Annotated in this window: 53 protein-coding genes (2 of these 53 only partly in view); 28 read left to right on the top strand and 25 right to left on the bottom strand. The window is 40.4% G+C overall.

The window, feature by feature from the left end; all coding sequences use genetic code 11:
* Window positions 1–586, bottom strand: the 5' portion of a protein-coding gene (locus tag ACL9RF_RS05575; protein WP_422799609.1) for a glycosyltransferase family 2 protein. The gene continues 449 nt to the left of window position 1, outside the view; 586 of the gene's 1,035 nt are visible here — the first part of the coding sequence; the start codon lies at window positions 584–586; its stop codon lies off the left edge, out of view.
* Window positions 583–1,455, bottom strand: a complete 873-nt coding sequence (locus ACL9RF_RS05570) for a lysophospholipid acyltransferase family protein (RefSeq protein WP_422799608.1) — start codon at window positions 1,453–1,455, stop codon at window positions 583–585. Before ACL9RF_RS05570 ends, ACL9RF_RS05575 begins: the two co-directional genes overlap by 4 nt.
* 85 nt (window positions 1,456–1,540) lie before the next feature.
* Between ACL9RF_RS05570 and ACL9RF_RS05565 the strand changes: the two genes are divergently transcribed.
* Together ACL9RF_RS05565 and ACL9RF_RS05560 are read left to right on the top strand one after the other, a co-directional pair.
* Window positions 1,541–2,152, top strand: a complete 612-nt coding sequence (locus ACL9RF_RS05565) for a WbqC family protein (RefSeq protein WP_422799607.1) — start codon at window positions 1,541–1,543, stop codon at window positions 2,150–2,152.
* 66 nt (window positions 2,153–2,218) lie between these two features.
* Entirely contained in the window at window positions 2,219–2,875 is a 657-nt protein-coding gene (locus ACL9RF_RS05560) for a hypothetical protein (RefSeq protein ID WP_422799606.1), read from the top strand.
* A gap of 271 nt (window positions 2,876–3,146) precedes the next feature.
* Here the strand turns inward: ACL9RF_RS05560 and ACL9RF_RS05555 are convergent, their stop codons facing one another.
* Window positions 3,147–3,743 (bottom strand): sugar O-acetyltransferase, encoded by a 597-nt coding sequence (locus ACL9RF_RS05555; RefSeq protein WP_422799605.1) that lies wholly within the window; start codon window positions 3,741–3,743, stop codon window positions 3,147–3,149.
* 206 nt (window positions 3,744–3,949) lie between these two features.
* Here ACL9RF_RS05555 and ACL9RF_RS05550 point away from each other — a divergent pair, with 206 nt between their 5' ends.
* Genes ACL9RF_RS05550 through ACL9RF_RS05535 form a run of 4 tightly spaced genes read left to right on the top strand, consistent with a single transcriptional unit; the run spans window position 3,950 to window position 8,428 of the window.
* Window positions 3,950–4,960 carry an NAD(P)H-dependent glycerol-3-phosphate dehydrogenase gene (locus tag ACL9RF_RS05550; RefSeq protein WP_422799604.1) on the top strand — a complete coding sequence of 337 codons (1,011 nt, stop codon included), beginning with the start codon at window positions 3,950–3,952 and terminating at the stop codon, window positions 4,958–4,960.
* Window positions 4,961–5,857: an oxygen-dependent coproporphyrinogen oxidase gene (hemF, locus tag ACL9RF_RS05545; RefSeq protein WP_422799603.1), complete on the top strand. Its 897-nt coding sequence runs from the start codon at window positions 4,961–4,963 to the stop codon at window positions 5,855–5,857. It begins immediately after the preceding gene.
* 47 nt (window positions 5,858–5,904) lie between these two features.
* A complete protein-coding gene (locus ACL9RF_RS05540) occupies window positions 5,905–7,158 on the top strand; it encodes a M16 family metallopeptidase (RefSeq protein WP_422799602.1) in 1,254 nt (417 codons plus the stop codon).
* Entirely contained in the window at window positions 7,148–8,428 is a 1,281-nt protein-coding gene (locus ACL9RF_RS05535) for a M16 family metallopeptidase (RefSeq protein ID WP_422799601.1), read from the top strand. Before ACL9RF_RS05540 ends, ACL9RF_RS05535 begins: the two co-directional genes overlap by 11 nt.
* Before the next feature lie 33 nt (window positions 8,429–8,461).
* On the opposite strand, the gene ACL9RF_RS05530 is transcribed toward ACL9RF_RS05535, so the two are convergent.
* Window positions 8,462–9,601 carry an EamA family transporter gene (locus ACL9RF_RS05530; protein ID WP_422799600.1) on the bottom strand — a complete coding sequence of 380 codons (1,140 nt, stop codon included), beginning with the start codon at window positions 9,599–9,601 and terminating at the stop codon, window positions 8,462–8,464.
* Window positions 9,602–9,609: 8 nt separating this feature from the next.
* Complete coding sequence (locus ACL9RF_RS05525) at window positions 9,610–10,089, bottom strand: Lrp/AsnC family transcriptional regulator (protein ID WP_422799599.1); 480 nt, start codon at window positions 10,087–10,089, stop codon at window positions 9,610–9,612.
* Between the two features lie 326 nt (window positions 10,090–10,415).
* On the opposite strand from ACL9RF_RS05525, the gene ACL9RF_RS05520 reads away from it, so the two are divergent.
* From ACL9RF_RS05520 to ACL9RF_RS05500, 5 genes are all read left to right on the top strand, one after another.
* Window positions 10,416–13,331: an FAD-binding and (Fe-S)-binding domain-containing protein gene (locus tag ACL9RF_RS05520; RefSeq protein ID WP_422799598.1), complete on the top strand. Its 2,916-nt coding sequence runs from the start codon at window positions 10,416–10,418 to the stop codon at window positions 13,329–13,331.
* A gap of 43 nt (window positions 13,332–13,374) precedes the next feature.
* Window positions 13,375–14,019, top strand: coding sequence for a hypothetical protein (locus ACL9RF_RS05515; RefSeq protein WP_422799597.1), 645 nt, complete (start codon window positions 13,375–13,377; stop codon window positions 14,017–14,019).
* Window positions 14,020–14,387: 368 nt separating this feature from the next.
* Window positions 14,388–14,756: a DUF6660 family protein gene (locus tag ACL9RF_RS05510; RefSeq protein ID WP_422799596.1), complete on the top strand. Its 369-nt coding sequence runs from the start codon at window positions 14,388–14,390 to the stop codon at window positions 14,754–14,756.
* Between the two features lie 85 nt (window positions 14,757–14,841).
* Entirely contained in the window at window positions 14,842–19,182 is a 4,341-nt protein-coding gene (locus tag ACL9RF_RS05505; RefSeq protein WP_422799595.1) for a CusA/CzcA family heavy metal efflux RND transporter, read from the top strand.
* 10 nt (window positions 19,183–19,192) lie between these two features.
* Window positions 19,193–20,455: an efflux RND transporter periplasmic adaptor subunit gene (locus ACL9RF_RS05500; protein WP_422799594.1), complete on the top strand. Its 1,263-nt coding sequence runs from the start codon at window positions 19,193–19,195 to the stop codon at window positions 20,453–20,455.
* Between the two features lie 88 nt (window positions 20,456–20,543).
* Here the strand turns inward: ACL9RF_RS05500 and ACL9RF_RS05495 are convergent, their stop codons facing one another.
* Window positions 20,544–21,515: an alpha/beta hydrolase fold domain-containing protein gene (locus ACL9RF_RS05495; RefSeq protein ID WP_422799593.1), complete on the bottom strand. Its 972-nt coding sequence runs from the start codon at window positions 21,513–21,515 to the stop codon at window positions 20,544–20,546.
* A 686-nt stretch (window positions 21,516–22,201) separates the two neighbouring features.
* On the opposite strand from ACL9RF_RS05495, the gene ACL9RF_RS05490 reads away from it, so the two are divergent.
* The 4 genes from ACL9RF_RS05490 (at window position 22,202) to ACL9RF_RS05475 (ending at window position 26,370) form a co-directional block, all read left to right on the top strand.
* A complete protein-coding gene (locus ACL9RF_RS05490) occupies window positions 22,202–22,372 on the top strand; it encodes a hypothetical protein (protein ID WP_422799592.1) in 171 nt (56 codons plus the stop codon).
* A 31-nt stretch (window positions 22,373–22,403) separates the two neighbouring features.
* On the top strand, window positions 22,404–24,029 hold the full coding sequence (locus ACL9RF_RS05485) for a fimbrillin family protein (protein ID WP_422799591.1): 1,626 nt from the start codon (window positions 22,404–22,406) through the stop codon (window positions 24,027–24,029).
* A gap of 517 nt (window positions 24,030–24,546) precedes the next feature.
* A complete protein-coding gene (locus ACL9RF_RS05480; RefSeq protein ID WP_422799590.1) occupies window positions 24,547–24,717 on the top strand; it encodes a hypothetical protein in 171 nt (56 codons plus the stop codon).
* Window positions 24,718–24,753: 36 nt separating this feature from the next.
* The gene (locus ACL9RF_RS05475) at window positions 24,754–26,370 is read left to right on the top strand and encodes a hypothetical protein (RefSeq protein WP_422799589.1); all 1,617 of its coding nucleotides are present in this window, start codon (window positions 24,754–24,756) and stop codon (window positions 26,368–26,370) included.
* Between the two features lie 56 nt (window positions 26,371–26,426).
* On the opposite strand, the gene ACL9RF_RS05470 is transcribed toward ACL9RF_RS05475, so the two are convergent.
* The 8 genes from ACL9RF_RS05470 to ACL9RF_RS05435 form a co-directional block, all read right to left on the bottom strand.
* Window positions 26,427–27,467: a Gfo/Idh/MocA family protein gene (locus tag ACL9RF_RS05470; protein ID WP_422799588.1), complete on the bottom strand. Its 1,041-nt coding sequence runs from the start codon at window positions 27,465–27,467 to the stop codon at window positions 26,427–26,429.
* A gap of 15 nt (window positions 27,468–27,482) precedes the next feature.
* A complete protein-coding gene (locus ACL9RF_RS05465) occupies window positions 27,483–28,238 on the bottom strand; it encodes a DeoR/GlpR family DNA-binding transcription regulator (RefSeq protein WP_422799587.1) in 756 nt (251 codons plus the stop codon).
* A 195-nt stretch (window positions 28,239–28,433) separates the two neighbouring features.
* Window positions 28,434–29,495, bottom strand: a complete 1,062-nt coding sequence (locus ACL9RF_RS05460) for a linear amide C-N hydrolase (RefSeq protein WP_422799586.1) — start codon at window positions 29,493–29,495, stop codon at window positions 28,434–28,436.
* 243 nt (window positions 29,496–29,738) lie between these two features.
* A complete protein-coding gene (locus tag ACL9RF_RS05455; protein ID WP_422799585.1) occupies window positions 29,739–30,410 on the bottom strand; it encodes an ABC transporter ATP-binding protein in 672 nt (223 codons plus the stop codon).
* A 1-nt stretch (window position 30,411) separates the two neighbouring features.
* A complete protein-coding gene (locus ACL9RF_RS05450) occupies window positions 30,412–31,674 on the bottom strand; it encodes an ABC transporter permease (protein WP_422799584.1) in 1,263 nt (420 codons plus the stop codon).
* Complete coding sequence (locus tag ACL9RF_RS05445) at window positions 31,653–32,822, bottom strand: efflux RND transporter periplasmic adaptor subunit (protein ID WP_422799583.1); 1,170 nt, start codon at window positions 32,820–32,822, stop codon at window positions 31,653–31,655. Before ACL9RF_RS05445 ends, ACL9RF_RS05450 begins: the two co-directional genes overlap by 22 nt.
* Complete coding sequence (locus ACL9RF_RS05440; RefSeq protein WP_422799582.1) at window positions 32,809–34,113, bottom strand: TolC family protein; 1,305 nt, start codon at window positions 34,111–34,113, stop codon at window positions 32,809–32,811. Before ACL9RF_RS05440 ends, ACL9RF_RS05445 begins: the two co-directional genes overlap by 14 nt.
* Before the next feature lie 26 nt (window positions 34,114–34,139).
* On the bottom strand, window positions 34,140–35,054 hold the full coding sequence (locus ACL9RF_RS05435) for a DUF6268 family outer membrane beta-barrel protein (protein WP_422799581.1): 915 nt from the start codon (window positions 35,052–35,054) through the stop codon (window positions 34,140–34,142).
* Window positions 35,055–35,187: 133 nt separating this feature from the next.
* Here ACL9RF_RS05435 and ACL9RF_RS05430 point away from each other — a divergent pair, with 133 nt between their 5' ends.
* Together ACL9RF_RS05430 and ACL9RF_RS05425 are read left to right on the top strand one after the other, a co-directional pair.
* A complete protein-coding gene (locus ACL9RF_RS05430; RefSeq protein ID WP_422799580.1) occupies window positions 35,188–36,219 on the top strand; it encodes a sensor histidine kinase in 1,032 nt (343 codons plus the stop codon).
* A 1-nt stretch (window position 36,220) separates the two neighbouring features.
* The gene (locus ACL9RF_RS05425) at window positions 36,221–36,970 is read left to right on the top strand and encodes a LytR/AlgR family response regulator transcription factor (RefSeq protein WP_422799579.1); all 750 of its coding nucleotides are present in this window, start codon (window positions 36,221–36,223) and stop codon (window positions 36,968–36,970) included.
* Window positions 36,971–37,093: 123 nt separating this feature from the next.
* Here the strand turns inward: ACL9RF_RS05425 and ACL9RF_RS05420 are convergent, their stop codons facing one another.
* On the bottom strand, window positions 37,094–37,705 hold the full coding sequence (locus ACL9RF_RS05420) for an outer membrane beta-barrel protein (RefSeq protein WP_422799578.1): 612 nt from the start codon (window positions 37,703–37,705) through the stop codon (window positions 37,094–37,096).
* Between the two features lie 444 nt (window positions 37,706–38,149).
* Here ACL9RF_RS05420 and ACL9RF_RS05415 point away from each other — a divergent pair, with 444 nt between their 5' ends.
* Window positions 38,150–38,407, top strand: coding sequence for a hypothetical protein (locus ACL9RF_RS05415; RefSeq protein ID WP_422799577.1), 258 nt, complete (start codon window positions 38,150–38,152; stop codon window positions 38,405–38,407).
* Between the two features lie 28 nt (window positions 38,408–38,435).
* On the opposite strand, the gene ACL9RF_RS05410 is transcribed toward ACL9RF_RS05415, so the two are convergent.
* Window positions 38,436–38,909: an OsmC family protein gene (locus tag ACL9RF_RS05410; protein ID WP_422799576.1), complete on the bottom strand. Its 474-nt coding sequence runs from the start codon at window positions 38,907–38,909 to the stop codon at window positions 38,436–38,438.
* A gap of 192 nt (window positions 38,910–39,101) precedes the next feature.
* Here ACL9RF_RS05410 and ACL9RF_RS05405 point away from each other — a divergent pair, with 192 nt between their 5' ends.
* From ACL9RF_RS05405 to ACL9RF_RS05395, 3 genes are read left to right on the top strand one after another with little or no spacing between them, the layout of a single operon-like run.
* Window positions 39,102–39,389, top strand: coding sequence for a hypothetical protein (locus ACL9RF_RS05405; protein WP_422799575.1), 288 nt, complete (start codon window positions 39,102–39,104; stop codon window positions 39,387–39,389).
* 3 nt (window positions 39,390–39,392) lie between these two features.
* Window positions 39,393–39,767 carry a hypothetical protein gene (locus ACL9RF_RS05400; protein WP_422799574.1) on the top strand — a complete coding sequence of 125 codons (375 nt, stop codon included), beginning with the start codon at window positions 39,393–39,395 and terminating at the stop codon, window positions 39,765–39,767.
* On the top strand, window positions 39,767–40,906 hold the full coding sequence (locus tag ACL9RF_RS05395; protein WP_422799573.1) for a glutathionylspermidine synthase family protein: 1,140 nt from the start codon (window positions 39,767–39,769) through the stop codon (window positions 40,904–40,906). The genes ACL9RF_RS05400 and ACL9RF_RS05395 overlap by 1 nt, the downstream gene beginning before the upstream one ends.
* Before the next feature lie 50 nt (window positions 40,907–40,956).
* On the opposite strand, the gene glsA is transcribed toward ACL9RF_RS05395, so the two are convergent.
* Window positions 40,957–41,973 carry a glutaminase A gene (gene glsA, locus ACL9RF_RS05390; protein ID WP_422799572.1) on the bottom strand — a complete coding sequence of 339 codons (1,017 nt, stop codon included), beginning with the start codon at window positions 41,971–41,973 and terminating at the stop codon, window positions 40,957–40,959.
* A gap of 835 nt (window positions 41,974–42,808) precedes the next feature.
* On the opposite strand from glsA, the gene ACL9RF_RS05385 reads away from it, so the two are divergent.
* A complete protein-coding gene (locus ACL9RF_RS05385; protein ID WP_422799571.1) occupies window positions 42,809–43,237 on the top strand; it encodes a cold-shock protein in 429 nt (142 codons plus the stop codon).
* Window positions 43,238–43,842: 605 nt separating this feature from the next.
* On the opposite strand, the gene ACL9RF_RS05380 is transcribed toward ACL9RF_RS05385, so the two are convergent.
* Both ACL9RF_RS05380 and ACL9RF_RS05375 read right to left on the bottom strand, forming a co-directional pair.
* Window positions 43,843–44,745, bottom strand: coding sequence for a hypothetical protein (locus ACL9RF_RS05380; protein WP_422799570.1), 903 nt, complete (start codon window positions 44,743–44,745; stop codon window positions 43,843–43,845).
* 260 nt (window positions 44,746–45,005) lie between these two features.
* Entirely contained in the window at window positions 45,006–45,689 is a 684-nt protein-coding gene (locus ACL9RF_RS05375) for a YceI family protein (RefSeq protein ID WP_422799569.1), read from the bottom strand.
* 358 nt (window positions 45,690–46,047) lie between these two features.
* On the opposite strand from ACL9RF_RS05375, the gene gap reads away from it, so the two are divergent.
* Window positions 46,048–47,046 (top strand): type I glyceraldehyde-3-phosphate dehydrogenase, encoded by a 999-nt coding sequence (gene gap / locus ACL9RF_RS05370; protein ID WP_422799568.1) that lies wholly within the window; start codon window positions 46,048–46,050, stop codon window positions 47,044–47,046.
* A 39-nt stretch (window positions 47,047–47,085) separates the two neighbouring features.
* Here gap and ACL9RF_RS05365 read toward each other — a convergent pair whose 3' ends face one another.
* From ACL9RF_RS05365 to ACL9RF_RS05355, 3 genes are read right to left on the bottom strand one after another with little or no spacing between them, the layout of a single operon-like run.
* On the bottom strand, window positions 47,086–48,084 hold the full coding sequence (locus ACL9RF_RS05365; protein ID WP_422799567.1) for a GlxA family transcriptional regulator: 999 nt from the start codon (window positions 48,082–48,084) through the stop codon (window positions 47,086–47,088).
* A gap of 27 nt (window positions 48,085–48,111) precedes the next feature.
* On the bottom strand, window positions 48,112–48,903 hold the full coding sequence (locus ACL9RF_RS05360) for a helix-turn-helix domain-containing protein (RefSeq protein ID WP_422799566.1): 792 nt from the start codon (window positions 48,901–48,903) through the stop codon (window positions 48,112–48,114).
* A gap of 9 nt (window positions 48,904–48,912) precedes the next feature.
* Window positions 48,913–49,041, bottom strand: coding sequence for a hypothetical protein (locus tag ACL9RF_RS05355; protein ID WP_422799565.1), 129 nt, complete (start codon window positions 49,039–49,041; stop codon window positions 48,913–48,915).
* A 247-nt stretch (window positions 49,042–49,288) separates the two neighbouring features.
* Here ACL9RF_RS05355 and ACL9RF_RS05350 point away from each other — a divergent pair, with 247 nt between their 5' ends.
* Complete coding sequence (locus tag ACL9RF_RS05350) at window positions 49,289–49,429, top strand: hypothetical protein (RefSeq protein ID WP_422799564.1); 141 nt, start codon at window positions 49,289–49,291, stop codon at window positions 49,427–49,429.
* Between the two features lie 74 nt (window positions 49,430–49,503).
* Window positions 49,504–51,177 (top strand): FISUMP domain-containing protein, encoded by a 1,674-nt coding sequence (locus ACL9RF_RS05345; protein WP_422799563.1) that lies wholly within the window; start codon window positions 49,504–49,506, stop codon window positions 51,175–51,177.
* A gap of 953 nt (window positions 51,178–52,130) precedes the next feature.
* Here the strand turns inward: ACL9RF_RS05345 and ACL9RF_RS05340 are convergent.
* Window positions 52,131–52,931: a hypothetical protein gene (locus ACL9RF_RS05340; protein ID WP_422799562.1), complete on the bottom strand. Its 801-nt coding sequence runs from the start codon at window positions 52,929–52,931 to the stop codon at window positions 52,131–52,133.
* 213 nt (window positions 52,932–53,144) lie between these two features.
* The gene (locus tag ACL9RF_RS05335) at window positions 53,145–53,972 is read right to left on the bottom strand and encodes a hypothetical protein (RefSeq protein WP_422799561.1); all 828 of its coding nucleotides are present in this window, start codon (window positions 53,970–53,972) and stop codon (window positions 53,145–53,147) included.
* Between the two features lie 491 nt (window positions 53,973–54,463).
* Between ACL9RF_RS05335 and ACL9RF_RS05330 the strand changes: the two genes are divergently transcribed.
* The gene (locus tag ACL9RF_RS05330; protein ID WP_422799560.1) at window positions 54,464–54,952 is read left to right on the top strand and encodes a GNAT family N-acetyltransferase; all 489 of its coding nucleotides are present in this window, start codon (window positions 54,464–54,466) and stop codon (window positions 54,950–54,952) included.
* 68 nt (window positions 54,953–55,020) lie between these two features.
* Here the strand turns inward: ACL9RF_RS05330 and ACL9RF_RS05325 are convergent, their stop codons facing one another.
* Window positions 55,021–55,872 carry an NAD(P)-dependent oxidoreductase gene (locus ACL9RF_RS05325; protein ID WP_422799559.1) on the bottom strand — a complete coding sequence of 284 codons (852 nt, stop codon included), beginning with the start codon at window positions 55,870–55,872 and terminating at the stop codon, window positions 55,021–55,023.
* 393 nt (window positions 55,873–56,265) lie between these two features.
* Between ACL9RF_RS05325 and ACL9RF_RS05320 the strand changes: the two genes are divergently transcribed.
* Together ACL9RF_RS05320 and ACL9RF_RS05315 are read left to right on the top strand one after the other, a co-directional pair.
* The gene (locus tag ACL9RF_RS05320; protein ID WP_422799558.1) at window positions 56,266–57,462 is read left to right on the top strand and encodes a pyridoxal-dependent decarboxylase; all 1,197 of its coding nucleotides are present in this window, start codon (window positions 56,266–56,268) and stop codon (window positions 57,460–57,462) included.
* A gap of 112 nt (window positions 57,463–57,574) precedes the next feature.
* On the top strand, window positions 57,575–57,671 hold the start of the coding sequence (locus tag ACL9RF_RS05315; protein WP_422799557.1) for a hypothetical protein. The gene runs 236 nt beyond the window's last position; 97 of the gene's 333 nt are visible here — the first part of the coding sequence; its start codon is at window positions 57,575–57,577; the stop codon falls past the right edge of the window.

Below are 57,671 nucleotides of genomic sequence, written 5' to 3'. Positions count from 1 at the left end.
TATGTGCAAAGAAATCACCATCAAAACCGCCAGCCAGTTTCCAGGCATCCGCTTTAATAAATAAGGCCGCACCGCTGGCCCAGAAGACCTCCTGCGGATTATCATACTGGCCCTGGTCTTTTTCGCAGACCTGCATCATGCGGCCCCGACAAAACGGATAGCCATAGCAATCCAAATAACCACCGGCGGCGCCGGCATGCTCAAAGTTTTCTTTATTGTGGTAGGCCAAAATTTTGGGCTGTGCAGCCACATAATTTTCCGTCTCCATAAGGTCTATGACCGGCTGTATCCAATTTTGCGTCACTTCGACGTCCGAGTTTAGCAGCACATAATAATCCGCATCAACCTGCTTCAGAATTTGGTTATACCCCTCGGCGAAGCCGTAATTTTTATCGTTTTCAATTACCTCTATAGTGGGGTAATACTCTTTTACAAAAGATACCGAGTCGTCTGTAGAAGCGTTATCTCCCAATACGAAGGTAATGTTGGCATATATACTGTTATAAACAGAAGGCAAAAACTTCTCTAAAAAGTATCGCCCGTTCCAATTTAAGATTACAACAGCGACTTTCGGGCTAGTACTCATATTTTATTTTTTCGTTGTCTCTTCCATCGATTATGTGTCCATAACCAATACGTAGGATTTTTTCGTATTATTTCCTCTGTAAATTTATTATGTATCTCCGTAATTTCGTGCTCCGCATACTGCTGCGGATTTTCAACCAAAGTTGTAAATTTACAGAAGTAATGGCCGCGCTGAGGTTTACGTCCGATTTCACAAAATACCACCGGAAAGTTAGTCATTTTAGCAATGCGTTCCGTGCCGGTATACACCAGAGTATCCTGGTTTAGAAACTCCATAAAATAATCTGTTTCCTGGTATAGCGGGGTCTGGTCGGCCACAAACATACTAATATGAGGATGGTTTCGCAACTTTACAATATGGCGCAAAATCTGCTTCATAGGCACCATGGTCGCACCGAAGCGTGTACGCACAGCATTATAGATATAATCGAAGTCTTTATTGTTAAGTGGTTTGTAGATAATCAACTTGGGTTCCTGCGTCATTAACGACAAGCGATGTATGCCCAATTCCCAGTTGCCATAATGTGCTGTAACGCCGACAACCGCCTTTCCAGCGTTAAAATGGCGGTAAACTTCTTCCGGATTAATCAACTCTATTCTTTTAAGCACCTCCTTTTCCGTGATGCTAAACATTTTAATAATCTCCACGATAATATCCGGGAAATAACGGTAGAAAGCGTTTGCAATAGCTTTTATTTCGGCTTCACTCTTTTCCGGAAAGGAGTTATGAAGATTTTTGTAAACCACTTTTTTGCGGTATCCAAAAACATGGTAAACCAAGAGATACAGAAAATCCGACAGTAAATACAACAGCCAAAAAGGAAGTTTTGAAAGCGCCCATAAAAAGAAATAAAGTATACTTTTCCTCATTAAATACGGTGTGTAGCGTTTAAAAGTTTACAAATATCCTTAAATAAAGTTACTTTTGCTCCACAATTTAAAGGATTTTTTGAATATGTCAAATTCTATTGTTTTATCGGCAAACTACCTGCCGCCGGTATCCTATTTTCATGTCATTGCACAGCAGGATTCGCCTATAGTAATAGACGGATACGAGCATTTTATAAAACAAACCTACCGCAGTCGTACGGCTATTGGCACCGCAAGTGGTACGTTGGACTTAATCGTTCCCGTGCAACACGGTCGTAGAGAAAGGGTTGCTATGAAGGATGTGCGCATAAACGCCGACCATGATTGGCAACGTTTGCATTGGAAAAGTATTCAGACAGCCTATCGAGGGTCTGCCTATTTTGAATATTATGAAGATGATTTTGCTGATTTTTATGATAAGAAGTTTGATTTCCTCTTCGATTTTAATGTACAGCAGTTGGAGCTTGTGCTGAAATTATTGAAGCTAAAACCAACGGTACTATTTTCTGATCGCTATGTCGCTGTAGAAAATGATACGATGGATTTCAGAACACTCATCCATCCGAAAAAACCATCGCTATATGCTGCGCCAAAGCCTTATTATCAGGTGTTTGAGGAGCGTATGGGCTTTATGCCAAATTTAAGTATTGTCGACCTTATCTTTAACCAAGGGCCACAAAGCAAAAACTATCTTTAATAAAGGCTAAACTATTTGCTTCTTTTGTTGTTTTAGAACAAAAACTATTCACTTGTTCGGAGCGGTATGAAAAGAAGCATTTTGTTTATAATCACCTTTTTTATTTCCCTTGCAGCCTTGGCGCAGACGGGGGTAGACACCATACATTACCGCAAGGTTTATTACTTTGCAGGCACAGGACTGGCTTTTCCTCTTGGAAAAACCAAAGAAGTATTGTCGCCTAAGGTGTTTGCCGGTAGTATGGGTTTAGACATCAGTCTTAAAAATCCTAAATATTATGTGATGCCGACCTTGTATATGTTGTCTTTTAACTATGACCAGAAAATTCCTGATCCCGAATACAATAGAATGATAGAAAATGGTCAGTCTAGTTTGTATATGTTAAGCTTAGCAGGTGGTATGCGTCGGCAATGGAAGCGCTTAAATACCTATGCCTATGTCGGCCCTACGGTTGGCCTAAGCACCGAGCCACGGTCTAATGTGCTACCGGAGGTTGTCAAAGTATCCTATAAACGAAATATTGCTTTTGGTACAAAAATGGGAGTAGGTGCAGATTACATGTTCAAAGGTTTTTTCCTGGGCGCCGAATTGGGGTATATGTATAATATTAATAAAATTCAAAACCGCCCTTTTCAAGCGATTACCTTTATGGTCGGGTTAAAGTCTGATATTACCAAATTAAGCGATAAAGTCGTTAATATTATTAAACCGATAATTGATTAAGGGCAACGTATCTGTTTGTGTATATAAATATTATTCTACAGTCGGAAAGGTAGAGGATAACATAAAAGCCTTCAATCGGGGAGACTGAAGGCTTTACCAAACCAATTATTAACCTAAATTATGAAATTATGAAATTTCTTTATTCGATATTAAAACGTAAATAATAATCGAATATTATCTTTAGAATTTATTTTAACATATTTTAACATTTCAATTTTTTCATTATAGGCATGTTCTATGCAGGAGTTTTAACTTCTTGAATATAATTTAGCTATGCCTTTATTTTTCTAACCACCCCTTTATCTGCTTCGGATAACGCACGCAATACGCGACAGGGGTTGCCTACTGCGATACAGTTTGCTGGAATATCCCTGGTAACGACGGATCCTGATCCAATGACCGTGTTTTCACCAATGCTTACCCCTGGATTTATTACCGTATTTCCCCCAATCCAAACATTATCACCTATGGAAATGGGAAGCGCATACTCTGCACCGGTATTGCGGGTTTCAAAGTGTAAGGGATGGCCGGCTGTATATAAAGAAACATTAGGACCGAACATTACATTTGCTCCTATCGTCACCGGTGCACAATCGAGTATGGTAAGGTGGTAATTGGAAAAAAAATTTTCGCCAATATGTATATTAAACCCATAATCGCAGTAAAAGGGCTGTTCTATACAAAAAAATACCCCTGTACTTCCCAGATAATTTTTAAGATGCGACTTGCGCTGCTTCATGCTGCTGCTAGGTATTGCATTATACAGCTGACAATTGCGCTGTGCATTTTTCCGTAGGTTTTGTAGTTCTTTATCATGGGGGAAGTAGGTGTCCCCAGCGACCATCTTTTCTTTTTCTGTTTTTGTCATTATTTATAGTCGGTTTTTTGGGCTTGAAGATACAAAAAAATAAGCTCTACTGGTAGTTGCATATCGTTCTTGCAAGAGCAATTTACAAGGCTAGGCGTTCAGGATTTACCGTAAATCAGCAGGTTGTAGCTATTATCTATACCGGCGGAAAGGTTGTTTTCTTGTAGTTAATTTTATATTAAGTATCTTTGGCCAACAATTTGGTTATGCAAGAAAACAAGAAATATCGTATTGCTGTAATCGGAAGCGGAAGTTGGGCTACGGCCATGATTAAGATGCTGACGGATAATAGCACGGAAAAAGAGTTGTACTGGTGGGTGCGTAAGCAAGCGGATGTAGCGTATATTAATCAATATAAACATAACCCTACCTATTTAAGTGCTGTAGAGATAAAATTACCGGCCGCACATATATCAACGGATGTTAAACATAGCGTACAACATGCAGATATTGTGATTTTAAATACCCCTGCGGCGTATATTAAGGATGCATTACGTGGACTTACGGCGGATGACTTTAAAGGTAAGTTGGTGGTTTCGGCTATAAAAGGTATTATTCCGCAAGAGAATCTTATTGTCGGTGATTATATTACGCAGACTTACGCGGTGCCGCCAGAAGATCTTCTTGTGGTAGGGGGGCCTTGCCATGCGGAGGAGGTTTCTCAAGAAAAATTGTCGTACTTAACTTTTGGTTGTATGGACGAAAATAATGCAGCCTTTGTGGCTGGATTTTTTCGAAATAGATATATCAATACCATTGTGTCGAAAGATGCTACAGGCATTGAATATGGTGCCGTTTTGAAGAATATTTATGCCCTTGCCGGGGGGATCTGCCACGGAATGGGGTATGGTGATAATTTTCAGGCGGTGTTGGTGTCTAATGCCATTCGGGAGATGTCTTATTTTCTGCATGCCCTCGATCAGGAACAGCGCGTTATCGATGCATCGGCGTATTTGGGCGACCTTTTAGTGACGGCTTACTCGCAGTTTAGCCGTAACCGTACCTTTGGTACTATGATTGGTAAAGGGTACACCGTGCAATCGGCACAGTTGGAGATGAATATGGTGGCCGAGGGTTACTATGCTTCAGGCTGTATACAGGAAATTATTGCCCGTTATAATTTGAATATGCCAATCTGCAATATGGTATATCAGGTATTATATAACCACAAATCTGCCGTGACAGAAGTTGCGCATTTAGCAAAGAATTTAAATTAGATGATTACAAAAGAGTATATTGCTGAATCGTACAAAAAGATTCAGGATGAGATAACTGTGGCTTTAGAGAAATTAGATGGACAGGCTAAATTTCAAGAGGAGCAATGGCAACGTGAAGGTGGTGGTGGTGGTCGTACCCGTATTATTCAAAATGGAGCTATTATAGAGAAAGGGGGGGTAAATTTCTCGGCTGTGCATGGTAAGCTTCCTGAACCTATAAAAAAAGCCTTTGCTGTAGAGGAGGATGAGTTTTTTGCTACGGGAGTTTCCATTGTAATCCATCCGAATAATCCACATGTGCCGATCATACATATGAATATCAGGTATTTTGAACTTAATGAGCATATCCGTTGGTTTGGTGGTGGAATTGACCTTACCCCACATTATGTCGTGGCCGATGATGCTCAGTTTTTCCATCGTGCCATGAAAGAGGTCTGTGATCAACATCACCCGGATTTTTACAACGATTTTAAAACGCGTGCGGATAATTATTTCTATATTAAACATCGTCAGGAAACGCGTGGTATTGGCGGTGTCTTTTACGATAAGCTTACGCCAGAAAATACGGGCCTCAGCGAACAGCAGATTTTTGACTTCTCCTGTGATTTGGGCCGTGCTTTTGCACCGACATACAGTGTATTGGTAAACAAAAATAGAAACCTAACGTTTACAGAAGAGCAGAAGTCTTGGCAGCTGCTGCGTCGTGGTCGGTATGTTGAATTTAATTTGGTGTACGACTCGGGAACAAAATTTGGCCTGGAAACCAATGGTCGCATTGAATCTATTTTAATGAGTTTGCCGGCACAAGCCAATTGGTTTTATGATTTTAAAGCCGAACCAGGGTCGGCAGAGGAGCAGACCTTAGCAGTATTAAAAAAAGGAATTTCATGGATTTAACCTGTTGAAAGTAGTTTTAATGGGGGATCCGTTTTTAATAGCAGTACATGATACAATTTAAGCGGTTTAAACTAGATAACGGCCTTACCGTTTTGGTGCATGAGGACCATAATACGGCAATGGCGGTTGTAAATATATTATATAAAGTTGGCGCTAGAGATGAATCGCCCGAGCAAACGGGCTTTGCTCATCTTTTCGAGCACCTGATGTTTGGCGGTTCGGTAAACATCCCGAATTATGACGGGCCTTTACAGCAGGTTGGTGGCGAAAACAATGCATTTACCAGCAACGATATCACCAATTATTACATCAGTCTTCCGGCAAACAATCTGGAGACGGCATTTTGGCTTGAAAGCGATCGTATGTTGAGCCTGGCTTTCAGTGAGCAGAGCCTGGAGGTACAACGTCAGGTGGTGTGCGAGGAGTTTAAGCAACGTTACTTAAATCAGCCTTACGGCGACGTTTGGCTTAAATTAAGACCTTTAGCGTATAAGGTGCACCCCTATCGTTGGGCCACCATAGGTAAGGAACTAAAGCATATCGAAGACGCAACCATGGCGGATGTTAAAGCTTTTTTCAAGAAATATTATACCCCACAGAATGCCATTATGGTGGTCGCTGGCGATGTTGACTTTGCTACGGTTAAGGTCTTCGCTGAAAAATGGTTCGCTGGTATACCTGCAGGAGAATCTTTTGCGCGTAATCTGCCTGCAGAACCTGAACAGACCGAAGCGCGTAGGGAAGTTGTGGAGGCAGATGTGCCGGTTTCGAGTCTGTATCTTGCGTTTCACGGCCCCGACCGTTTGTCGGACGATTATCAACGTATGGATTTGTTGTCTGATATTCTATCGCGGGGATCTTCGTCACGTTTATATCGCTCCTTGGTGAAACAACAGAAGTTGTTCACCGATATTAACGCTTATGTTTTAGGCAGTATCGATGCCAATTTATTTGTCGTGGAGGGTAAACCCGTTGAAGGCGTTAGCCTGGAAGAGGCTGAGAATGCGATATGGAGGGAGCTTGAAACGATGAAGGGTACCCTTGTAGAAGAGCGCGAACTACAGAAGGTGAAGAATAAAATCGAATCTACGCTGCTCTTTGCTGAGCTTTCCATTTTGGATAAGGCCATGAACTTGGCATTTTATGAGATGTTGGGCAAGGCGGAAGATTACAATACAGAAGTGGAAAAATATCAAAAAATTACAGCCGAAGAACTGCAGCATATCGCTTCAGCATTATTCAGGAAGGAAAATTCTTCGACGTTAGTATATAAAACGAAAGGAGTAGAACATGTTGGATAGAACAATTGCACCGGCTTTTAGGGCTATTAAAGCTTTGGAGTTTGTACAACCCGAATCCATTACCTATGGCAATGGGCTGCAGGCTTTTGTATTTAAGGATAGCAACCTGGAATTGGTGAAGTTTGAGTTTGTATTTCAGAATATCTTTGAAAACGGAAAATCACCCCTTCAAAATTCGATGCTGTCGGCCATGTTGAAAGAAGGCACCTCGAACCTCAGCAGTGCGCAGATTGCCGAAAAAGTAGACTATTATGGTGCCTTTCTGATGCCGGAATATAGCTTCGACCATACTTCATTAACGGTGTATACCATGCATAAATATGCTGCATCGGTATTGCCAATAGTACGCGATATTTTGCAGTATGCGAGTATTCCGCAAGAGGAATTGGATACCCATACCCGCAACAATAAACAGAACCTACAGATTTCTTTGAAGAAAAATGATGTGCTGGCACGGCGCATGTTTTATACCTTCGTTTTTGGTGACAACCAATACGGTACAGTACCCGAGCTTACGGATTTTGATGCGATACAGCGGGAAGATATTTTGCAGCTCTACCATAAGCAAATTAACCCAAAGAATTGTACGCTTTTTATCTCCGGAAAGGTGGATAGTGCCCTGCTAGAAGTCGTAGCGCAAAATTTTGCAACCGGCTGGGAGGGCAGCACCGCAGTCTCCAGCGTAAACCCGATACAACTGAACGATCAAGCCGGTACATTTAAGCTTACACGGAAGGAAGATGCCCTGCAGTCGGCAATACGTATGGGGGGGCTCAGTATCAACCGTACACATCCCGATTATCCAGCAGTTCAGTTTGTAAATACCTTGTTGGGTGGTTTTTTCGGCTCCCGGCTTATGCGGAATATCCGCGAGGAAAAAGGCTATACCTATAGTATAGGGTCGGCTGTAGCCAATTTAAAACATACGGGTTTCTTTACCCTAGCCTCTGAGGTTGGGGTCGACGTTACGCAAGCCACATTGGATGAGATTGAAAAGGAATTTAACATCCTACGGACGGAAAAAGCCCATACAGAAGAGGTGAATTTAGTGCGTAACTATATGCAGGGATCTTTATTGGGAAGTCTGGAAAGCATATTTTCACATGCCGATAAATTTAAAGCCGTTTACCTAGCCGATATGGACTTAAGTTATTACCAGCATTATAGCACAATCATCGATCAAATGGATGCGGATAGGGTGTACGCCATAGCAAATCAATATTTCGATTACGATAAGCTGGTCAAAGTAGTGGTTGGAAAACTAGGCTAAACTTAGCCGCTATAAAACAGAAAACGAGACCTCTTAGGCCTCGTTTTCTGTTTTATCTTTTTGCAGTTTTTTCTTTTCCTTATAGTCAAATTCTGCGACTTCAATAATACGCGGAATACTACTTTTAGGTGCCATATTCTTCAGCTTCTTTAATTTCTTGCGATGGCGCAACGCACGTAGGGTACGATTGTTTTTGTATAAATTCCAATTCATCAATAAAACCGAAAATAATACGATAATAAGGCCGAATATCTGCAGTGCTGTAACCTGGTGGTTGGTAAAGAAATGTGCGAGCATAAGCGCTACAATAGGGTTTACATAGGCATACGTACTCACCTCCGTTGCCGGGCGCATCTGCAACAACCAGATATAACTGCTGAATGCCAAAATAGAACCCATTATAACGAGATAAATCATGGCTCCCCAGTCTGCGGGTAAGACCCTGGTATAATCAAAAGACTGATACTCGCCCGTTAGCAACGCCACCACCGTAAACGTCGTGCCGGCAGTAACCATCTGCCAGGCGGTTTTTACCATTACATTTAATGGTTCTTCTTTTTTCTTATCTGTTTTCTCCGTTTTCTCTGTCTTGTCAGTCTGCTCAATTGCAGGTTTACGCTTTTGGCTGTACTTCGAGGCTAAAGACCCTATGGTCCAGCCAATCGTGCCCAGCGTCATAACGGCCATGGCGGTAAGGTTTTGACTCTTTTCTGCAGAATCCTGCTGTGCAAAAATCTGCTCCGCAAACAACATAAAGACCCCGGAAAAACCAAGTAGAAGCCCCATAATTATGGGTTTGCTCGAAAAGTTTTCTTTCCATTTGGGCTTATCAAAAATAATAAACCATATGGCTGTAGCGGCAGAAATAATAGAAACAATACCACTGGAGATATATTGCTCTGACCATATAATAGCAGCCATATCAACAAACAAAAGTAGGAAACCTACAAACATAGCCTGTTTAATATCAGCGCGGTTAAAAATTTTGTATCCCTTTAGTCCGCAATAGCCCATCAACAACGTACCCGCAATAATAAAACGTATCGAGCCCAGCACAAATGGAGGGAAGGAGTGCAGCGCCTTCTCGATAAAAAAGAAAGTCGACCCCCATACGATATATACGACAAGGTATGCAAATACAATGGCTGCAGTGGAAGGGTTTTGTTCGTTCATATTACGCTTTACTCTTTTGTTGGAATAACTAATTTCTGTTCTTCTTTTATGGTCTGTAGAACAATGGTGGTACGTGTCGAAATAATACCTTCAATTTTACCGAGGGTATTACGCATTAAATCTACCAATCCTGCAGCATCGCTAGTGCGCACCTTAATAAGGTAACCATCATCGCCAGCAATATCATGAACCTCCTGAACTTCAGGTATCTCGGCTAATAAATACGCCACTCCCTGTTCGCCAATAATATCGGATGTCTTTATAAATATAAAAGAAAGCAGATTCTGGTCTAAAGCCAATGGATTAATCTTGGCATTATATTGTAAAAGAACCTCTTTCTGTTCCAATTTTTTTACCCGCTCTAAAATAGCGGATGGTGCCATGCCTAATTCGCGTGCGATATCCGCATTATTAGTTCGCGCATTGTTCTGCATAATCCGTAGAATATGATAGTCTACATGATCCAAAGATATTTCTATTTTTGCCATAATTCTGCAAATGTAAGTATATTTTGAATAATATTCAATATTTTAATATAAAATCAGTCGATTATTCAACATATGACTGTCTGGTGAAAATTTAATTTTCCTTTTGTGTTTACGATACATCGAAATGCGGAACGGTCTGGTTTTTTACGTATGGGTATAGGCTAGATACGGTTCAGGTGCTACAAAGAATGAACAGGTTTTGTTTGCGGTTTTATGCGTTATCTTAACCTTTTATTGCATAATAATATCAATTGTTACCCTAATTTACGAAAATACTGATCCTAATCCTTAGATTTGTTTATCTATTAGCTACAAAAGAGAAAATCATGTTATCAGCCTTAGAAACCTTAGCATTGACCCTAGACGGTACACTATATTTTAATCCAAAGGACGTACGTCATGAGACTATCCGCGTTGCCTACGCCACCGATGCATCGGTTTACCAGGTGTTGCCGTTGGCAGTTGCCATACCAGAGAGCCTTGCTGATCTATTAAAACTTGTAGACTTTGCAAAACGCAACGCAGTAACATTAATACCGCGGACAGCCGGAACTTCTTTGGCCGGTCAGGTGGTAGGGGAAGGTATTGTTGTGGATGTATCCAAACATTTTAACCGCATCTTGGAGGTCAATACTGAAGCGGGCTGGGCCAGGGTGGAACCGGGTGTTATCCGCGACGACCTAAATGCTTTTTTAAAGCCTATGGGTTGGATGTTTGGCCCCGAAACCTCTACAGCTTCTCGCGCTATGGTGGGCGGTATGATAGGCAATAATTCATCGGGTTTACACTCCATTGTCTGGGGCGATACCCGGCAGAATTTAATTTCCGCAAATGTTATCCTTCACGATGGGTCTCAGGCCGTTTTTGAAGACCTGCAACCCGACGCTTATTTTGAGAAGCTTTCCCTGCAGAATGTAGAAGGTCAGCTTTATCGCGGCTTGAATAACCTGCTTGTCAACAAGGAGAATATAGAAGCCATAAAATCGGGCTACCCCAAAAAAAATATTACCCGCAGAAATACCGGTTATGCTTTAGATAGCCTTATAGATACCGAACAGCCCTTTAATTTGTGCCGTATTTTGGCGGGCTCTGAAGGTACTTTGGCCTTGGTTACCGAGGCCAGGATTAAACTACGGCCGCTGCCGCCCAAAGAATTGGGATTACTGTGTGTTCATTTTGAAGACATGATTTCTTGTATGCAGGGCAATATTGTGGCATTGGCGCATCAGCCTGAGGCTTCCGAATTAGTCGATAAGTATATATTGGATTTTACCGTTGGTCATCCAACCTATCAGTACAATCGTTTTTTTATTGAAGGTGATCCGGCAGCCTTATTAATTATTGAATTCCGTGGCAACACGGCAGAGGAGATTGTTGCCAAGGCAAATGCCCTGAAGGAAGACCTTATGCGCAAGGGGCTGGGGTATGCGTACCCTTTGGTTACGGGGCAGGAAGAAACGAATAAGGTATGGGAGGTCCGTAAGGCTGGCCTCGGGCTGATCCGTAATCTACCCGGCGACAGTCAGCCGGTGAATCTTATTGAAGATTGCGCCGTAGCACCAGAGGATCTGCCGGCCTATGTATCCGATGTGCAGCGGCTGCTGGCGGAAATTGGCGTCCATGCATCCTACTATGCGCATGCCGGAGCGGGGGAATTGCATATTGAGCCATTTGTAAACTTAAAATCCGCTGAAGGAAAGGCGCAATTCAGGCAGATTTTGGATCGTACAACCGATTTGGTGTTAAAATATAAGGGCTCCTTAAGTGGTGAACATGGCGATGGTAGACTTCGGGGGGAGTTTATAGGTAAAGTACTTGGCGAGCAGGTGTATGCCTTGCTGCAAGAGGTAAAGACAATATTTGACCCGCATGGGATATTTAATGCACATAAGATTGTAAATACCCCACCGATGGATACGGCATTAAGGTATGATAAGGTTACCGATGGCAAACAGATCCGTACCTACTTTGATTTTACGAAAGAGGAGAGTATTTTACGTTTGGCAGAGAAATGTTCGGGCTCCGGCGATTGCCGTAAAACGGAGATTACGGGTGGAACAATGTGCCCTTCCTTTATGGCTACACGAAATGAAAAGGATACCACGCGGGCACGTGCAAATATGCTACGGCAGTTTTTGACGAATTCAACGAAGACCAATCGCTTTGATCATGCAGAGATTAAGGAGGTAATGGATTTGTGTTTAAGTTGTAAAGGCTGTAAAACAGAATGCCCTTCTAGTGTAGATGTTGCTAAAATGAAAGCCGAGTTTTTGCAGCATTATTATGATGCCAATGGCGCGCCATTCCGTTCTAAGCTGATTGCTAATTTTACAAAATCACAGCTCTTGGGGGCTAAGGTCGCACCTTTATATAATTTCTTTTCGCAGAATAGCTTTTTCTCCGGACTGATAAAGCGGGTTGTAGGCTTTGCTGCTGAGCGGTCACTACCCAAGGTGCATGGCACTCCCTTACGTCAATGGGTGGGGAAGCAGCCTGGGGTTTCCGCAAAGCGGCAGGTATATTTATTTTGTGACGAGTTTACCAATTATAACGATACTGAAATCGGTCAGACGGCCTATAAGTTGTTAACAGCGTTGGGTTATCAGGTACTGCTGCCCCCACATCAGGAAAGCGGGCGTACCTATTTATCCAAGGGTTTTGTTAAAGAAGCAAAGAAGCTTGCGCAGGCTAATGTCTCTGCTCTGCAGCACCTTATAACCGACGACACCCCGTTGCTTGGTATAGAGCCATCGGCGATACTCACCTTCCGTGATGAGTACCTTACCTTGGTAGATGCCGAGCAGCAGGAAGCCGCACAGGCTTTAGCAAAAAATGCATTAATGATCGATGAGTTTTTAGTACAGGAGCTGGAGAAGGGTAATATTCATCCGGAACAGTTTACAGCCAATAGCCGTAAGATAAAACTACATGGGCATTGTTATCAAAAAGCGTATCATTTGGTGGGTTTTACTGAAAAGCTATTGTCGCTACCGGTAAATTATGAGGTGGAGATTATTCCATCGGGTTGCTGTGGGATGGCTGGCTCTTTTGGTTATGAAAAAGAGCACTATGAGGTTTCCATGAAAGTTGCCGAGTTGGTGCTGTTGCCAGCCGTGCGTAAGGCCGATCCGGAAGTGCTTATTGCTGCTGCCGGAACGTCTTGTAGGCACCAGATAAAAGATGGGGCTGGGCGTAAATCGTTCCACCCTATAGAAATTATTTATGCGGCTTTAATAAAATAAAACTTTGTTGTATTTTAATTGTTTAATAATAAAAGATAGCATTATGAATATTGGTAAATGTACATTAGGTCTTTCTACGGTGGGACTAATTTTTTTGGCAAGCTGCACGAATAGCAGTACGGGCACCAGCACATCTGCTACCCAATCGGGTAATACGGTTTTATCCCTTACGCAGTTGGTAAACGAGACGCCCTCTGCCAAGGAGCAATTTTATCTCCGGCTAACCGATTCATCGGTTACAGATTCATCGGTCGTATATGCGGTTAAATCTTTATATAAGTCTGACACTGTAGGTTTTAATTTGGAGGTGCTAAAGGACATCAAACCCGGTGTTACCGTCGACGGTAAGGTAGACGAAAAAAATGGTTTTGTAAAGGGGGCACTTAAGCTGTCGAGTAACGGCGAACAGTCTGATACCTTTGTAAAAGCCTTGGGAGAAATTTTTAATTTACCAGCTACGGGTAAAATGACTACAGTTACACTTTTACCTACGGTTTTCTCTTCAAATAAAAATGAGGTAGACTTAAAAAAATCTGCTACGTATACGTTTAAGCTGTTTTTCGACAATAAACTGGGAAGGCCTGCCGAGGTTTTTGCTATTGTAGATACGTACAAAAAATCTTTTGAGTTGTCGGAAAAAGATTCTACGTATCGTAAGGAGCTTATTGCTGCTTTCGAACACGAATAGGGCCTATTTAATAAGGCAAAAGGCTATGCTGCAGGTTTTGTTTTTAAAAGCCTTTAGCTGTAGGCTTGCAAAAGAAAAGCTGTCTTCAAAAAATAACATTATGCCCTTAGGTTACCATAAACGGGCATGAAGCTCGGATTTTGAAGGCCAGTGGTTTTTGCGGCTTATAGCCTGTAGCCTTTAAGACAGCGCTCAGTGAAAGAGGTAAACGGTGTTGGCTTTAATCTATACGGCTTACTTTTGATCTGCTTACTGTAAACTTGACCGACTAAGGGGTTCGTTTTCATGAGGATGGGCTGACGGAAGTAGCAAAATTCGCTGGCTATTGAAAGTAGGTTATTAAAAAAAATATATACATTTGTACTGGCATGAAATGGTTTACCCTAATATTGACCGTATACTTATCGGCACTATTTTTAGTGCCTTGCAGCGATGCTAGTAATCGCTGTTCGGAAAATACTATGGTAGGCCAGTTGGCGCAACTACAGCAGTTGCAGCCGCCAGAACAACTAGAACAACAGCAACAACAGCAACATCAGCATCAGGACGATCGGGATGACCATTGTTCCCCTTTTTGTTCTTGCAGCTGCTGTGGCGTTACGATACAACAGGGGATTTTTAAGTATATCGAATTCAAGACACCTGTTCAGGTATTTAAAATCACTAAGCTTTGTATGCCTGATTTTTCTGTTCCAACCACGTATAATACCAGTATCTGGCAACCCCCTCGCGTTTAATATTTTCTTTTTTTTTAATACATAGCCGTTACCCAGTAGCTGGCTGTGCTGCTTATTAATAAAGTATTTATTAACAAAACTCCCTGTGTTAGATTATATTATAAAGTTTAGTATAAAGAATAAGTTCATTGTGGGCTTAATGACCTTATTTCTTATTATTTGGGGCGCTTGGAGCGCTACCAAACTACCTATAGATGCTGTGCCTGATATTACCAATAATCAGGTGCAAATATTTACCAACTGTCCGACGCTTGCCAGCCAAGAGGTCGAGCAGCTGGTAACCTTTCCCATAGAACAGAGCATTGCCAATTTGCCTAAGATTGAAGAAGTACGTAGTATTTCACGCTTTGGTCTTTCTGTGATTACCGTTGTCTTTGCTGAAGATATGGATGTTTATTTTGCGCGACAGCTTATAGGGGAAAAGCTTAAGGAAGCAGAGGAACAAATTCCTAAGGGTATTGGTAGGCCCGAGCTGGCTCCTGTAAGTACAGGGTTAGGCGAGGTGTATCAATATATTATCCGTCCAAAGGATGGCAGCGAGGGCAAATACAACGCTAAAGACCTGCGTACCTTGCAAGATTGGGTGGTCGCCCGACAGCTGTATGGTACGCCAGGTGTTGCCGAAATAAATAGCTTCGGCGGCGAGCTTAAGCAGTATGAGGTAGCCGTAAATCCAGATCGCTTAAGAGCCATGGATGTCACGATTCCTGAGGTGTTTACCGCCTTGGAGCAAAATAATGAAAATACAGGTGGTGCCTATATCGACAAAAAACCGAATGCCTATTTTATTCGTGGTATTGGTCTGGTATCTTCCTTAGCAGATGTCGAACAGATTGTGGTTAAAAATACCGGCCGTATTCCTGTTTATATCCGCGATGTAGCTGAAGTGCGTTTTGGGAATGCGGTGCGTTATGGCGCCTTGACCTATGATGGGGAGGTGGATGCTGTAGGGGGTGTGGTAATGATGTTAAAAGGTGAAAATAGTAACGATGTGGTAAAACGTGTTAAAGATAAATTGCCTACTATACAACACTCTTTACCCAAAGATATCGTTATTGAGCCCTATTTAGATCGGACAGATTTGGTGGATAGAGCCATTAGTACGGTACAGAAAAACCTGATTGAGGGTGCGCTGATTGTAATCTTTGTACTGGTTATCTTTTTGGGCAATTTTAGGGCAGGTCTTATTGTTGCATCAGCGATACCCTTATCGCTGCTTTTTGCATTGGGTATGATGCGGGTATTTGGTGTGAGTGCCAACCTAATGAGTTTAGGGGCTATAGACTTTGGCCTTATTGTCGATGGTGCAGTCATTGTTGTCGAAGCTACGTTGCATCATCTCGGGCTTCGTAAGTCTAGGCATCGGCTTTCTCAGTCCGAAATGGATGCCGAAGTATTTGAGTCGGCATCCAAAATTAGAACGGCAGCGGCTTTTGGTGAGATTATTATCCTTATCGTGTATATTCCTATTCTTACCCTGGTGGGCGTCGAGGGTAAAATGTTTGCGCCTATGGCTAAAACTGTAGGCTTCGCCATCCTGGGGGCTTTAATTCTGTCGCTTACCTATATCCCCATGATGTGTGCGTTGTTTTTGCCTAAAGTAATGCCAGAGAAGGCGACCTTTAGTGACAGGCTAATGAGTCGTTTGCAGATTTGGTATGCTCCCTTGTTGAAAAAGGCAATACGTGTAAAGTATAGTGTTGTCTCCATCTCCGTAGCTGTATTTCTATTCGCAATTTTTTTATTTAATCGAATGGGGGGCGAGTTTATTCCGCAGTTACAAGAGGGTGATTTTGCTTTCCATTGTATCCTACCGCAAGGAAGCTCGCTAAAGCAAAGTATTGAAACCTCCATGCAGGCATCGCGCATTATCAAAGAATTTGAAGAGGTGAAAATGGTGGTGGGTAAAACGGGATCTGCAGAGGTGCCTACAGATCCGATGCCGCCGGAGGCTACGGATCTTATGGTGGTACTGAAGCCCCAGCAGGAATGGGCGACAAAACGTAGTTACAAGGAGCTGGGTGATGCTATAATGGAGAAGTTGGAGGTTATACCTGGGGTGTTTTTTGAAAAAAACCAACCCATACAGATGCGTTTTAATGAGCTGATGACAGGTATCAGACAAGATGTTGCGGTGAAGATATTTGGTGAAAATATAGATTCATTAGCGTTTTATGCTAAGCAGGTTAGTGCGGTTATTCAACGTGTCAATGGAGCTACAGCGCCGCAGGTGGAGCAGGTTACGGGGCTGCCACAGATCAATGTTACCTACGACCGGGTACGCCTGGCGAATTACGGGCTTAATATTAAAGAAGTAAACGATATATTAAGTACCGCCTTTGCCGGAAAAACAGCCGGTCAGGTATACGAAAATGAACGACGTTTTGATTTGGTCGTGCGCTTGGACTCGGCGAATCGCCGTTCTATGGATGATGTTTCAAATTTAATGGTGCCCACAAAATCGGGCGTTCAGATACCGCTATCGCAGGTTGCTACGGTAGACTATAAGTTAGGACCGGCGCAAATCAGCCGTGAAGCGGGCAAGCGTAGGATTGTTATCGGATTTAATGTCTCCGGTCGCGATGTACAGTCTGTCGTATCGGAGATCCAGGATAAGCTGGCCCAGGAGGTAAGCCTGCCTATAGGGTATTATTTTACCTATGGTGGTCAGTTCGAAAACTTGCAACAGGCGAGTAACCGTTTGCTGATTGCTGTTCCCATTTCGTTGCTGTTGATATTTATGTTGCTGTATTTTACATTCCATTCCGTAAAACAGGCGGTACTTATCTTTACGGCAATTCCAATGAGTGCAATTGGAGGGGTACTGGCTTTATTGCTTCGTGATATGCCTTTCAGTATTAGCGCGGGAGTGGGTTTTATTGCCTTATTTGGCGTAGCTGTGTTAAATGGTATCGTGCTTATCGGTAAGTTTAACCAGCTGGAAAAGGAGGGGGTTAGTGATTTAATAGAAAGGGTTTATTTAGGTACAGAGGCACGTTTGCGCCCCGTAATTATGACTGCATTGGTGGCGTCTTTGGGTTTCTTACCTATGGCCCTAAGTAGCAGTGCTGGGGCGGAGGTGCAGCGGCCTCTGGCTACAGTCGTAATTGGTGGAATTTTTACAGCTACAGTGCTAACACTTTTTGTTCTGCCCTTATTGTATCTAATTTTTAATAGTTCATCTAAACCAAAAACTAAATTTATGGCGTCGGGACTCAAAGCTTTAGGCTGGTTTGTGATAATGGCGTTTGCAGGTGTGGCAACCGCAGAGGCACAGCAGCGTATATCCATCCGTTCGGCAGTCGAAATGGCATGGACAAACAATCGGCAGTTAGCTATTAATCAGGCCGAAATAGTGGGGGCCACCGCAGCCATAAAAACTGCGGTTGAAATACCTCAAACAGGTGTCTTTGCCGAGAATGAGGATTTCAGGCCCTCCGACAAGGCGGGTATTCTTAAAGTTGGTGTAAGTCAGGAAATTCCCTGGCCCGGGTTATTTGCTGCGCGTAAGAAGTTCTTTAACGAGCAACTTAAAGCCGTAGAGCTGAATAGTGATCTCCTTCATTTAACCCTAAAAAGAGAGGTGAGCACCACCTATTACACCTTATGGTATCTGCAGGATAAACAGCTGTTAATGCAGCGCTTAGATAGTTTATATGCGGCTTTGTTTCAAGCTTCAGAGCTGCGCTACAAAACTGGCGATGTCGCACATTTGGATAAAATAGCCGCCGAGGTGAAAATGCGCGAGGTTCAAGCATTTCTGGCGCAGAATGCTAAAGATATGCGGGTGCAGCAGCAGCAGCTTATGGTGCTCTTAAATGCGGAAATTTTATACCTACCCGAGGAGGCGCCGCTAGCGAAGATTAAATTTGAAGCCATACCGGGTGTACAAGGGCAAGGAAGTATGATGCATCCGGAGGCAGCCTTACAGCAGCAGAATGTCAGCGTTGCGGCGTCGAATATTGCGGTTGTGCAAAATGGAAACCGGCCTTCCTTTTCGGGTCGTGTTTTCAGTCAGCGCTTATGGGGGGCAAAGGATCCTTTTACGGGTTTTTCGGTTACAGCATCCTTCCCCTTGTTTGGATTACAGGCTTACAAAAATAAAGTGAAGGTCGCTGAAGCGGAGAAAGTGGTGGAAGAGAAGACCCTGGCTTTTAAAGTACAGCAGCTCGATGCCGACCGTAGCAATGCGCTTACCGATATCGAGAAGAACCTGGCGCTGGTTAATTTTTACGAGAAATCTGGTTTAAAACAAGCGGAGGAGATTATAAAAGCGGCATCGTTGGGGTACCGTACCGGTGATATCAATTTCGCCGAACTTAGCCAGTATTTAAGTCAGGCTATAGGTATACAACAAAACTATTTGGATGCCTTAAACAGCTATAACCAATCGACCATTCGTTACAATTACTTTAACAATAAATAAGAGCAAACCCATGAAACAGTATATAAAAATGCTAACCCTAGCCATTCTCCTGGGCGGTTTTATTGGCTTTACCAGCTGTAATAGCAACCGGAATACGGAGTCGGAGGAGACGAAGACAGAACAGGATCACGAACACGAGGAGGAAGCGGGCGGTACCATCGCCAGCCTAACGGAAGAGCAAATTCAAGCGGTGGGTATTCGTCTGGGAAGCATCGAGCAAAAGAACCTTACGGAAACTATTAAAGCCAATGGCGAGCTGCAAGTGCCGAATAACAATAAAGCGAATGCCACCTCGATGTATGGCGGAGTGGTAAAAACCTTGCTCGTGCAGCTGGGCGATTTTGTTAAAAAAGGCCAGGTTATTGCAACCATAGAAAACCCGCAGTTTATTCAGTTGCAAGAGGAATACCTAACCCTGCAGAGCCAGGTAGTCCTCGCCGAGCAAGAATTAGCACGGCAGGAGGAGTTGCATGAAGGAAATGCCGGGGCAAAGCGAAACCTACAGAATGCCACAGCCTCCTTAAGTGCGTTGCGTACACGTAAAGCCTCGCTGCAACAGCAGATAAAACTAATGGGTATAAATCCGAATGCTGTAACTGCGGGAAATTTAAAAAATGCCTTAGTTGTCAGCAGTCCGATTTCGGGTGCGGTAAGTAATGTATTCGCTAAAATCGGTAGCTATGTGGATGTTTCATCACCGGTTTTAGAAATTGTAGACAATAGCCTGCTGCATTTGGATTTACATGTTTTCGAAAAAGACTTACCGAAGATAAGTATCGGACAAGCGATTAACTTTACCATTACCAATAATCCGACTACCAGCTATACGGCGACGGTTTTTTCCATAGGATCGTCCTTCGAAAACGATAGTAAAACCGTTGCCGTGCACTGCTCGGTTCAGGGTAATAAGGTTGGTTTAATTGATGGTATGAATATTACCGGAACCATTAGTTTAGGTAATGTTTTGCAAACTGCGGTGCCCTCTTCTGCACTGGTCGAAGCGGATGGTAAGTTTTATATCTATATGTTGACCGACAAAACTACCGAGGATAAGGAGCATAAGCATCAAGAAGGTGAGGTGCACGATCCTGTCCAGGAAGAAAAGAATAATACGCGGAATTTTGAAAAAATTGAGGTCGCTAAAGGCGTGACGGATTTAGGGTATACAGCCATTACCCCGGTTGTGGCTCTACCCAAGGATGCAAAAATTGCCGTTAAAGGGGCCTTTTTTATCCATGCTAAGCTCAGCAATACGGGCGGTCACGACCACTAATAAATACCCATAAAAGCCAAAGGTGCAGCATTAACCTTTGGCTTTTTTAATAACATAACCAATTCCACTTTCCACTTTCCACTTTCCGCTACTTGTTCCGGGGTGTTTTCTTTTGTAGTAAGGTTCGATTCAAAAAATGCATCAAGTATTCTTCAAATTCTTGCCCTGCAGGAAATTGATGTCCACCCAATTCGGTTAACCAATAGCTCACATCATTCCCGTTGGCTTTCAGTTTTTCATACAGTATTTTTCCGTGCAGACCGGGTACTATGGGGTCAATATCGCCATCGCATAGTAAAATAGGGCATATGTTTTTGCGGATGTAATGCAGGGGGCTTAACTTTTTGTAAAGCGCTGTTCCAGCCGCTGTTTCTGGCGTGAGGCCGTGAAATAGCAGCCTGAACCGGGGCCGCGAATCGTTGGGGTATGCATCATTAACAGGTCTGTAAAACAGCGTCCCATTTTCGTCTTTTTGGATATCATCAGGCCCCTGGTACCAAAAGCGCAGCATATCCGTAGGGGCAATATAGCTGAAGCAGCTGTGTACATTAGCCGTGTATCCAACCAATTCGGGGGTGGGGCCACCGTCGTCAAAATTTTCAGGGACCTGGGCTACCATAAGACTCAGGTAGCCGCCTGCAGATCCCCCCATAACACCTATGCGTGTGGTATCAATACCATATTTGGCTGCATGTTTCTTTATAAAACGTACGGCATTACGGCAATCGCGGATATTTTGTGGAAAGCCGCCGTTGGCACCTAAGCGGTAAGAGATACTAAATACAGCGATACCTTTTTCGGCCAGAAAGGGGGGGATATCCCGAGCCGGCTCGCCACCGATAAACCATCCGCCATGGATATCGATAATAGCCGGGACAGGCTTTGTATTTATATTATTGCCATTAATTACGGGGTAAAAGGCATTTAAATAGACCTCCTGTCCGTCGGGTTTACTGTAAACAACCTGGTAATCTTTCTGATAAACCGCCGGTGAAGCCTGGTTCAGCTGGGCTAGCAGCATAAAAAGTAATAGTATGGGGTTGAATAGTTTTTGTTTCATAGGTATAATTTGTTAGGTTTTTCGTTGGGTTTACTGTAATGAAATTACGATTTTTTTAGCTTTTCTAGCTACAAAAAATTACCTAAGTCGTACCTGCTCCCGGAAAAATACCTGCTATTCGGGCCTGTATATTCCTCAAACCAACGCCCTTGATCTACCGGTAGTGCCGACAATACTGCAGTGGAAATTTTGGGATTTGCAGATTGGTTTTTTATTCAAAACCTACCTTAAACAGCTTGGTTTGTTTAATTTTTTTATAGGATATACAATGGTCGACTATTGGTTAAAAATACCACCCTTAAAATTTATTATCGTAGCATTATTAGGTAAAATTAAGAACAAAAAAGGAAAAAAAACCTCCTGTTTATTTAATGTTGTCTTAATATTTCATTTTAAGAAAAAATAAATCTCTGTTTTTAGTTGTCAACCGATTGCGTAAGCTGTTGTTTTTCTATTGTTTAATTAGTAATTAATGGTTTTTATTGAATTACAATAAGTTATTTTAACGACAAGTACGGTAAAATGTAGCTTAAGTTTTACAATAATGCTAAAAAATATTCCTTCAGTTAAATAGTGCTTTTTATCTTTCTATATTTGTACCGATTTAGCAGCAAATACTATTCTGTTATACAGCAATTTATAGAATAAAACAATTGTAAAATAAAGAAACTTAAAATTTAATTTCAATGAAGAAAAGTTATAGCTCACCCGAAATCACATCCTTCAATGTGCGTTTGGAGAATACCATCGCGGCAGGTTCTGCTTCTGTGCGGCCAGGAAATAATAACGACGAAGTCTATGAACAATGGACAGACGACGGTACAGAAATTAAGGATCTCGATTGGTCCACATTTTAAGAAAAACCTAAATCAAATTAAAATAAGAATTATGTTTACTAAAAATCCTATATCCCTAAAAAATTCAACCAAGATATGGTCAGTGTTGGGTATACTGTTCCTGAGTATCCTGATACAAGGCTGTTCAAAATCGCAGTCAGACGCAATTTCGGGAGGTAAAACGAAGGTAAAAATAAATTTATCCGTTGGACCTTCCGAAGAAGAGATTGTTGCCGTTGGCCGTAGCAAACAGCAGCAGCCTGTTCAACCTAAAATTCAGTACAGTTCGGTTTCGATATCGCCCGATGTAACGATGGAGGTTACGCTTGTGCGTGAAGATCAGCAAGATCAGCAAAAGTCATTCGCAGCAAGCAAAGCCGCTAACAGCTCCGTTTCTCCGGCTTCCCAAGAAGTGAATAAAGCTTTGGAGCCCGGTGTGCGGTACCGTGTTGCCGTATATGATAATGCTGGAGCACATATTGCAAATTATGATTATGCCTATGGTAAAGAAAACCCAAATGATGGGATAGAGCTAGAAGCAGATCAAACGTATACTTTTATTGCCTATTCGGTAAATAGCGTTTCAGAATTGCCAAATATTATCGATCAAAAACACCTATCCACCGCTAAGCTTAGTCAAATATCTGGCGACTTAATGTTCTTTAAGCGGACGTTAAAACTAACTATGGGTACAAATCTATTAGCCGTAGTGTTGAAGCATCAATTTAGTCAGATTACTACAACCCTACAGATGGATAAGAGCATGACCGGGGCTATCGAGGTTTTAACGGGTGTCCAGATATCACCAAGTAGGGCACATGCGGATTTAAGTTTCAGTAACGAGACACTGCAATATGCCGATGCAACCAAGAATGTACCGGTTGTATTTCCGGCATTCGACGCAGGTTCACGCGATGTAGTTAGCGGTAATACGATGTTAATCAGTCCGAAAACGGTGTCTGCAAACCTGAGTATTGCGAAGCTAAAATTAGACGGTACGGAGAAGTCAGATTTAAAAATCCCCAATATTAAAATTACACCGGGGAGTCGCTATAACCTTGTATTGAATTTCAAAGTCTGTACAGAAGATGTAACCTCAAATGCCATGAACTGGAATTATCCGGAAAGAAAATGGAAGGAAGGCTTTAAATGGTATACCGGAATCTACAAGACCGATGAACGCAGGTACTACAAAAACAACGAAGTCATTCGAAATACCTTCTCGGCACCACAAGCAAACTATGGTTTCTTGTTTGATATTACGCGTTTTGATAATGCCCTGAACATGGAAATCAACGGTCAGTTTATCTTTGGTAGATCTGCCAACGATCAGGTTCAGTTTCAGACCAATTCAAAACTAGGTACCTTGCGTAATATCCAATTTATCGATGGTACAGAGTATGCTACGAAAGGAATCCCTGAAGTTTTTGATATGCAAGGAACAGCAGCAGCCCCATTGTTGCGTGTATTAATCAGCCGCAATGGTGAAGTTACCTTATTTGGTAGTAAAAGGAACGGTGGTCCGTTGATGGAACTTCGCCTGAAGAATAATGCTAAATTTAATAACGTACGTTGGAATGAAACAGGTGCCAATCAGGTGGTGGTGACCCAAAAAGTAGATGGCGCTACTATTATTGTTGGTGTAGGAAAGGGTCGTAAGGTGGTGAGGTGTAGGTAGATAACGCTCGATTCACGTCTTGTAAAAGAGGTTTCAATTTTTGGAACCTCTTTTTTAATGGATGTCAAATTTTGCCTGTGGAAGGATTTAAAATAATTTTTGCTGTGCCCCATTACTGCGTTTCAAAGGAAATAGATACATGTGCCCAAATTTTAAATTTTACCCCTCGCTTTGAAGCTTTTAAACTACAAAATAAAATATAATTTCTTGTAATTTTCTTTTTATGATAATTATACGTTAATGATTGAATATGATTTTACGGTTTTTAAAAACGATTTAGTTTTTAAAAATGACCTTATATTACTGAAAATAAATTAGTTATGATTGTTTTGTTAAACACAATGCTATTATGGTTTGTGGCGTATATTTTACAAATATTTTATTACATATTTTAATAATTAAATATACTGCAGGCTATTGTTATATTTGCAACCGTTTTAGAACGAATAGTATTTTGCAATCTACACCACTACCAAATATAATATTGTTTAAATGAATAACGTAAGAATTAAGTTATATGAAAAAAATATATAATTCCCCGAGTATTGTTGTTTTTAATGTGCTTCTGGAAGAAGGTATCGCCGCAGGATCTGCATCGGTACGACCACAAGATATGAACAACGAGGTCTATGAACAATGGATCGACGATGGGACAGAGACCAAAGATTTAGATTGGTCTAAATTCTAATAATTACATGGGTTTTAATTTTAATAACGCTAAAAGATGAATTTAATTCAATTTCAAAATAAGTATAGCAAGACCGTTTATCTCTTTGTGGCTTTGACAACGCTACTTGTACAGGCATGCTCGAAGACCAGTTCTGAGGCCGTAGTAAGCGGAGCGGCACTCGTTAATATCAACTTATCCGTGGGGGAGGCAGATGAAGAAATAATCACGGTTGGTAATACGAAGAGGCAGGCTATTACTGCCCCAGCGCCGAAAGTTCAGTTGGCTACAGTACCGGTTGATAAAGGTATTAGCATGGATGTTATGGTAATACGTGAAGATCAAGCGTCAAATACTACTTTAGTAAAAGCTTCCAATGCCGTTAATAAAGCTGCTGCTGTGGAAACAAAAAAAGTGCTTGACCCGAATGTAAGATATCGTCTTGCCATCTACGATAGCAAAGGCGTGCACAAAGGGAATTTCGATTACAGCTATGGGAAGGAGGCCAGTACAGCGCCCCTAGCCTTAGATGGCGGACAAACGTATACTTTTATCGCCTACTCGGTAAATAGTACAACAGCTTTGCCTACGATCTCGGGGCAATCTAATTTGGCTACGGCTAGTCTTAATGACATTTCAGGAGATTTGATGTTCTTCAAAAAGACATTAAAATTAAATGTAGGTTCCAATCTGCTTAGCGTGGTGTTGAAACACCAGTTCAGCCAGATTACGACAACCGTGAAATTGGATAACAGTATGACAGGCTTTATTGAATCCTTATCTGGTGTGCAAGTTACGCCTACAAAAGCTACAGCAAGTTTAAAATTTGCGGATGAATCTTTAAGTTATCCTACGGCAAGCCTAGACGGTAAAATAACATTTCCCAGCCTGCCTGCAGGAACAAGATCTGTAAATTCTGAACGTTCCATATTTATAAGTCCTACGACTACAAGTGCTAATTTAAAAATAGGCTCTATTCGTTTAGACGGTACAACGAAAACAAACTTAAGCATTCCGAATGTTAAATTTATTCCTGGACACCGCTACACCCTGGTGCTGAATTTTAAGGTCTGTACACAAGATGTAACATCGGATGCTATGAATTGGAATTATAAGGCTACAGCGTTTATAAAGGACGGCGCCACGTATAATGGGATATTCAAGAATGATGAAAATAAATATTACAAAAATAACGAGGTTATTAGTAATACCTTTACCGCCCCACAGGCAAATTATGGCTTCTTATTTGATATTACGCAGTTCGATAATGCGTTTAATATGGAAGTAAATAATACCTATATTTTTGGTAAATCAGCGGAAGATCAGGTGCAGTTTCAGACCAATCCAGGTCTAGGAACCGTACGAAATGTGCAGTTTATCGATGGTACCGAGTATACCTTAAATGGTATACCTGAGGTATTTGCCTTACGAGGAACCCCAGCGACACCTATATTACGGATTTTGATTAGTCGTAATGGAGAGGTTACCTTATATGGGAGTAAGTCGAATAACGGTCCTTTAGTGGAGTTACGCCTTAAAAATAATGCGAAATTTAATACCGTTAAATGGAACTCAACGGGTAATAATTCTATCAAAGTTACCCAGAAGGTAGATGGGGAAACGGTAATTATTGGTGTGGGTAAAGGAAGAAAGTGGATATCTTGTCCCAACTAGTTCTGCATCGTATCGAAAAAGGGATCTCCAAAATGGAGGTCCCTTTTTTTTTGTCGTTAATCTGCCGCATTAAAATTGGGAGCTTCCAATACCTCAAGTTGCCATTTTATCGAATCTAACGTTATAGGATAAGGCGTATTGTTTCGCAAATTGGCATATATGGCATTAAATAAAAGGTTATAATCGCCTTTAAACGCGGGCAAGAATGCCGTTTCTTTAGTTCCGTCTTCAGCAATGGTAACCAGCCTGCCTGCGTCGTTATCTGCCTCTATACCATAAGCAGGGTCTGTCGGTAGAAGACCATCCATCAATTGTTTTTCTTGTACATCAGCCATAGGCTTCGTAAAACTACCAGTCGTGCCGTGTAGTACATAAGCCGGCTGTGGGTCCGCAACAAGGAGGCTGCCGGTTAAAAATACCTGCAAGTTGTCGGCGTAGCGCAAATGAAAATTAAAATAATCCGGAACAACAGAATTTATGCGATTCATAGCTGTCGTTTTAATAACCTTTTGAGGTTTTCCGAAAAGTGATATCGCTTGATCTACAACATGTGGCCCCAAATCATAGACCAAACCACTCGAGGTATAGCTGCTATTCTCCTTAAAATCCTTTTGGCCAAGCTCCATTTTATACCGGTCAAAACGTATATGAACCTCCAGAATTTTTCCGAGTACACCCCGATCAATGACGTCTTTAACGGCAAGGAAATGGCTGTCGTAACGTCTGTTTTGATAGAAAAATAGTTTTTTCCCAGTTCTGGCGCTTATCAATGCTAATTCTTCCAACTCTGCAGAGCGCTCGACAGCAGGTTTTTCTAATAACACATGCTTGCCGGCAGCCAAAACTTCGGCAGCAAGTTCAAAATGCGTATGATTGGGCGTATTAACAATAACCAGTTCAATGCTATCATCCTTCAGTAGCTCAGCGACACTGTCGTAACTTTTGATATTTGGGTAGTGATTATGCGCTACTTTGTTGCTTCTTTCCACCACTGCGCTCAGTTTAAAATGCGGATTGCTATGTATAAAAGGCGCGTGGAACACGCGGCCAGACATCCCAAAACTTAAAATGCCTGTATGTATTAGTTGTTTATCCATGGCTTATTATGATAACTATATAATCTGTATATTTTGTTGTTTATAGGGTAGAAAATCAGGCATATCGGCTGTTTTTTCTGTTATCAGGTAATTTATACCTCCGGTTTCTACGACGAAGAAGGGGTCTCTATGACCCAATTTATGGAATGTAGCTGCGGCGACCAAAGTTTTGGACTGCCGGCACATGACCTGTTTCAACGCCGCCTCCTCCCAGGTGCGGGCACTAATGCCGGCCTCACTATCCATGCTACAAACTCCCAAGAAACAGATGTCTGCATTTATTTTACGAAACGTGTCTATTGTTTGCGAACCCTGCGTGCTAAAAGAAGCGGGGCACAACTCGCCCCCAGCAAAGATTAACTTAACACCAGGGTGGGAAGCCAATATATTGGCAATGGCGAAACTATGCGTAACAACGGTAATACGCAAACTGTCTGGAATAAATCCAGCAATGGCTTCAATTGTCGTACCAGCATCCATAAATACCAGCATCCCATCCGCGAGAAGCGTAACTGCTTTTTCAGCAATAATAGTCTTTTCGTTGAGCTGTAAACCACTGCGGTCAACCCTGTTAAAAGGTAAAACCGATTTAACCATTGCGCCACCACGCACGGCCGTTAATAATCCGGTAGTGGAGAGCTCCTTTAAATCGCGCCTTACCGTATGCGCAGAGACCTGTAACTCCTTCGCTAAAGCTGTCATGCTAATCTTTCGGTCCTTTTTAATCCTTCCTAAGATAAAATTATGGCGTTCGAGTTTTGTCTCTTTCATTCCTTTTGCATTTTATTTGTCACTAATTACGCCTCAAAAGTATCAAAATATATCACAATATATGGTTTAATTTGATAAAAGTTGCAACAATATGATATTTTGGCGGCAGGTTAGCGCCGCTATTGTCTACGGCTATACCAAAAAAAAGTCGGAAGATGAATCTTCCGACTGCCAGCGGTACTACAAAATATTATATTAAATGCCCTGAAACTGGAAAGGCTTTGACTCCACAAATTGATTCGAAGTTTCACCCGCATAAATCTGGTTTTTATCGAGGGCTAATTTTTTAATTTTACCATTTTTGCTGAAGTCCAACTTTTTTAAATCTACCCAAATCGCATTCGGACTTAGCGCATCTTCATAATAATAAACCAAGTTTTTCTGATCCGCAACTGTTCTCCATCTCGTTGTCGATAGGTTAGGAAATCCTTCCGTAGAAATACCATAGGGTACCGAGCACTGTCGGATTACACTGAAAGCTCCGGCTACGGCAACGCGTGTATCATCTGTCTGTGGTATAGCATTAATATAATAAGATGCCCGAACAAATCTATCGGCAGCACGATTGGTTCCTGGAAGGAAAATATTGCCTGGTATTCCTTTCCAGTACGCATTAATGGCTAATTGCTCCTCAAAAATAGGGTCGTTCGTCATAACCGTATATTCCGGACTATGGTGTATCACTAGTTTACCGTTTATATACTCCAGGATAGCATTATCGCCAGTGGCATCAGATAAGGATAAATGAACCGTTGTAAACTTATCCGTTCCTGGAATAAAATCCGTCACGACAACAAATTCCTCTTTGCGCAGCTGCGCTACCGCTTCGGCCACTGTAGCGAAATTGTCCAACGCATATTGCGCCCATAAAGAAACCGCTAAACCTTTTTTCCCTTTCCCATCTTTTTGAAATTCCGGATATTTAGAGCTTACCAGCCACAGCATATTCGCCACCAATCCCTTCTCGTTCATACCGTCGGAAACGGCAATATCCCAAGAGCTGGTAGCCATGCTTCCATACTTTGAAGTCCATTTTACGGTATTAGCACCTGTGCTGCCATCGCGCGCAATGCCACTAGGAAATAGCCATAAATTGGAAGGTATTGGAATCGTGAAATCCATACTTCTCGCCGTAATAATTGTATTTTTTGGGCCCTTATACACCACACGAGTGCAAGCATCACTTGTTTGGGTGGTAGCCATTAAAAATACCGTTGTAAAAGCAAGGGCTGCTTTCAGGAATGTTACTTTTTTCATAATAGTAAATTTTTATACATTGGATTACGCTTGGTCAAATTTAAGTTTTACCTATCTAAAAAAAAAAAACTTTTAGCTAATATAAACTCTACCACTACAAATTAGGCGCACGAAACCTAATAGCTCATCTAGCATAGAAACATGTGAAGCAAAGCTGCCCAAAGGCTACAAGGCCCCATTCCTATACCCAGCCGCGTTAGAACAGTAAATTCATACCGCATGCAACTACCATAATACCGGCTTTTAGGGTACAATTTCACCATCCATCATATGAATCCTGCAATCCGATTGACGAGCAAAATCATCGTCATGGGTTACCGTCAAGATAGTATAACCCTTTTCCTGGCTCAGTTCTTTAAATAAATCCAGCACAATACCGGTATTGTGTACATCCAAATTACCGGTAGGCTCATCGCCAATAATAAGCGCAGGTTCATTAATTAATGCTCTGGCAATAGCGACGCGCTGCTGTTGGCCGCCCGACAATAGGGAAGCTCTTTTGTTGGCTTGGCTATCCACACCCAATAAGCGGAGGAGCTCCATTGCACGCTCTGTTATTTCTTGCCGGCACTGGAGGCCAAGTTGCAATGCCGGCAACAATACATTATCGAGAACCGAAAACTCTGGCAGCAGGTAGTGAAACTGAAATATAAAACCTATATTTTTATTTCTAAATGCGGCCAATTGATTTTTGTTACACTCTTGCACCGCTACGCCAGCAATACGTATGCTGCCTTCAAAATCGCTATCCATGGTCGATAATAAATATAATAGCGTCGATTTTCCGCTACCAGACTTTCCAGTTATAGCTGTAAGTTTGCCCGGTTGTACTGTAAAATTTAAATCTTTCAATACCCTGAATTTCTGCGGTGTATAGAAATATTTGTTTAGATTTTTAACTTCAATAGCTTTCATATTATCCTCGTAGTATAGCAATAGGGTCCAGTTGAGCAGCTTTTCTGGAAGGCATATAACCCGCTACAGCGGTAGTAAATACGCCAAAGAAAAAGCCAATGATATAATAGTTCAGGTTAAAACGCATGGGAAAATGATCCAATGAGATAAAAAGATCGCTCGTATAGGGAACAAAAGTCATTAACCAAGACAGCAGCAACCCCGTTAACAGTCCTAGTAGCGCACCGGCACCGCCTATAGACAAGGCTTGGATCATAAAGATAGCGCGGATATCCAGGTCCAAAAAACCTATAGCTTTGATAATAGCGATATCCTTCATTTTTTCGTAAATCATCATATTTAAAATATTGAAGATTCCAAACCCTGCAACCAACAAAATACTACCCGCAATACCGTAAAAGATAATACGATTCATCTTTTCGCCCTCAAAAAGAAAAGGATTGTCGGCAAGCCAGTTCGAGCTCTTGCAGCCATAGCTATTGGCAAACTGAAGGGCAAACTGCGGGGCATCTGACCGGTCAAGCAGCTTAATGCTTATCTCCGAAACATAGGAAGCGGGTAGTTGGAGGCTATTTTGCACCGTTTTTAAACTTCCATAACACAAGGTTTTGTCTTTTTCGGGGATACCAGTTTTAAGGATGGCGACTAATGTTGCCGTATAAGTAACCCCCTCCACAGATGTTAGTCCGATGCGGTCTCCAATAGCAAGGTTAAATTTTTCAGCAAGCTTATAACCCATTACTACAGCATTTGCCACATAATCCAGCTTATGCGGATCTCCACCTATAATTTTACGGTCCAGATCAAAAAAGGTATTTTCCATACCATAATCTATACCTACAATTTCACCACTTACCTTAATACTGCCCACATGGAAAAAAATAGCCGCCTTTAGCGTTGGAGATACGGCCTTGACATTGGGGTTTTTCGCCATTTCACGCGAGGCAATAAGACCATCCTTTAGGTAAGGTAGTGAAGCTTTAGGTTTAGCATGGTGCAGCACAGTAGGCTGCCCGGGCAAAAATTTACTCAAAACAGAATTTTCGGACACCTGCATATCATTAAACAAGCGTATGTCGGGATACTGATCCAGCGATAATTCAGTAATATAGTCGTTAATACCTTTAACACAGCTAAGTAGGAAAATGAAAATGGCAATGCCAAAGGCAACCCCACCAGTAGCTACCAACGTTTGCGTTTTTTTGTCCTTCAATTGGGTAAAGGCTACAAAAAGCATAAGTTTTACTTTGTTGTTACGCAGCATACTCCGTGTTTTTTAAAGATTACATCACCGGCCAGGGCGCCCTCAACAATTTCGATATTACCGGCACTGCGAGCGCCAGTAGTAACTTTTTGTAAAACCATACGTTTACCCTTTTTCACTACAATACTGTCGCCAGGGTATAAAAATTCCGAAGGGATAAGCAAAGCCTCCCTATGTTGGCGTACAATAATATTAGCCTCCACCGTTGCCTGAGGTATAAAGGTAGGGTTACCCGAAATTACAGCCTCAGCTTTAACGGTCCTTAAGGCAGGGCTCACCATGGTCTCCACCTTACTGATACGCGCCTTAAACTGTTGGTTAGGGTAGGCATCCGTTTCAAAAACCACCTGCTGACCAACAGCTACCTTCCTGATGTCCCTTTCGTCAATTTGCAGGTTCAGCATATAGCTGTCCTGCTTTCCGATAAGCGCAATCTTTTCACCAGTGCGTACCGACTCGCCCTCTTTTTTGAAAACCGATAATACGCTACCACTAATACTGCTACGTAATATTCTTGCGCTTAACTTATGGTCAGCCTGTGCTATATCGTTTTCTATTTGAAGCTTAACCTGCGTTAAATCCGATATTTTTGCCTGATACTGCTGCTGTAAATTCGCTAATAAAGTCCTGGCAGTTACCGCCTGCTGTAGGTAAAAGTCAGCATCTTTTTGCGATACGGCAGCGACCTTAGCTAAGCTCGCATAACGATCCGCATTTTTGAGTTCCATTGCATACTGCTGTTTTGCATTATTTATTTTTTCCTCCAGCTCCATAAAAATAGGAGAGGTAGGCAAGGCAGCCGCTGTAGCCAAGTTCAGCTGCTGTTGCAATACCTGCAGCTGCTTATGCTGTTCTGCTGCACCCAATTGCGCGACACGATGACCCGCAACTATAACATCCCCTTGCTGCACAAACAAACGACTTAATATTTCGTCTGTACCTGCTTCAACATAAGCATAGGGGTATGGTAGTATTTCGCCAGCGGCATAAATAGCCTCATTCAACGGCTGGTACTGTAGCCGGTAAGAAGGCCTATCTGTATGGCAAGCTGCCAAATAGGTTAGGCAGGTTAAGCACAGGCAGCAACGCAGGAAAATGAAATATAATTTTAATTTTAGGTTAGCTCCAGGCCTGTTATAGTGTATCATCTTGTAAATAATTTAAATCCATTAAATGCTGTAGGTAAGCCAATTTAGCCTTATTTTCCTCCCGTATGCAGGCCATCAGCTCCTGTTGTATTTGCTGTAATTGTAACATATCAATAATACCCAGTTCAATTTTTTTGCTGCATAAAAGAAGATTCTCTTCGGCCAATTGACGTTTTCCTTGCTGCGTAAGGCAAGCCTTCAGGCTTCTTCGCAATTCCAGCTGAAGCTGTACAAAACGCTGATTTTCCTGCATTTTATAGGCTGTAAATTCAAGCGTCTTTTGGTGATACCACATACGGTCGCGTTTCTGTAGCCTAAGCACCTGTGGATTCCATAGAGGCAGCCGCAACTGGAACCCCACGAACCCCTTATTATGCCATTTAGCCAAGCTGGCAAACTCCTTAAATCCATCGCCAAATCCTATTTGTCCAAAGCTGCTTACCAGCGACAGCTGCGGTACCCTAAAGTACTTACTGCGCTGCCACTGCTGAAAGGCAATCTTAACGGCGGATTCTTTTTCGTTGTAATCGGGGAGGTTGCGGGCGCTAAAGCTAGACACAGTTTCTGTTAATGAAAGCCCAAGCTCCGCATCCTGAATTTCCAATGAATCTTCTAGGGGAAAGCCCATCCAAAATTTTAACTCCAACAAAGCTTTCTGCAGCACGATGTCTGCCTCATCATGCTGCTGTTGATACCCAGCTAAAATGGAGGCCGATTGGTTAAAGGCAATTTTATCAAGAACACCCTGTGCAAACCGCTGCGTCATCAATTCATGGATTCGAGCATGCTGCTGCAGCATATTTTTGGATAAGTCCAAGTTTTTCCTTTGGATCTGCATACTGTAAAAGCAAACCTTAACATGGCGTAAAAGCAGTTTTTCTAAAGCGGCAACCCCATGCTGTACCGCCTCCTCCTTTAAGCGCTGCAATTTTATATCTTGCCAATTTAGCAAGTCCAATGCTGTCCATTTTAGCTGTATATCATAATTTCCGGAAAACTTAGACCCCGTAGCTATGGCAACCCGCTCTGCCGGCAACCCCAACAGCTCACCCGGGAAGCTTTGCACAGGTATTTTCCAATAATAACTTGATTCCAAAACCGCATTAACCTCCGGAATAAATTTAGCGGAAGCGATTTTCTTCTCTAAACCAGCAACAGGCAGCTGTCCCTGTTTGGCTAACAACTCCTGGTTGTTATGTTGCGCATAAACTAAACACTGCTGTAAATTCCATTGCGCCGATACCGGCCTATAAACCAGCATCATTCCTATAAGCATGTATACCGCCTTCATATATTGTAGTGTATAGGAAGTAGAAATTAGATTTTGATGTTTAAGCCCGTAGCGAAATACGGGGAGGTCTGAAAATAATAACTGTCTTTAGATTTAAACATCCCTTGTAATGTACGGTCGGAAAAGGTCGTAGGACGAACGGCATTTATACCGCCTGTAATCGGAATAGAAACACGCTTCCCTAACTTAACTTCGGCACGCAATCCCGTAACAATATACAAATGCGAGAACATAACATCCTTATTATCCTTTTCCAGTAAGGCCATCTGCCCATTCATTTCTCCGATAACAGACATTTTTAAGAATTTATTAACGTGATAACCCGCGGCAACGTTAAGGCCATTGCTCATATTAAGTTTGAAATCCAGTTTACCCTGCATTGTCCAGTTCACATACAAAGCCGGAAAAGCCATAGGGTAACCAAATGTGCTGTTAACAGCAACACCAGCACCGATTTCCAAATTTGGACGCATGCGGTAAATAAATAAAGTACTCACCGAGCCTAAAATATTCTTACCGCGGATTTGGGAAAGGTCCGTTGTGGCCGTATACAGGCCTGCGCCAGCACTCGCCATTAAAGTCCAGCGTTTGCTTATGGGCCGTTTATGGTAAAAGCCGATATCTGCATTTACGATTTCATCAATAACCAAGTCCTCGGTGAAATTTTCATTTTTCAATTTTACATACGAACCCGACATGCCCAGCCCCCAGATAATAGGCTTCTGATCGGCATTCGTTTTTACAGACAGCGGAATATTAACGGAACCAGAATAAACCATAGCCGAACCTTCCGCATCGCCTACTTTTTCGCGCGGATCCTTATTTTTCTTTTCAAGCCAGTAGCTTGATTTTCCCAGGTACTCCGTTTTGAGTGTTATCTGTGCGTGACTATTGACGTATGCAAACGATAAAATCGCGATTAAAAGGGCTTTAAATTTCATGTTGTATTCTTTTTCGTTTATTTTGGAAGCAAATATCCTGATCAAGAGATCCCTGCTGAAGTCTATTTGATAGTTGGCCATTTCCCTTTGACGGTTGGTCCGTTATCCAATAAAAAAACAAATACCTTTGTATATGAAAATTTTCTATCATAAGAGCTATAACCGATTTGTCAATTACGTATGGCTGGCTGTAGCTGTTATCTTTACCATTCAGTTTGGTGTGAAGATTATGCCGCTTTATGAAGCTATGCTTATAGGTTTATCCGTGGTACTATTTAGCTACCCACTGACCACCTATCTGAGTACCTCGGTATTACGGAAAGCGATGCAAAAAAATAGCATGTTTTATTTTGCACTTCAGTTTTTGCTGTTTACCCTCATAAACGGATTATTTTTATTTTTTATCCTGCGTCTATTCACCTACCTGGAAGGGATTCAAATCTTTCCGGGATCAGAAACATTCAGTGGTAAAGACAGTCTGTTTGAAGATTTTGTGGGCTCCATGCTATTGGCCATATTCATAAATTTTGGCTTTTGTGGATTACGATTTTATGAAGCCAACCTACGGTTGCAGAAAAATCTTATCGAGTCTCAATTACAGATTCTACAAGCACAGATTAACCCGCATTTTATGTTTAATATTTTAAACCACGTGAATATCCTGATACGTAAAGAGCCCGAGTTAGCCTCGTCACTTTTGGTGCAGTATACCAATATCTTACGGTATCAATTGTATAGTGGCAAGGAAGAATATATACGCATCCGTCAGGAAGTAGACTTTTTAAAAAATTTCATAGCCGTGGAGCAGGTAAGGTGGAAAAATAACCTCGATGTAACGTTTCATTGCAATATAGAGCAAGACCAAGCAAAAATATCCCCCTTATTATTAATAACCTTTATAGAGAACGCTTTTAAACATGTATCCCGATCGAAGACCGAAAAAGGGTATATTAAAATTGATATTAAACAAAAAGATGATCTCCTTGTTTTAGAGGTTAAGAACTCTAAATACGCTGAGCTGTCGATGTCTGCTAAAAAAGAAGCCTCAGGTATAGGCCTGGAAAACATCAAAAAACGCCTTGAAATATTGTATCCGAATAAGTACAACTTAACCATAGCGGAAAAAGAGACCGAATTTTTAATTGTATTGTCTATAACTCTATAATATGTCGAATATCATCTCCAAACAACCTGATTTAAAGCTTAAATGTCTCATTGTCGACGACGAAGAAAATGCCATAGAAGGGGTCATAGACTACCTGCAAGACATGGAGTCCATAGAAATTGTTGGCACATGCTTGTCGGCAATGGAGACGATAGAAGTGCTGAAAAAGCAAGAAGTAGACCTTATGTTTCTCGATATAAATATGCCCCGTCTTACCGGTTTAGAAATGTTAGAATCTATGCAAAACCCACCACTAACAATTCTGACCACTGCATACTCCGAGTTTGCTCTGGATGGTTTTCGCCTAAACGTAGTAGACTACCTGCTGAAACCCTATACTTTTCAGCGCTTCTTTCAAGCCACTCAAAAAGCTATAGACCAGTTTAAATCCAAACTTGTACTCAATGCAAAGGATGATGGTAAGAGCTTTGATATGTATATCCGGCAGGGCGATTCTTTTCAACGAATAAACTGGGAAGACATCTTATTTGTCGCGTCTATGCAAAACTATCTGAAGTTACATTTTTCCGATACCGTATTTGTTATCCATCAAACGATGACTTCCCTTATGGAAGTCTTACCCAAGGATCAATTTTTTAGGATACATAACTCCTTTCTGGTAAACATCAACCATATTGATAAGATCCATGGCGGACGTCTATTTGTTAATGGAACAGAATTGCCCATTTCAAAACATAGAAAAGAAGCCTTTTTAAATGCTGTGGTATATAAAAAGCTAATCAGCAAGTAAAACACACCCTCCAAAGGTATCCAGAAACTTTAAAAACTAAAAAGTGCCCATAACCTTGGGCACTTCCAACAACCTACCAGAGTAAGCCGATTTACTAAACCTAAACCTTAAACCTTAAACCTTTTAAAACTTGTAACCAACAGTCAGGTATGGATTTCTATTGCTAATTTTTGGTCCGGTAGCATGGTTTATATTAGGTAAGCCATATTCGTAACCCGCATTAACGGCAAACTTTCCAAACTCCACGCCAACACCGCCCAGTAGTCCGTAATCCAGTCTCTTAAAACCATTTTTACTGAATATAGACTCTTTGTCCTTATTCGGGTCATTTTTTATTTTACCTGCAATACCATAAGCCGCATAAGCCCCCGCGTTAACCAGCAATTTAGTGGTATGGCCCACATCAAACTTATACGCAAAGCTTACCGGTAGCTGCACATAAATAGGATTATACTTCACATCAGATCCCGATTTAGAAGCGTATTTTACCCCCTTGGTTTGAAAATCCAAACCCGTTAAAATAAAAAGATTGTTGCTCAAAGCAATATCAGTAGTAAGACCAACCCGGTAGCGCAACGCCGATTTCGTATCTTTAAGATCACCAGCGAAGCTAGATAAGCTCGCTCCGGCTTTTACCCCAAAGGTTACGGGTTTCTCTTGTGCCATGGTTTGGTTCCCTGCTGCCGACATAAAAGCCAGCGCTACTGCGAATACGGTTAATTTTGTTTTGTTCATGATGACAGTTTTTACTTATTTTTTATTGTTATGAAACAAATATCCCAATAGGCAGACCGCGGAGCAATTCTATTTGACGACAGGAAGGTAAGCTATGATGGTTGGCAGGATTACAGCGATAAAGCTTTACAGGAATACATAGGTTTGAGTCTACCTTCTGCACATGATTTATCTTCTCTCCGCCATTTAGAAAAGTGGCGATGGCCGGTGCTGTACTACAGATCATCCAAATTCTAAGCTTTAAAATGCCCAAAACGGCTATGCTAAAACTTTTCTTTTTGGCCTGCTAAAAGTATTATGCTAGCTAAATTCACTTTATTTTGTTGTTTTTTAACCTATCCGACGATTTACAGCGGGCCAAATGAAACATTTCCAAGATGGAGGCGTTATCATTACAAGAGAGTTGTAACGAAGTATAAATCTGTGAAAAATATTTAAACAATTATGCATTTTGAAAAACTTAGTCGTGATGCTTTAAAGAAACTAAACGAAGAGGGGTACAATCTTTTAACGTCCAATGCCGATTTATCTATTCCTCGGGTGTATTGGTTTCCAGAGAAGGTGGAAAATCTTAATGTTTTCACCCTTCAACCAAAAGTAAATGGTTTCGTATTACTTGACCTCGAAACCATCATTATAATTCCAGAAGCCTTAGAGCTTCTCGAGGACGTCGATTTCGTAGGCGAGGTATTCATGATTTAATCAGCAGCTATTTTGTTGTAAGGGAAGATCAGGCTATCAGGATACAGCGCGGACTAATCTCCACTTTAAAGTTGCATGAGTTGGCAATAAAGCATAGCCTATGGGCTTCCTGGTGCAGGGATAGGGCAAGGTCTATTTGTTGAGCATCGGCCAGCTTAACAATAGGGTTTAAATTTACCTGTACAATCTTTCCGCTACCATCCGTGTAGCTCTCTAAAATTGCCTCCGCTTGGTCGCTATAGGCTACCATATCGATACTATGTTGGGATGTAACATAAAGGTACGACATCATATGGCAAGACATTAAACTACTTAACAGCAAATCTTCCGGATTGTGTAAAGATGGGTCGCCTTTAAAGGCTTTTGCTGCCGATACATGTAAATCGACCTTGCCATCGATTTGTAAGGTGTGGCTCTTGGTATACTGCCGCTTTGAGCGGTCTGATGCAGGCGTTTTAAAAAGCCATGCTAAATGCGCCTTGAAATAATGTTTTAAAGTCATATATCCGTTAAAACTAAATAATTTTATGGTTTTTTCAGGAAGGCGATACTAATTTTTGTGGTAAAGGTAGGTCCTAATTTTTACTGTTAAAATGTAAAATATAGGGCTGTAAGCGTTTAAAATGTAGAATACCGGGTGTTTTTTGCACTTTAAATTCGATATAGCAGATAAAAAATTGTATTATTACAGGTGATGAAATATAATTTAGCCCTTTTTGCAGTGTTATTGATGTGGAGTTGTAACAGCGAGCAAACACAAAATCTGGAACAGCTGGATAAGAAGTCTGCACGCGAGGTGACCTTGACGACCCTTGAAAAAGGAGATTCCATTCTCCATATAACGAAACAGAATATTTGGTATAACGGTGAAAATGTAGCCCAAAAAGTGGATACCTTGATAACTGCGGCGAAGCCACAAACATGGAATTCAACGGACACAAGCTCCTTACGGCATGTTCCGATTTTTGTAACTGTTCAATAAAATATGAGAAAAAAAGCATCTAAAAATATACAACTCGTATTAATAACGTCTGTATTGGCCTCTTGCGGTCAGGCAGTTCCTACTGCAGATGATTCCAAGCAGCGTGTTTTTATGCGTGCCGATTCAACCGCTGCTTATACGGAAGTAACGGATAATTATAACCGCAACTCATCGATGCATGCCGGAGGAATGGGCTCTTCACTATTATGGTTTATGGCATTTCGCCATATGGGTGGCATGTTAGGTTATGCCAATAACAGCCTACATCCAAATTCAGTGTCGGGCACCAATGCCGGTAAAGCGGCCGCTTTCAAAGCGCAGCGTGGTGGTTTTGGTAAAACGGTAAACAATTCCTCAACACATACCTCAGGATCTTAATGCAGGTTAAAAAAGTACGTTTGGACCCCAACTGGAAGACGCGGTTGGAGGGTATTGGCTTTGGGTATCATAGCCTGGATGGCGTCCCATTTTGGGTAGATGATTATTACTATGAAATAACAAACAAGGAGGCAGATCTACTGTATACCGCTACGAACGAGCTGTGGGAGATGTGTCTTGCTGCTGTAGAATATATTATTCAAAACAAACACTATGCGCCATTCCATATTCCAGCCTTTATGATCCATCATATAGAGCGGTCCTGGGAGCAAGATGAACCCTCCATATATGGGCGTTTTGATTTCGCTTATGATGCTGCAGCGCAAACCTTGAAAATGCTTGAGTTTAATGCCGATACACCCACCTCCTTATTTGAAACGGGGATTGTACAATGGTATTGGAAAAAGCATTATTTCCCCGAATTAACCGATCAGTTCAATAGTATCCACGAACAACTGATTGCCAGTTGGAAAATGCTAAAACCTTTTTTAAAAGGCGATTTGCTGCACTTCGCCTGTGCGAAGGAGACTTTAGAAGATTTAACAAATGTAGAGTACCTACGCGATACAGCAATTCAAGCAGGTATAGCAACAGATTTGGTATACATCGATGATATAGGTTGGAATGGGGCTAATTTTGTTGATTTGGAGGATAGGCCGATAAGGTCTATTTTTAAGCTTTATCCTTGGGAATGGTTAAGCAGGGAGGATTTTGCGGTCCATATCATAAATGACGTATTAAAAACACAATGGATAGAGCCATCCTGGAAGATGTTGCTGTCTAATAAAGCTATACTTCCAATCCTTTGGGAATTGTTCCCGAATCATCCACACCTTCTGGCGGCGTATTTTAAACGACCTTCGCATCTGCAGCATTATGTTAAGAAACCTATTCTGGCTCGGGAAGGGGCTAATGTAGAACTTTATTATAATAATGAGCTTATTTATGCTACGGAAGGAGCGTATGGTGCTGAAGGGTATGTTTATCAGGAATTGGCCAACTTACATCGGGAAGACAGCGGTTTTTCAATTATTGGAAGCTGGCTGATTGGACAGGAGTCTTGTGGAATATCCTTTCGTGAATCGGATATGCCCATTACTACGGATAAGAGTAGATTTGTTCCGCATATTATAAAATAGTTTACAATACGCTAGCTGTAGAAGTTAGCGTATTGTAGAAGCAAATTCGACTAAAATAGGCTTAAATTATAGGTTTTAACAAAGTCTATCAACATATGGTACCCCGCCAAGGAGTTGCCATGCTGGTCTAATGGGGGGCTATAAACGCCTATACCACCTCGGTTTGGAACCGATACAATAATACCCCCACCGACACCAGATTTACTCGGTAAACCCACGGTACGTGCATACTCGCCACTAAATTCGTACATGCCTGCTATCAACATTTGCGATTGAATAATCCGGGACAGCTCCGTATTATGGTAGGTACGATCGCCATCAAATCGGACACATTGATTGGCAAAAAAATAACCAATTTTTGCCAGGTCCTCAACCGTTACCTCAATCGAGCATTGCTTAAAATAGCTGTCCAGTTGCGCTTCTGTTCCATGGATTAAACCCGCATTCTTTAATAGGTAAAACAGGCCCCGGTTGCGGTTTCCGGTTTCTTTCTCCGAATGGTAAACATCGGAATTATAGTTTATGCTCGGGTTATTGCAAATAAAGCGTACTAAATTCAGGATTTTTTCGAAGGCTACTTCGCCATGCTCACTGATCATGGACGTCGTTAAAATTGCCCCGGCATTCATCATAGGGTTTAAGGGTTTGCCTGTAGTTTCTAAATTCGCAAAGTGATTAAAAGGTTTATCAGAACCGTAATACCCCATTTTATCGAATACACTTTTTTCCCCATTTTCCAGTATAGCGAGCATTAAAGCAATGGTTTTCGAAATACTTTGCAGGGTAAATTTTTGCTTCACATCGCCTACACTCCATTGTTGACCAGTTTTATCGATATAGGCCAGTGCTATGCCTTTAGGATCTGCTTTTCCTAATTCCGGAATATAGTCGGCAACTTTACCGTACATGTAATAGCTCCGATTATTTTCTAAAATGGTTTGCAGGTTGGATGTGGATAGTGTTGTAGCATTGCTTTCGGATTGGGCAACAGCGTTATGCTGAAATCCTACAAGGCTAGCCATAAAAATACTGCAGAACGTTTTACAATATATTAACTTTTTACGCATAATTGATTTATAATTATTCTGGTCAATATTACGGATTTTAATTTTAAGAGAATCCTAAATGGAATTGTAATTTCACATAAGCCAGGAACGGCCCGCATAACAGTAGGGTATCTCCGTATTTATAAAGGAGTACGTGTAGGCCAAAACTTAAAATCGCTATAAACCATACAACAGCAAAGTTTTATTGTTTTAGCAGGGTTAAAAAATAATATCTACAGCAGTAAAAGGCCTAACCATTTCAAAGCCCAGAGTACGCATAAACCATTCCCGTAATGAAAAAGCACCCATGCCTAAAAAATAAAATTGATTTACGTCACTCTTTATTGTAAACAGTTTCATTGCCACAAGAATACTGGAGGAATTCGAAAAATTTGAAGGTTAATCCTATGCTTATAGCTATTCTTTTATGCGCATCAAGAAGAATTTATAGACCTAAAAAATAGGAAAAAAGCGCCAAATATTTTTACCATTATTTCATTACATAGATACCCAAATAAAACATTTTGGTTTGGTTTTGGCGAATATAGTAGTGCAGCAACTTCGGCGCGTAGTTCAAGACCGTTCATAAACGCTAAAAATGCAGCAATAAGGTGAGGGTAGGAGTCATAACACAAGCTTTACCCGATTAAAACGACTGCCATTAATTTTCAAAAAAAGTGCTTTAAGACAATTAAAGGTAGGAAAGACTACATAATAACGAGTAACCTATTAATTATGAATAATTTTATGTATCTTTGTAAAATCTATTGAGGCACTTTAATTCTTATCGCCAAGCCATTCTGCTTTTCTAAGAATCTATCTCCCTCCTTTATTTATTCATATTTAAACTTATTAAATGGCTAAAAGTCAACTTACATTCAAGAAGAAAGAACTAACAAAAAAAAGGCAAATCAAAAAACAGGAGAAGCTGGAGAAAAAAAATCTAAGCAAATCCAATAACGACAAGGGAAAAACATTGGAAGAGATGTTTGCTTATGTCGATGAATTTGGTAATATCTCAGATACTCCACCTGTTAAAAAATACGTTTTTAAAGAAGAGGACCTCCAACGTATTGATACCACCGAAGACGAATTTTTATTTGGAAAAGTTTCCTACTACAACGAGACTGGTCAATACGGCTTTATTCGTGATAACGAATCCCTAGAAACTGTATACTTTAACGATAGATTAGCGGGCATGGTATTAGCGGTTAATCAAAAAGTTAAATATCAATTTACACGTTCTAAGCAAGGAAACCAGATTACATTTGTCGAAAAGATATAACCTATATTTTTACAAGTTTTAAGATTAAAATATTATGTTAAATAGCTATCCGTAGGGTAGCTATTTTTTTTGCTTTAGTTTAGGTGGAAATTTTTTTGTAACGGTGAGGGTTTAGGGTTTAGGGTTGAGAGGTGGGGGGGGGTGTTATGGAAGTAGGATAAATTATTGATACACTCTTACAGGATTTGGATACCCCTTACGTAAGCTATAAAAACAAAGTGGCTGCCAAAATTAGGCCGCCACCATGCAATTTATATATATACTTGGCTAATTGATTTTGGTAATCGATGATCACTGTAGTACAATAATAACAAGCGCTACGCAGTGTTGTAAGGATAAAAAAAAGAATTGTAGCCAATTCGTTACATAGAAATGCAGTCTATGTAACATGGGTTAAAATGCAAAAATAGGATCTCTTGGCTTAGGAAAGCCTAGCTAACCTCCCGGAAAAGGCAGCGTAAGCTACACATAAAGCCATATACTGCGTAGCCCAACAAGAGCAAGTTGCGCCATGGCCGAGCCCGGCTTTCCCGCAGCAGGATGCCAAATACCACATACAACAGGCAACAAAATCTAATTACGGAAAGACAGGTTTAAGATACCGCTTATTTAATTTGCACTTGGATTACAGCAGTTTTACCCGACTCGTGTTTTAAATAAATAGTTTCCATACCCTTGGCATGATCAGAAGTTTCTATATATAAAGACTCATAATCTACAGGTTGCAAAGTGCTCGAATCAATCAACCGGATAATTCGTAAATTCTGAATAACAGCACCAAAAGAATTGTCTATAATCCACCCTACACCTCCTAAACCTCCTAAATTAATCCACGTTGTCATAGTATTATTCAGCTCCAGCCGTAGAAAATCATCGGTTAAACTAATGTTTAGCGGATTGATAACATCAAATCTTGTGACGGTTCCACGCTTATCTGCGATCTTATAATAGGTATTCCCATATTTTTTTCCTACCACCTTAATACCATTGTTTACCATGACCGCATCAGCAGCATCCCCCCGGATATGGGTAAGCGTATAGGGGCCACCAGCTCCAAATTGAACATCATTTCGTATAATGCTATCGCCAATTTCAACATGCGTATTGAAATTAGGAACATGTAAAGAAGGATGCGTTGACCGGACACGGAAGGAAGCCTTTTGCTTTTTTTTATCCGTAATCGTTACCAATACACTACGAAGAGAAAGGATATCCACCGTTATTCTATTTCTGTCGAAGGTAACCTTTGCGTCTGGATCTCCATCAAACTCCGATATAGAGGCTGTATAATCCCCATTTCCCTCCAGCACCTCTAACGCATAGGTCAACTGATCCGTAACAACTTCCTGGTCACCATTATCGGTGCTGGATAATATAAGTTCCTTGAGATCATCTTGCTCATTTTTAACATGATAGATTTCCTCCAATGGCTGTGCCGTGCAACCGAACAACAGAATTATGCTACTAAGGATAAGAAATGCATAACGTGGAAAAGAATAGCGCATCATAAAAGTATAAGATTAATCTTGGTCATTACGGGTTTTCCACTAAAATAGTCATTTTTTATAATACTATAATAAAAATCCTACGCTGAACAGCATTAATCCAAGTATAGGGGCAAAATAAATGGCAAGGCAACCCTTATCTCTTCTTTAGCAATAACAATAAATCCAGCTTATTATATACAGGCATTCAACTCAAAAAAAAACAGGCTATAGTAAATCTATAGCCTGGAATACTGTATTGTGCATCAATAAATTATTGAGCCTTAGTTTGTTTTTTTTGCTGTAGCATTAATCTCCAGGTCAATATCTTTAGCAATCATCCAATCCTCCGGGCTACCTTCGGTACCATAAGTTAGGCCCCAGTTTTGTCGCTCAATAGAAAATTTGGAGTAAAAGGTTATTTCATCACCAGAAAGGGTAACCTTTGCGGGAAAGGTGACATTTACAGTTTTATCTTTAATGGTCAAATTACCACTAACTGTATTTGTTGCGCCATCGATTTTACTCTTATCCAGCTCACCGTCAAAAGGTTTTACACTGGTAATTTCAAATTTTGCTGAAGGATACTTTTCGGTATCAAAGAAATCAGCACTCTTCAAATGTGTGTCTAAGTCCGACGCTTTTTTTCCACCTGAGGTTGCAGGATCCACAGATTTAGTATCCGTAACGATAGAATTGATGTCGATAACAAAAGTTCCACCTGTAAGTTGATTGTTTTCAACGGAAAGTGTTCCTTCACTCTTTAAAATGCCATAACGTGGGTTCAAGCCACCTTTATGATAGCCAGTCCATTTGATGGTACTCTTGTCTGTTTCCAACGCATAGTTTTCACCTTTGTGTTCAGACACCTCCTGCGCTGTATTTGTAGCGGCTTTATCGCCGGAAGAGTTTTGACATGATGCGAATAATAAAATAAGTGCCAGTCCTGAGATTAATTGTTTTTTCATTTTTTAGACTATTAAGTTATGAATATATTGTATTGCATTAGTAAATAAACAAAGGTTGGAGGCAAATAGTTTACTGCTACCCCCAATTTATTCCGCCAAGTCACTTTCCCAAATTTTATTATGCGCCAGGTATTATGCTTGTAATGTTGAAATTACGAAAATAAATGCAATACCATGAACGAAAAAATAGGTACACGCCCGGCAGCCTATTTTGGATAGGAAATAACGGGCATATGTCCTAAATCTAAGGCAGTAAGACCAAGTACATTTTATTTATATTGTCTTAAATTGAATGAATATTGTCATTTGAGACATATACCGTATTAACTACCTTAGTCGCTATAAAATATAACATACCATGATTAAAGTAGCAATAAATGGATTCGGTAGAATCGGAAGAATGGCCCTTCGAAAATTAATTCATAATGCAGAAGTACAGGTTGTTGCCATAAACGACTTAAGCAGTCCGAAAATGTTAGCGTATTTGTTTAAATACGATTCGATACAAGGCGTTTTCGCAGAAGATGTTAGTAGTAATGAAGAAGCTTTACGCATACAAGGACAAACGATACCCGTATTTGCGGAGCGTAATCCGGAAGACTTGCCCTGGCAGAAACTGGATGTTGATGTGGTCCTGGAGTGTACCGGGATTTTTGAAACAAAAGAAAAGGCATCATTACATCTAAAAGCCGGGGCTAAAAAAGTTGTAATTTCAGCACCCTCCGACAAGGATGTCAAAGCAATTGTTTACCATGTAAACCACAGCACCCTAACGAAAGATGACATGCTGATAAGTGCAGCCTCTTGTACAACGAATTGTTTAGCACTCCTGGCCGATATACTACATAAGGAGTATGGCATCGTTTCAGGACAGATGAGCACCATCCATGCGTATACCAATTCACAACCCCTGATGGATGTTCCGGATCCTAAAAATGGCTTCCGGAAATCCAGAGCCGCAGCCGATAGTATTATTCCGTATACAACGGGCGCTGCCAAAACCATCGGGTTGGTCATACCCGCGCTAGCGGGAAAGTTGGATGGCTCTTCACAAAGGGTGCCCGTACATTCCGGATCTGTAGTGGAGTTGTACACCCTATTGGAAAAAGATACAACCACACAGGAAATAAATGAACTCATGAAAAAACATGCCAATGAATCGTTTGGTTACACCCAAGAAGAGCTCGTATCCAGCGACATTGTGGGTTGTAATTTCGGATCACTATTCGATGCCACCCAAACAAATGTGGTAGGTGCGCCAGGCCGGCAACTTGTAAAGACTGTAGCTTGGTATGATAATGAAATGTCGTTTGTTTCTCAAATGATACGTACCCTATTATACTTCGCAAAAATATAAAAATAGGCATGTTAAGCCAGCATAGCATGCTGCAAGTAGCTAACTAAAGTTTTTCCGGTAAACACCGGGCGTGGTTTGCAGGTGACGATTAAAGAGTCGCCGCAAGCCATTTGCATTGCCTAAGCCACACTCCACAGCAATTTCATCCAGTGATAAATTCGATTCCTCCAACCTTCTTCTAGCCCATTCTACACGACTCTTTTCAATAAATTTCGCAGGCGTAATTCCGGTTTCACGGTAGAAAACGCGTGAAAAATTTCGGCTGCTCATAGCTGCCCTTTCGGCCAGAAAATCAATGGTAATAGCACGATTTAAATTTTCCTGAATCCAGGTTATACTATCAGCCACCGGCTTATAATCCGTTTTTTGTGTCTGTAGAATATTGCTAAACTGCGATTGGTTACCTGGGCGTTTAAGGTAAAGCACTAAAACTCTAGATACCTCTATCGCGATTTCCTTTCCGAGGTCTTCCTCTACCAAAGCTAGGGATAGATCTATGCCGGTAGAGATGCCCGCCGAGGTATATATACGACCTTGTTTGACATAAATAGGGTCTTTTTCTACCGTTATTTTGGGATATTGTTCGGCAAGTGTATCCCAAAGCTGCCAATGTGTAGTTGCTTTTTTGCCATCCAACAATCCCGCTTGCGCTAGGATAAATGCACCGGCACATATGGAGCCGATACGAACTTCAGGCTGCTTAGTATAAATAGCACATAACCACTGCACTATTTCGGTAGGGGCTCCATTTCTATAACCTCCTCGTCCGGCTATTAAGACCGTGTTAATAGGGTAATGAATGCTATCTAATGTACCTTCACAAACGATAGGCATCCCCGAGCTGCTCGGCAGCATGAGGCAGGCACTCATCGAGATCAGGTGAATACAATAATAATCTGGTCGGGTAGGATCTGCCATACGTAGGTATTCGGTAGTTTTGGAAAATACCTCCAACGGACCTGCAACATCCAAAATAGATGTTTGTGGGGGAACAAGAATGACGATATGTTTACTACCATCTGTGCCAGAATTTATCATATGGTAAATATAACAAATAGCGGTAATTTACCGTTTCTCGCGGAAGGCTTTAGGCGTAGATTTAAGGTGTTTTTTGAAAAAGGTGTAAAAATTGTTTACTTCATTAAAGCCTAATTCTATACTTATTTCCTTGACACTCCAATCGGTATTTTGGAGTAGATATACGGCTTCTGCTACAATATAATCGTCCATCAATTGCTTTGGACTTTTCCCGGTTACAGCCTTGCTGTAGTTGGCTAAGGTACGGCTGCTGATGGCTAAGGAATCGGTGTAAAAGTCTAATTTTTTCTCCGTCTTATAATGCTGTTTTAAAAGTTTGTTAAAGCGTTGTACAACAGTGTTTTTTATGCTGTTGGTGTTTTTCTTTGAAAACTGTATTTTGTTGTTATTTTCGACAACCGTAATAAAATATAGGAGCAAATGGTTTAAGGTACTCTTAACAAACAAATCTTCATACCGTCTTTTGCAAGTAGGGGTATGGGTGCTAATGGTTTTTATAACCTGTTTTAAGTAATTTGCCTGTGCTGCAGTAATGGAAAACTCATACTGTGTTCCCTTCCTGTTTTTAAAAATAGTTTTAAAAAAAATCGGGGATAATAGGGGGCTATTAAAGAAAAGATAGTCTGCCTGCAGGAAAATGTGATTTTGGTCTAATTTTTTTGCAGCCGTAAAATATACCTTCATGGTATAACTTCCATTGGCTTTTAATACTGTCTTGACAACAAGTAAAAATTCATAAAAATTAACGAATACGGGATTTGCTGAAATTTCTTTCGATACCTCATGGCCGCTAAATAAAAGATACTGCTTTTCTGTCATTTTACTGTTTTATGCTGTACGTATCAAACCGTACAAAGGTGCAAAAGATTGTTGTAATTCACTGTGTAGTATTTTCGCTACAATTAATATTCTTGTCATTGCATTTCCTATATTCAAAGTATTTTTTCCATTTTTCATAGCTGTTATAGTTGTCTAATCAATAACTTTGCGCCGCGTTTAAGAATTAATAATATGGACTTTAATAATGCTCAATGGTCTTTGAGTGCTTTTGAAGCCTTGGTTAAGAAATAAATAGTTTACATGTGTAACTACTAATTTTTGTTGCTCTTTTTTGGAGTCGACCGGGGATTACCATACCAACATCTGTAATATGAATAAACAAAAATTAATAAAGTTTCCTTCTAGGAAAGCTAAGTATAGTCCTATGCGTATAACTATACTAAGAATTGAAAGCGAAAATACTTTTGCCGCGGGATCGGCTACTAAAGTTTTACCGACCAACCCATCGGGTTCCATTGAAGAGGAATGGGAACATGAAGAGCGTCAAGAAAATTTTGATTGGTAATTTGGAGGTAAGCATCCCTTTGCCTGCCGCAAATTGGAACTCCCTACAGTTTTGTTAAACATTTAAAAAAAAATATGATTTTTAAAATTCGAAATACCGCTGTTTTGGTTCTTTTGGCCGTTTTAATGAACGCATGCCAGAAAAGCGAAAGCAGTTTGGAAGAAAAGGGTATCGTGTCGCTAAAAGTTTCTGCAGCGACAGAAGAGTTTGATAATTTAAGCTCGAATAATAATGGCTTAAATAGAGCTGCTGTAAAAAGTAATGCAAAACAAGATTACTTGTACCTGGAAGACATTCCGTTCAATGACGACTATGTTATTGAAGCCTTATTAACTACAGCTGCTATAAATTCAGATTCCCAAAACAGGACCTTAACCAAGGCTAGTTCTGGCAATAAAGCCGCAATCGTGCAGACGCCTATTCAAAGAGTGGTCAAATTCCGTTTAGTGGTCTACGATAAAGATGGAAACTATATGGAAGATAAATTTTATACCATCAATAGTTCCGGTGCTGTAAATTTAGAAGATGGGGGTGAATTTACATTAACCTCAGGTCAATATTATTTTGTTGCCTATTCCAATAATACAAATACATTGGCTGCGGTAAATCTAAAGGGCACAAAAATTAATACAGCATTCCCTGTGGATGCGAAGGAAGACTTTATGTTGTTCAACTCGGGCCTGGTAAACTTGTCGTCGACAAATAACAACCTTAATATTATTTTTAAGCATAAATTAAGCAGCTTTACCATTGTACTAGATGCTTCATATACCAATGGTTATAAGTTTACAGCAGTTGGCAATAGCAGTATAGCATCAACCAGATCTGCGGCAACAGCTAATTTCCAAACGGGTATAATCAGTGCTTCTGGCAGTTCGAATACGGTGCCGCTGCTGTTTCCTCAACTCAATGAAGCCATTGTGACTTCAACTCCAGTTATTGTAAATAACAATATTAATAATGGACGGCTGAGCATTGGGGCTATTACCATAGGACCATTGCGGAAGGATGTAGCTAGTATTGTCGAAAACCTAGCCATAAGTCCAGGAAAAAACTATACGCTAGTCTTGAATTTTAAACCGAATGTTAGGCTGGATGAAAATTTAGACGTTGCCATCAATAACAGCATCTATCCTGCAGTAAAAATAAATAATAAAATTTGGATGCGTTATAACCTGGGGGCCAATACGGCATTAAATCCAGATGTAGCTGCCAAAGGATTAGTCGGTAATTACTACCAATGGGGGGCGAGCATCGATGTCGGGGATGCAGATATGGTAGGCGCAAATAGTTCCAGGAACTGGCGCAGCACTAATCCTATTGCGACGGCCTGGGGAAATCTGAAAACAGGAAATGATCCATGCCCAACAGGCTGGAAGGTTCCAACAAAGGAAGATTGGGATGATTTAATCGCCAATACTACTGCCTTAAGTTCAGACAATATAGGTAACAGCTGGAGAACAAATAACACCGCCAATGGGTCGGCATTTTCGAATGCGAAGGTATTGCGTAGTAAACGCGATTATAATGTTAAACTTACATTCCCTGTTGCAGGTTATTTTGATGGTAGCAGTAAGGCGTTAACAGACAGATCCTTGCGTGGTGTTTATTGGACTGCAAGCATCGTAAATAACCCGGCAAATACATCTATTCGTACCATATTTACAGATGCAGATAACGGCGCTAGCACCGGCTTTGGAACGGGTAACCGTAATTTCGCCTTAAATGTTCGTTGTATACGTCAGTAAAAAATGGGCGAGTTTAAAGTTAAATAACATAACCTTTACGGGTTCCCTTTTTTAGTTGTTCTACAGGTTAGTTATTTTTGATTTTAACGCTTATTAATACACTAGTTATTCATTATTTGGTAGATAATGGTAAATTAAAAGCCGTCTCCTTGAAGAGACGGCTTTTGTATTAAACAATATTCGAGACAAGCGATACCATACATTTTCTTAACAGTATCAATGGATGTATTCGGGGTAACTGGCATTCATACTTCCCTTAAATTTCTGCTTTCTCCAGCGTTCCAATGCCGCGTGAATACGAGTCGCTATTTATAATCCTAGAGAATACGACTTGATAGTACGCAAATTCCTTTTGGCTTTATTTAGTTTACTACGCAAAATGTACCCATATTGGTTGATATGACCTATGAATCCATCGATAACAGGTTGATATACTAAGACATAGTGTCATTATGTCCAATTCATTAGGGTATAGACCATCCGTAGTATACAGCCTATATCTAAAACATTATGATACGATTTGTAATTATTAAACTACATATATAGTTTTTTTTAAGTTATTCATTAATTAATCATGGATAATAGGTAAATCTTTCAGAAGTTTAATTTTTAGTAGAAACTTTACGAATTTTGAAACTTATTAAAAAATTAAGATTATTCTTATTATCAATGAATATTATCAAACTACATAAATTATGGCTAATAACGGTTTTCTTATTACTTCTAACCGTTATTTTAGCCATAACAGATTTATTTTTAAATTAAATGCCATTATTGTGTATTGCACCTGTAGCCAGCAGCCTAATAAAATTTAACGTTTATTTGCTCGTCTTATTTACACAAAAATTAGTTCTGCATAAAAATTATGCTAAAATGCGCTATACTTAATGGCATTTAATTTACGTAATTATTCTTTCCAGTGGACATTAGCTTATCACATCCTTATTCCAAGATTATTCTGCAATACAACGAATCGTTGAACTATTTGCTTTAGCGTAATTTTTTCTATCCCCAGGGGTTATGGACAGGGTTGTTCCTTGATTTATAAACAATTCACGAATAAAATGACTGTCTGATGAAAAGCTTGAAAAGTAGTAACTTGCATAACCTCTTGACGTTACACCGCGATCAGTATAAGGAGGCTCATTTACTTCTTGATGATTTACCTTTAGAAAACCCTGAATTGGAAAGGTGAGATATATCTGTTTATCCGTTTTACTCACAAACAATTTGGCTGCTCCAAAATTGCTGTTCAAACTTTTGAAGGTTCCTAAATTTACCGTTTTCGTAGCCTTAATGAGTCTTTCAAACTCAAGTACTGTTGGTATACGATAGCCATCTGGACAAGGATCAGAACTGGTTTTTATGGGTTTTTCTTCCGTACCTGCGTTCCAAGTATTATTTGGCGGATTATTGCTGGGATTAAAGAATGTCGCTTTATTTGCCACCCCATTTCCAGAAGGTTTTTTTTGTCCCCACTGGTAATAATTACCATGCCATTTAGAATCGATTTTTTTTGGATTGGGCTCTAATTTTGTATCCACTCCCAGGTTGTGGCGCATCCATATCAACCCGTCGATTTGCGCAGCAGGAATATTTTTATGTATTAAATATCTATCCCTTTTTTTGTTTGCTGTACTTGTATCGGATGCATCTTCCTTTTTATTACAGGCAAAAATGCTAATGAGCAAGCCTAAAAGAATAGATAGCTTTGTGCACAAAATTTTTCTAAAGGGGGCTTTATAGGTTATCATAATTGGTAATGTTTAAAAAATTAAAAAATTTGATGGTATCAACATTAAAAAAATACATACATACCAAGTTAGTCGTGCTACTGTGTTCATTTACTGCGCCACTATTTCATATTTTCTAATATTAAAGCAGGGCTAGCAAATTTTATTTTTTAGGAGACATTGGATTAGGATAAATAGGGATCATTTTGATAATCCCTATTTAGCTAATCTGTTTTACTCTGCAACACATCTAATATTTGCGCTTTTGAATTTAACCTTTCTTTCAAAAGTCATGTTACTTATACAAACATTATTTTCTGTTATTTTTAATACTGAAATAAACGTTGCATTGGTCGATCTACTTGAATAAAAATAACCTTCAATACCTCTATTCCATATACCAGAAGGCAAATAGTTGTTATCTGGACCATATCGAACCGTCAAATAACCCTGGAATGGAAATGTTAGTTTTACTTTGTTATTATTTCTACTCGTGAAAATTTTTGCAACAGCATAATTTCTAAAATCGTGGCTAAGCTTTCCAATATTTATGGTTTCGGTGGATTTAATTAGATCCTCTAATTCCATCCTTGTAGGAATGCGGTACCCTTGCGGACAAGGGTCATTATCTGTTTTTATAGGGTGCGTCTCATTCCCAGCATTCCAAGCGTCGTTGGGTGGAGCATCGTCGCCAAAGAAGGTAACCGTAAAATCTGACGAACTATTGGCACTTGATATTTTTCGACCCCACTGGTAATAATCCCCATGTCTTTCCAGCGACATGGGGATGGCGTCTGGATTCGAACTTGAAAGATCTGCACCCAAGTTAAGACGCATCCATATGGTTCCGTTAATCCGTGCTGCATATTGACCTTTATGGATAAGGAATTTGTCGCGTTCAGGCTCAATTATGGTTTCTATTTCATCCGGTGGTGCTTTCTGTTCCTCGACATTAACAATATCTATATTAGGTTTTTTACATCCGAAAATAAATAAAATAGGTGTAAATAATAATACCTTGCCAAATAATGTTCTGTTTGGATGGGTTTTAATGTTTTTCATAGTTAGTTAATTGTTAAAATTTTGTAAACATCGATGTTTGCTATTCTAGATCTGTTCCAAACATAAATATATCGTATAAATGCGAAGGCTAGACAAAAGAATAGTTTGCACAGCCAAGTGCTTATATAAATTGAATATTTAGGTGTAAAATAGCTTAAGATAGCGTTTAGAGCTCTTTTTTATGGCGATTTTTAAGTTTTTAAAGAATCGAAACTTAAAAACTACCTTAAAGTATAGTTTATGATTTACCCGATTTGAGATTTTAAATGTTGTACAACAATATTATGAGCAATTTAGTGTGTTAATTTTCTTTAACTCTATTTTTAAATCCGAATTTTATTCGGTTATACTTTTAGTTTTTAATACTGTATTTTACTGTAATACTAAATTTAGTACCAGTAAATACTACCCTCCGAGCTAATGCCAAGGTCTGGTGTTAAAATTATTATTTTGATTATCTTTATTTTTTTAAGCCTACTAATAGATATTTTATGGACTTTAATATTTCTCGGATAAAGTATAATGCGGATGATTTTAAATGGTTTCAAACCCTGGTTTTTGATGAAGAGATTATGCAATATATTACTGGCGAAATTTTAACACCTGATCAGGCATTGGAAAAATTTAATGCGATGGTAGCCATAAATAAGGAAGAGGAAGAGCTGGGATATTTTAAGCTCATCGGCTACAATACAGAATTTATTGGCGAATGTAAATTAGAACGCTATGCCCAAGATAAGTCCATGCTCGAATTGGGTTATATTTTAAAAAAGGCTTACCGAAGAAAAGGGATTGGCACCCTGATTTGTCAGGAATTGTTGTCCCTTGCTGCTGAACATTACCCAAACATGCCTATTATTGCTATTATAGATCCCGATAATTTGGCCTCGCGATCGTTATTGGAAAAGTTTAACTTTAAAAGTTTTTTTGTTGGTGTGGAGGACAATTTGCCCACAGAAAAGTTTATATTAACACAGTAATAGCCTTAACTCTAAAGATTAAGGCTATTATTTTTTTTAACAACTTATTATGAAAGTAGTTTTCATTATTAGCGGTGCTGTTTTTGACGGAAATACTTGTGTATTGCAATTAAATCCTCCTCGGCATAGCAGGTATTAGCAGCCGCATAAGCCTGCAATTGTACAGCACTTAATGCCGAGTTTAGCCCCAAATCTTTTGCAAGGTGGAGATCTTTAACCATATATTTTAATGGAAAGGCGGCGGAATAATCCTCTTCCAAAATTGCCGTTCCTTTGATCTGTGATAAGCTACTGGCGCAAGCTCCCGCATTTATCACCTCTAACATTTTTTTATTATCAATACCCTTATTTTCCATAAACACTAGGGTATCTGCTAGCCCAGACAGTAGCACCGACATGTAATAATTGATTCCAATTTTGGCCTGTGCTGCTTGACCTATAGCACCTAGATAGATTGTTTTATTCCCCAATATATCAAAGAGCGGTTGTAAATCCAATACCTCCTTTTCAGGTCCAGCAGCCAAAATCACCAGATTTCCTGCCTCAGCAGGCTTTACGCTGCCCGATACTGGTGCCTCAATATATACAGATCCTGCGTCTGAAATGGTTTGTGCTAGGTACTGCGCGGTAGCAACAGAGATGGTACTCATGTTAACGATTATTTTTCCATCTAAGCCAGTTTTAATAAGCTTGCCTACAATTTCTGTACATACAGTATCGTCAGGGAGCATTAAAAAGATATAGTCCACCGCATTTGTTAGCTCCGCTAATGAATCGGTGAACGTAAATCTTGCCTCAGTTTCAGCAGCCACACCATGGTTTTGCCGCCGGTATACTTTCAGCATATGCCCACGGTTAAAAAGGTTACGTGCCATGGGTTTACCCATATTTCCAAATCCTATCCATCCAATTTTTTTCATTTTCTGATGCTTTTAAGTTTAAGCAATATCTCTAAATTATGGCAATAAGCAAAATATATTCCTGTAGAATTTCAACCAAAGCAGTGGGTAACCTTTTTGCTTTTTTTGATAGGGTGTGTGTTACACTGATCACACAAAATTGTAAGTTCCAGTTTATCAAGCTAGTTGGCTAACCTAAAAATATGTAGCTGTATTTATGCTGTATAAAGCTGCTCTTCAGGAAATTTGTACAGTTAATACCCTGAGTTTTTAACTTATCCGGGAAATATGGATAATGAAAGACCTGAATACATTATTTACTTTTGCTGCACGCAGCGCTTAGCTAGAAATTTGCTGTAGCTGTACTATGGCTACGCCATTCGGGTATAAAGTTGAATTTTTAAACTACATAAATTGAAAGCCTCCGTAAAGAATAGCCTGTCTACTCCGCATGAATCAAATGAAATCCATTTAATTTCAACTTTTTTAAAGCAGGATACCTTTCCTAATATACCTTTAAATGCGTATTTGGAAAAGGAGATACTTCAGGTGATTCGCCAAAAAATTGGATACCTGCAAAATGCAACAGGGCATGGCTGCACATCGGCAACCTTAGCCTTACTTACCGCATTGTTGTTGGCGCAGCAGAAATTGCGTGATGCAGTATCGGTTGATAAACAAGCTATTATTGTGTCTTCTGCAGCCTATGCTAACTTGGGGAAGGTTATACAACTTTTGGGTATACCCCAAGAAAATATATTTGTTTTGCCCTTACCTAATGCAGTACTGTTAGATGAAATGCTTTTACAGCAGTATTACAATCAAGCAAGGAGTCAAGGCAAAATTGTTATGGCTATCCTAGGAACCGTACTCTCCAATACATCATGCACATCGGATGATCTGATGGTTATGGCACAATTTTGTGCTAATTATGGCCTCTGGTTTCATGTTGACGCTTTATATGCCGGTGCTGCAATCTTTTCGACTGCTTATCAGAATAAGCTTGCAGGTATTGCACATGCAGATTCTATTGGGATAGAGATTTATAGCCAATTTATATTTCCGCAACGCAAAGACTTTCTTCTGTTAAAAACTACACAGCCGTCCGTTGCTCATTTTATGAATTTAGCCCGGTCCTTATGTATAAAAGCAAGCCTAGAAGAAGTACGTTTGTCGGCTAGTACGAGCTTTGACCAGGCGGATATTCAGTTTTATACCCTTTTAAAAAATTACGGTACGAAAGGCTTGGATCTGTTCGTTACGCAGTTGTATGATCTCGCACATATGTTTGCGCAGGATGTACGTTTTCGTTCTGACTTTGAACTTGTAGTTCCTGCTCAGTTTAATCGGGTTTGCTTTCGTTATGTGCTGCCTGCTTGGACAGCGGATGAACTTAATCTTTTAAATGCAACCATTGGAGAATACTTAATGATCGACGGTGATGGTACGATTCTGCGGATCCAAGAAGCTAATGTAACCTATTTGCAGATTAGGTTTTTTGACCCTAATGTTTCGGGAGTTTATTTTAGTGGTATCTTTAATAAGATACAAAGACTAGCCACTGTACTTTCGGCTTATCTGCGCGTTGAGCGTGAAGCTTACCGTTTTTAATTATTTAGCTTAAGGCCTATTAAAATTATATTAAATCTTTAGTGCAATTTTGTTGCTTTTCATACTTTTGGTATCTTTGGCTGTGCCTATAACCAAAGTAAGTAAAATTCGTATGTATAAAACGGCCTTAGTCGGTTTTATGTATGCGTATTGGCTTATTTGTAGCCATGTGTTTTTGCATTTTCATGTGTTACCATCGGGAGAGGTTA

This window comes from Sphingobacterium sp. Mn56C (assembly GCF_049319645.1).
Lineage (GTDB): Bacteria > Bacteroidota > Bacteroidia > Sphingobacteriales > Sphingobacteriaceae > Sphingobacterium.
Note: the sequence above shows the minus strand (reverse complement) of the source record. Positions and strands in the feature narration are given on the sequence as shown.

Coding starts and splice junctions, on each gene's coding strand:
- ACL9RF_RS05570 (WP_422799608.1), bottom strand. CDS start 1,455: ATGAGGAAAAGTATACTTTATTTCTTTTTATGGGCGCTTTCAAAACTT.
- ACL9RF_RS05565 (WP_422799607.1), top strand. CDS start 1,541: ATGTCAAATTCTATTGTTTTATCGGCAAACTACCTGCCGCCGGTATCC.
- ACL9RF_RS05560 (WP_422799606.1), top strand. CDS start 2,219: ATGAAAAGAAGCATTTTGTTTATAATCACCTTTTTTATTTCCCTTGCA.
- ACL9RF_RS05555 (WP_422799605.1), bottom strand. CDS start 3,743: ATGACAAAAACAGAAAAAGAAAAGATGGTCGCTGGGGACACCTACTTC.
- ACL9RF_RS05550 (WP_422799604.1), top strand. CDS start 3,950: ATGCAAGAAAACAAGAAATATCGTATTGCTGTAATCGGAAGCGGAAGT.
- hemF (WP_422799603.1), top strand. CDS start 4,961: ATGATTACAAAAGAGTATATTGCTGAATCGTACAAAAAGATTCAGGAT.
- ACL9RF_RS05540 (WP_422799602.1), top strand. CDS start 5,905: ATGATACAATTTAAGCGGTTTAAACTAGATAACGGCCTTACCGTTTTG.
- ACL9RF_RS05535 (WP_422799601.1), top strand. CDS start 7,148: ATGTTGGATAGAACAATTGCACCGGCTTTTAGGGCTATTAAAGCTTTG.
- ACL9RF_RS05530 (WP_422799600.1), bottom strand. CDS start 9,601: ATGAACGAACAAAACCCTTCCACTGCAGCCATTGTATTTGCATACCTT.
- ACL9RF_RS05525 (WP_422799599.1), bottom strand. CDS start 10,089: ATGGCAAAAATAGAAATATCTTTGGATCATGTAGACTATCATATTCTA.
- ACL9RF_RS05520 (WP_422799598.1), top strand. CDS start 10,416: ATGTTATCAGCCTTAGAAACCTTAGCATTGACCCTAGACGGTACACTA.
- ACL9RF_RS05515 (WP_422799597.1), top strand. CDS start 13,375: ATGAATATTGGTAAATGTACATTAGGTCTTTCTACGGTGGGACTAATT.
- ACL9RF_RS05510 (WP_422799596.1), top strand. CDS start 14,388: ATGAAATGGTTTACCCTAATATTGACCGTATACTTATCGGCACTATTT.
- ACL9RF_RS05500 (WP_422799594.1), top strand. CDS start 19,193: ATGAAACAGTATATAAAAATGCTAACCCTAGCCATTCTCCTGGGCGGT.
- ACL9RF_RS05495 (WP_422799593.1), bottom strand. CDS start 21,515: ATGAAACAAAAACTATTCAACCCCATACTATTACTTTTTATGCTGCTA.
- ACL9RF_RS05490 (WP_422799592.1), top strand. CDS start 22,202: ATGAAGAAAAGTTATAGCTCACCCGAAATCACATCCTTCAATGTGCGT.
- ACL9RF_RS05485 (WP_422799591.1), top strand. CDS start 22,404: ATGTTTACTAAAAATCCTATATCCCTAAAAAATTCAACCAAGATATGG.
- ACL9RF_RS05480 (WP_422799590.1), top strand. CDS start 24,547: ATGAAAAAAATATATAATTCCCCGAGTATTGTTGTTTTTAATGTGCTT.
- ACL9RF_RS05475 (WP_422799589.1), top strand. CDS start 24,754: ATGAATTTAATTCAATTTCAAAATAAGTATAGCAAGACCGTTTATCTC.
- ACL9RF_RS05470 (WP_422799588.1), bottom strand. CDS start 27,467: ATGGATAAACAACTAATACATACAGGCATTTTAAGTTTTGGGATGTCT.
- ACL9RF_RS05465 (WP_422799587.1), bottom strand. CDS start 28,238: ATGAAAGAGACAAAACTCGAACGCCATAATTTTATCTTAGGAAGGATT.
- ACL9RF_RS05460 (WP_422799586.1), bottom strand. CDS start 29,495: ATGAAAAAAGTAACATTCCTGAAAGCAGCCCTTGCTTTTACAACGGTA.
- ACL9RF_RS05455 (WP_422799585.1), bottom strand. CDS start 30,410: ATGAAAGCTATTGAAGTTAAAAATCTAAACAAATATTTCTATACACCG.
- ACL9RF_RS05450 (WP_422799584.1), bottom strand. CDS start 31,674: ATGCTGCGTAACAACAAAGTAAAACTTATGCTTTTTGTAGCCTTTACC.
- ACL9RF_RS05445 (WP_422799583.1), bottom strand. CDS start 32,822: ATGATACACTATAACAGGCCTGGAGCTAACCTAAAATTAAAATTATAT.
- ACL9RF_RS05440 (WP_422799582.1), bottom strand. CDS start 34,113: ATGAAGGCGGTATACATGCTTATAGGAATGATGCTGGTTTATAGGCCG.
- ACL9RF_RS05435 (WP_422799581.1), bottom strand. CDS start 35,054: ATGAAATTTAAAGCCCTTTTAATCGCGATTTTATCGTTTGCATACGTC.
- ACL9RF_RS05430 (WP_422799580.1), top strand. CDS start 35,188: ATGAAAATTTTCTATCATAAGAGCTATAACCGATTTGTCAATTACGTA.
- ACL9RF_RS05425 (WP_422799579.1), top strand. CDS start 36,221: ATGTCGAATATCATCTCCAAACAACCTGATTTAAAGCTTAAATGTCTC.
- ACL9RF_RS05420 (WP_422799578.1), bottom strand. CDS start 37,705: ATGAACAAAACAAAATTAACCGTATTCGCAGTAGCGCTGGCTTTTATG.
- ACL9RF_RS05415 (WP_422799577.1), top strand. CDS start 38,150: ATGCATTTTGAAAAACTTAGTCGTGATGCTTTAAAGAAACTAAACGAA.
- ACL9RF_RS05410 (WP_422799576.1), bottom strand. CDS start 38,909: ATGACTTTAAAACATTATTTCAAGGCGCATTTAGCATGGCTTTTTAAA.
- ACL9RF_RS05405 (WP_422799575.1), top strand. CDS start 39,102: ATGAAATATAATTTAGCCCTTTTTGCAGTGTTATTGATGTGGAGTTGT.
- ACL9RF_RS05400 (WP_422799574.1), top strand. CDS start 39,393: ATGAGAAAAAAAGCATCTAAAAATATACAACTCGTATTAATAACGTCT.
- ACL9RF_RS05395 (WP_422799573.1), top strand. CDS start 39,767: ATGCAGGTTAAAAAAGTACGTTTGGACCCCAACTGGAAGACGCGGTTG.
- glsA (WP_422799572.1), bottom strand. CDS start 41,973: ATGCGTAAAAAGTTAATATATTGTAAAACGTTCTGCAGTATTTTTATG.
- ACL9RF_RS05385 (WP_422799571.1), top strand. CDS start 42,809: ATGGCTAAAAGTCAACTTACATTCAAGAAGAAAGAACTAACAAAAAAA.
- ACL9RF_RS05380 (WP_422799570.1), bottom strand. CDS start 44,745: ATGATGCGCTATTCTTTTCCACGTTATGCATTTCTTATCCTTAGTAGC.
- ACL9RF_RS05375 (WP_422799569.1), bottom strand. CDS start 45,689: ATGAAAAAACAATTAATCTCAGGACTGGCACTTATTTTATTATTCGCA.
- gap (WP_422799568.1), top strand. CDS start 46,048: ATGATTAAAGTAGCAATAAATGGATTCGGTAGAATCGGAAGAATGGCC.
- ACL9RF_RS05365 (WP_422799567.1), bottom strand. CDS start 48,084: ATGATAAATTCTGGCACAGATGGTAGTAAACATATCGTCATTCTTGTT.
- ACL9RF_RS05360 (WP_422799566.1), bottom strand. CDS start 48,903: ATGACAGAAAAGCAGTATCTTTTATTTAGCGGCCATGAGGTATCGAAA.
- ACL9RF_RS05355 (WP_422799565.1), bottom strand. CDS start 49,041: ATGAAAAATGGAAAAAATACTTTGAATATAGGAAATGCAATGACAAGA.
- ACL9RF_RS05350 (WP_422799564.1), top strand. CDS start 49,289: ATGCGTATAACTATACTAAGAATTGAAAGCGAAAATACTTTTGCCGCG.
- ACL9RF_RS05345 (WP_422799563.1), top strand. CDS start 49,504: ATGATTTTTAAAATTCGAAATACCGCTGTTTTGGTTCTTTTGGCCGTT.
- ACL9RF_RS05340 (WP_422799562.1), bottom strand. CDS start 52,931: ATGATAACCTATAAAGCCCCCTTTAGAAAAATTTTGTGCACAAAGCTA.
- ACL9RF_RS05335 (WP_422799561.1), bottom strand. CDS start 53,972: ATGAAAAACATTAAAACCCATCCAAACAGAACATTATTTGGCAAGGTA.
- ACL9RF_RS05330 (WP_422799560.1), top strand. CDS start 54,464: ATGGACTTTAATATTTCTCGGATAAAGTATAATGCGGATGATTTTAAA.
- ACL9RF_RS05325 (WP_422799559.1), bottom strand. CDS start 55,872: ATGAAAAAAATTGGATGGATAGGATTTGGAAATATGGGTAAACCCATG.